53 protein-coding genes (1 of these 53 running past the window's edge) are annotated in these 57,671 nt (G+C 54.4%); 27 read left to right on the top strand and 26 right to left on the bottom strand.

Features of this window, described 5'->3' with window-relative positions:
* Positions 1-628 carry the start of a gallate dioxygenase gene (locus tag WG929_RS13520; protein ID WP_416206459.1) on the bottom strand. It extends 638 nt beyond the left edge of the window, so the window shows 628 of its 1,266 coding nt (coding positions 1-628); its start codon is at positions 626-628; its stop codon lies off the left edge, out of view.
* A gap of 135 nt (positions 629-763) precedes the next feature.
* Here WG929_RS13520 and WG929_RS13515 point away from each other — a divergent pair, with 135 nt between their 5' ends.
* Both WG929_RS13515 and WG929_RS13510 read left to right on the top strand, forming a co-directional pair.
* On the top strand, positions 764-1,690 hold the full coding sequence (locus WG929_RS13515) for a LysR family transcriptional regulator (protein WP_416206458.1): 927 nt from the start codon (positions 764-766) through the stop codon (positions 1,688-1,690).
* A gap of 150 nt (positions 1,691-1,840) precedes the next feature.
* Positions 1,841-3,685 carry an ABC transporter ATP-binding protein gene (locus WG929_RS13510; RefSeq protein WP_416206457.1) on the top strand — a complete coding sequence of 615 codons (1,845 nt, stop codon included), beginning with the start codon at positions 1,841-1,843 and terminating at the stop codon, positions 3,683-3,685.
* A gap of 16 nt (positions 3,686-3,701) precedes the next feature.
* On the opposite strand, the gene WG929_RS13505 is transcribed toward WG929_RS13510, so the two are convergent.
* The 9 genes from WG929_RS13505 to WG929_RS13465 all read right to left on the bottom strand — a co-directional run bounded on the left by WG929_RS13505 (position 3,702) and on the right by WG929_RS13465 (position 12,881).
* Complete coding sequence (locus WG929_RS13505) at positions 3,702-4,541, bottom strand: crotonase/enoyl-CoA hydratase family protein (RefSeq protein ID WP_416206456.1); 840 nt, start codon at positions 4,539-4,541, stop codon at positions 3,702-3,704.
* A gap of 206 nt (positions 4,542-4,747) precedes the next feature.
* Complete coding sequence (gene phaC / locus WG929_RS13500) at positions 4,748-6,565, bottom strand: class I poly(R)-hydroxyalkanoic acid synthase (RefSeq protein ID WP_416206455.1); 1,818 nt, start codon at positions 6,563-6,565, stop codon at positions 4,748-4,750.
* Between the two features lie 61 nt (positions 6,566-6,626).
* Positions 6,627-7,019 (bottom strand): phasin family protein, encoded by a 393-nt coding sequence (locus WG929_RS13495; protein ID WP_369857400.1) that lies wholly within the window; start codon positions 7,017-7,019, stop codon positions 6,627-6,629.
* A 258-nt stretch (positions 7,020-7,277) separates the two neighbouring features.
* Positions 7,278-7,529, bottom strand: a complete 252-nt coding sequence (locus tag WG929_RS13490; protein WP_369857399.1) for a DUF6489 family protein — start codon at positions 7,527-7,529, stop codon at positions 7,278-7,280.
* 44 nt (positions 7,530-7,573) lie between these two features.
* Positions 7,574-8,731 (bottom strand): MFS transporter, encoded by a 1,158-nt coding sequence (locus WG929_RS13485; RefSeq protein ID WP_416206454.1) that lies wholly within the window; start codon positions 8,729-8,731, stop codon positions 7,574-7,576.
* Between the two features lie 11 nt (positions 8,732-8,742).
* Positions 8,743-9,858, bottom strand: coding sequence for a chorismate synthase (gene aroC, locus WG929_RS13480; protein ID WP_369857397.1), 1,116 nt, complete (start codon positions 9,856-9,858; stop codon positions 8,743-8,745).
* Between the two features lie 90 nt (positions 9,859-9,948).
* Positions 9,949-10,881: a 50S ribosomal protein L3 N(5)-glutamine methyltransferase gene (prmB, locus tag WG929_RS13475; RefSeq protein WP_416206453.1), complete on the bottom strand. Its 933-nt coding sequence runs from the start codon at positions 10,879-10,881 to the stop codon at positions 9,949-9,951.
* 167 nt (positions 10,882-11,048) lie between these two features.
* Positions 11,049-11,975, bottom strand: a complete 927-nt coding sequence (locus tag WG929_RS13470) for a patatin-like phospholipase family protein (protein WP_416206452.1) — start codon at positions 11,973-11,975, stop codon at positions 11,049-11,051.
* A 3-nt stretch (positions 11,976-11,978) separates the two neighbouring features.
* Complete coding sequence (locus tag WG929_RS13465) at positions 11,979-12,881, bottom strand: DUF4892 domain-containing protein (protein WP_416206451.1); 903 nt, start codon at positions 12,879-12,881, stop codon at positions 11,979-11,981.
* A 221-nt stretch (positions 12,882-13,102) separates the two neighbouring features.
* On the opposite strand from WG929_RS13465, the gene WG929_RS13460 reads away from it, so the two are divergent.
* Positions 13,103-14,902 carry a DUF885 family protein gene (locus WG929_RS13460; RefSeq protein ID WP_416206450.1) on the top strand — a complete coding sequence of 600 codons (1,800 nt, stop codon included), beginning with the start codon at positions 13,103-13,105 and terminating at the stop codon, positions 14,900-14,902.
* Between the two features lie 105 nt (positions 14,903-15,007).
* On the opposite strand, the gene WG929_RS13455 is transcribed toward WG929_RS13460, so the two are convergent.
* The 7 genes from WG929_RS13455 to WG929_RS13425 all read right to left on the bottom strand — a co-directional run bounded on the left by WG929_RS13455 (position 15,008) and on the right by WG929_RS13425 (position 21,857).
* Positions 15,008-15,529, bottom strand: a complete 522-nt coding sequence (locus WG929_RS13455) for an RNA methyltransferase (RefSeq protein ID WP_416206449.1) — start codon at positions 15,527-15,529, stop codon at positions 15,008-15,010.
* 412 nt (positions 15,530-15,941) lie between these two features.
* Positions 15,942-16,808, bottom strand: a complete 867-nt coding sequence (locus WG929_RS13450) for a delta-class carbonic anhydrase (protein ID WP_416206448.1) — start codon at positions 16,806-16,808, stop codon at positions 15,942-15,944.
* Positions 16,809-17,006: 198 nt separating this feature from the next.
* Entirely contained in the window at positions 17,007-17,153 is a 147-nt protein-coding gene (locus tag WG929_RS13445) for a hypothetical protein (protein ID WP_369854690.1), read from the bottom strand.
* Between the two features lie 234 nt (positions 17,154-17,387).
* The gene (locus WG929_RS13440) at positions 17,388-17,897 is read right to left on the bottom strand and encodes a hypothetical protein (protein WP_416206447.1); all 510 of its coding nucleotides are present in this window, start codon (positions 17,895-17,897) and stop codon (positions 17,388-17,390) included.
* Between the two features lie 326 nt (positions 17,898-18,223).
* Positions 18,224-19,546, bottom strand: coding sequence for a DUF3422 family protein (locus tag WG929_RS13435; protein ID WP_416206446.1), 1,323 nt, complete (start codon positions 19,544-19,546; stop codon positions 18,224-18,226).
* Positions 19,547-19,719: 173 nt separating this feature from the next.
* Positions 19,720-20,490: a M90 family metallopeptidase gene (locus WG929_RS13430; RefSeq protein WP_416206445.1), complete on the bottom strand. Its 771-nt coding sequence runs from the start codon at positions 20,488-20,490 to the stop codon at positions 19,720-19,722.
* Positions 20,491-20,639: 149 nt separating this feature from the next.
* Positions 20,640-21,857: a YihY family inner membrane protein gene (locus tag WG929_RS13425; protein ID WP_416206444.1), complete on the bottom strand. Its 1,218-nt coding sequence runs from the start codon at positions 21,855-21,857 to the stop codon at positions 20,640-20,642.
* A gap of 59 nt (positions 21,858-21,916) precedes the next feature.
* On the opposite strand from WG929_RS13425, the gene arsC reads away from it, so the two are divergent.
* The 3 genes from arsC to WG929_RS13410 are packed head-to-tail and all read left to right on the top strand — an operon-like array spanning position 21,917 to position 23,293.
* Entirely contained in the window at positions 21,917-22,264 is a 348-nt protein-coding gene (arsC, locus tag WG929_RS13420; RefSeq protein ID WP_416206443.1) for an arsenate reductase (glutaredoxin), read from the top strand.
* The gene (gene wrbA / locus WG929_RS13415) at positions 22,264-22,881 is read left to right on the top strand and encodes an NAD(P)H:quinone oxidoreductase (protein ID WP_369857384.1); all 618 of its coding nucleotides are present in this window, start codon (positions 22,264-22,266) and stop codon (positions 22,879-22,881) included. The genes arsC and wrbA overlap by 1 nt, the downstream gene beginning before the upstream one ends.
* A 1-nt stretch (position 22,882) precedes the next feature.
* Positions 22,883-23,293, top strand: coding sequence for a DUF2069 domain-containing protein (locus WG929_RS13410; RefSeq protein WP_416206442.1), 411 nt, complete (start codon positions 22,883-22,885; stop codon positions 23,291-23,293).
* 184 nt (positions 23,294-23,477) lie between these two features.
* On the opposite strand, the gene WG929_RS13405 is transcribed toward WG929_RS13410, so the two are convergent.
* Positions 23,478-23,780, bottom strand: coding sequence for a hypothetical protein (locus WG929_RS13405; protein WP_416206441.1), 303 nt, complete (start codon positions 23,778-23,780; stop codon positions 23,478-23,480).
* Between the two features lie 235 nt (positions 23,781-24,015).
* Between WG929_RS13405 and WG929_RS13400 the strand changes: the two genes are divergently transcribed.
* Positions 24,016-24,732: a pirin family protein gene (locus WG929_RS13400; RefSeq protein WP_416206440.1), complete on the top strand. Its 717-nt coding sequence runs from the start codon at positions 24,016-24,018 to the stop codon at positions 24,730-24,732.
* A gap of 172 nt (positions 24,733-24,904) precedes the next feature.
* Positions 24,905-25,570: a glutathione S-transferase family protein gene (locus WG929_RS13395; protein ID WP_416206439.1), complete on the top strand. Its 666-nt coding sequence runs from the start codon at positions 24,905-24,907 to the stop codon at positions 25,568-25,570.
* Between the two features lie 26 nt (positions 25,571-25,596).
* Here WG929_RS13395 and WG929_RS13390 read toward each other — a convergent pair whose 3' ends face one another.
* Positions 25,597-26,670 (bottom strand): AraC family transcriptional regulator, encoded by a 1,074-nt coding sequence (locus WG929_RS13390; RefSeq protein ID WP_416206438.1) that lies wholly within the window; start codon positions 26,668-26,670, stop codon positions 25,597-25,599.
* A gap of 1 nt (position 26,671) precedes the next feature.
* On the bottom strand, positions 26,672-27,586 hold the full coding sequence (locus WG929_RS13385; RefSeq protein ID WP_416206437.1) for a GGDEF domain-containing protein: 915 nt from the start codon (positions 27,584-27,586) through the stop codon (positions 26,672-26,674).
* 471 nt (positions 27,587-28,057) lie between these two features.
* On the opposite strand from WG929_RS13385, the gene WG929_RS13380 reads away from it, so the two are divergent.
* Both WG929_RS13380 and WG929_RS13375 read left to right on the top strand, forming a co-directional pair.
* The gene (locus WG929_RS13380) at positions 28,058-30,838 is read left to right on the top strand and encodes a TonB-dependent receptor (protein ID WP_416206436.1); all 2,781 of its coding nucleotides are present in this window, start codon (positions 28,058-28,060) and stop codon (positions 30,836-30,838) included.
* 134 nt (positions 30,839-30,972) lie between these two features.
* Positions 30,973-32,967: a phytase gene (locus WG929_RS13375; RefSeq protein WP_416206435.1), complete on the top strand. Its 1,995-nt coding sequence runs from the start codon at positions 30,973-30,975 to the stop codon at positions 32,965-32,967.
* Positions 32,968-33,294: 327 nt separating this feature from the next.
* Here WG929_RS13375 and WG929_RS13370 read toward each other — a convergent pair whose 3' ends face one another.
* Positions 33,295-33,510, bottom strand: coding sequence for a hypothetical protein (locus WG929_RS13370; RefSeq protein ID WP_416206434.1), 216 nt, complete (start codon positions 33,508-33,510; stop codon positions 33,295-33,297).
* 205 nt (positions 33,511-33,715) lie between these two features.
* Positions 33,716-35,377, bottom strand: a complete 1,662-nt coding sequence (ettA, locus tag WG929_RS13365; protein ID WP_416206433.1) for an energy-dependent translational throttle protein EttA — start codon at positions 35,375-35,377, stop codon at positions 33,716-33,718.
* A 180-nt stretch (positions 35,378-35,557) separates the two neighbouring features.
* Here ettA and WG929_RS13360 point away from each other — a divergent pair, with 180 nt between their 5' ends.
* The 13 genes from WG929_RS13360 to ybaK all read left to right on the top strand — a co-directional run bounded on the left by WG929_RS13360 (position 35,558) and on the right by ybaK (position 48,768).
* Positions 35,558-39,703, top strand: a complete 4,146-nt coding sequence (locus tag WG929_RS13360) for a sensor domain-containing protein (protein WP_416206432.1) — start codon at positions 35,558-35,560, stop codon at positions 39,701-39,703.
* A 110-nt stretch (positions 39,704-39,813) separates the two neighbouring features.
* Positions 39,814-41,076 carry a serine hydroxymethyltransferase gene (glyA, locus tag WG929_RS13355; protein WP_416206431.1) on the top strand — a complete coding sequence of 421 codons (1,263 nt, stop codon included), beginning with the start codon at positions 39,814-39,816 and terminating at the stop codon, positions 41,074-41,076.
* 173 nt (positions 41,077-41,249) lie between these two features.
* Positions 41,250-41,609 (top strand): hypothetical protein, encoded by a 360-nt coding sequence (locus WG929_RS13350; RefSeq protein WP_416206430.1) that lies wholly within the window; start codon positions 41,250-41,252, stop codon positions 41,607-41,609.
* 114 nt (positions 41,610-41,723) lie between these two features.
* Complete coding sequence (gene nrdR / locus WG929_RS13345) at positions 41,724-42,209, top strand: transcriptional regulator NrdR (protein WP_369856997.1); 486 nt, start codon at positions 41,724-41,726, stop codon at positions 42,207-42,209.
* On the top strand, positions 42,206-43,345 hold the full coding sequence (gene ribD / locus WG929_RS13340) for a bifunctional diaminohydroxyphosphoribosylaminopyrimidine deaminase/5-amino-6-(5-phosphoribosylamino)uracil reductase RibD (protein ID WP_416206429.1): 1,140 nt from the start codon (positions 42,206-42,208) through the stop codon (positions 43,343-43,345). Before nrdR ends, ribD begins: the two co-directional genes overlap by 4 nt.
* A gap of 70 nt (positions 43,346-43,415) precedes the next feature.
* Positions 43,416-44,069, top strand: a complete 654-nt coding sequence (locus WG929_RS13335) for a riboflavin synthase (protein ID WP_416206428.1) — start codon at positions 43,416-43,418, stop codon at positions 44,067-44,069.
* Between the two features lie 66 nt (positions 44,070-44,135).
* Complete coding sequence (gene ribB, locus WG929_RS13330; RefSeq protein WP_416206427.1) at positions 44,136-45,251, top strand: 3,4-dihydroxy-2-butanone-4-phosphate synthase; 1,116 nt, start codon at positions 44,136-44,138, stop codon at positions 45,249-45,251.
* Between the two features lie 30 nt (positions 45,252-45,281).
* Complete coding sequence (gene ribH / locus WG929_RS13325; protein ID WP_369856993.1) at positions 45,282-45,758, top strand: 6,7-dimethyl-8-ribityllumazine synthase; 477 nt, start codon at positions 45,282-45,284, stop codon at positions 45,756-45,758.
* Between the two features lie 5 nt (positions 45,759-45,763).
* The gene (gene nusB, locus WG929_RS13320) at positions 45,764-46,252 is read left to right on the top strand and encodes a transcription antitermination factor NusB (RefSeq protein ID WP_416206426.1); all 489 of its coding nucleotides are present in this window, start codon (positions 45,764-45,766) and stop codon (positions 46,250-46,252) included.
* Positions 46,249-47,223: a thiamine-phosphate kinase gene (gene thiL / locus WG929_RS13315; RefSeq protein ID WP_416206425.1), complete on the top strand. Its 975-nt coding sequence runs from the start codon at positions 46,249-46,251 to the stop codon at positions 47,221-47,223. The genes nusB and thiL overlap by 4 nt, the downstream gene beginning before the upstream one ends.
* A gap of 50 nt (positions 47,224-47,273) precedes the next feature.
* A complete protein-coding gene (locus WG929_RS13310; protein ID WP_416206424.1) occupies positions 47,274-47,975 on the top strand; it encodes an SIMPL domain-containing protein in 702 nt (233 codons plus the stop codon).
* Positions 47,976-47,989: 14 nt separating this feature from the next.
* Complete coding sequence (locus WG929_RS13305) at positions 47,990-48,292, top strand: DUF1653 domain-containing protein (RefSeq protein ID WP_416206423.1); 303 nt, start codon at positions 47,990-47,992, stop codon at positions 48,290-48,292.
* On the top strand, positions 48,289-48,768 hold the full coding sequence (gene ybaK, locus WG929_RS13300; RefSeq protein WP_369856988.1) for a Cys-tRNA(Pro) deacylase: 480 nt from the start codon (positions 48,289-48,291) through the stop codon (positions 48,766-48,768). Before WG929_RS13305 ends, ybaK begins: the two co-directional genes overlap by 4 nt.
* On the opposite strand, the gene WG929_RS13295 is transcribed toward ybaK, so the two are convergent.
* The 3 genes from WG929_RS13295 to WG929_RS13285 are packed head-to-tail and all read right to left on the bottom strand — an operon-like array spanning position 48,769 to position 52,024.
* Positions 48,769-49,992: a hypothetical protein gene (locus WG929_RS13295; protein ID WP_416206422.1), complete on the bottom strand. Its 1,224-nt coding sequence runs from the start codon at positions 49,990-49,992 to the stop codon at positions 48,769-48,771.
* Complete coding sequence (locus WG929_RS13290; RefSeq protein WP_416206421.1) at positions 49,964-51,118, bottom strand: MbnH family di-heme enzyme; 1,155 nt, start codon at positions 51,116-51,118, stop codon at positions 49,964-49,966. The genes WG929_RS13295 and WG929_RS13290 overlap by 29 nt, the downstream gene beginning before the upstream one ends.
* Positions 51,119-52,024 (bottom strand): MbnP family copper-binding protein, encoded by a 906-nt coding sequence (locus tag WG929_RS13285; RefSeq protein WP_416206420.1) that lies wholly within the window; start codon positions 52,022-52,024, stop codon positions 51,119-51,121.
* Positions 52,025-52,338: 314 nt separating this feature from the next.
* On the opposite strand from WG929_RS13285, the gene WG929_RS13280 reads away from it, so the two are divergent.
* Positions 52,339-54,399, top strand: a complete 2,061-nt coding sequence (locus WG929_RS13280; RefSeq protein ID WP_416206419.1) for an endonuclease — start codon at positions 52,339-52,341, stop codon at positions 54,397-54,399.
* A gap of 200 nt (positions 54,400-54,599) precedes the next feature.
* Positions 54,600-55,028 carry a CBS domain-containing protein gene (locus WG929_RS13275; RefSeq protein WP_416206418.1) on the top strand — a complete coding sequence of 143 codons (429 nt, stop codon included), beginning with the start codon at positions 54,600-54,602 and terminating at the stop codon, positions 55,026-55,028.
* A 30-nt stretch (positions 55,029-55,058) separates the two neighbouring features.
* On the opposite strand, the gene WG929_RS13270 is transcribed toward WG929_RS13275, so the two are convergent.
* Positions 55,059-56,195: an HD domain-containing phosphohydrolase gene (locus WG929_RS13270; RefSeq protein WP_416206417.1), complete on the bottom strand. Its 1,137-nt coding sequence runs from the start codon at positions 56,193-56,195 to the stop codon at positions 55,059-55,061.
* Between the two features lie 170 nt (positions 56,196-56,365).
* On the opposite strand from WG929_RS13270, the gene WG929_RS13265 reads away from it, so the two are divergent.
* Both WG929_RS13265 and WG929_RS13260 read left to right on the top strand, forming a co-directional pair.
* Positions 56,366-56,707, top strand: coding sequence for a TraR/DksA family transcriptional regulator (locus tag WG929_RS13265; protein WP_416206416.1), 342 nt, complete (start codon positions 56,366-56,368; stop codon positions 56,705-56,707).
* Positions 56,708-57,487: 780 nt separating this feature from the next.
* The gene (locus WG929_RS13260) at positions 57,488-57,634 is read left to right on the top strand and encodes a hypothetical protein (RefSeq protein WP_416206415.1); all 147 of its coding nucleotides are present in this window, start codon (positions 57,488-57,490) and stop codon (positions 57,632-57,634) included.
* The last annotated feature ends 37 nt before the right edge of the window (positions 57,635-57,671 follow it).

Below are 57,671 nucleotides of genomic sequence, written 5' to 3'. Positions count from 1 at the left end.
CTTCGTCCCAGGCTTGATTGGTAAATCCACAGCGCTCGCCATGTACCTGATGCGACAAACCACCCGTTGCCACAACGGCGACACGCAACTCTTCCGGGTAACTCTGAATTGCCTGGCGCAGCGCCTTGCCCAGCTTGTAGCAACGCGCAGCACTGGGAACTGGCCATTGCAGCACCCCCACTTGCAGCGGCACGATAGAACCTTTCCAGCCATCCTCATCCAGTGCGATCATCGACAGCGGCGAAAAACAGCCATGATCAATGCCTTTATTCTGGAAAAACGACATATCAAATTCTTCCGCTACCAACACCTGGCCAATATGGCGGGCCAGCGCCGCATGGCCTGGAATCGGCGGAATTGGCGTAACACCACCACCTTCATCCGCAGGCTTGTATTCATCATCCACGCCCATGACAAAAGCGGAATAATGGTCGAAGAAAAAAGAGGTTATATGATCGTTATAAATCATGAATATCGCATCAATATCTTTTTGCTTCAGCCAATCACGCACCACCTCGAAGTTATCGAAGATCGGCTTCCAGGCCGGGTCGGCAGCCTTGTTATTGAGCTTGCCGGAAATAATGGTTGGAGAATGAGACAGGCCAAGGCCGCCCACGATTGTGGCCATATGCTGTTTCCTGCTGGTATGGTTGTTTTAGTTGCGACTATGCTAACCAGCCTGACCCGCTAGCAACACCCCGGAGCAGGAAACCCATCGTTTCCGCAAAAAAACACGTTACCCAAACAGGACCACAATCCAACCATGCTCTGGAACCTCGATGACTTGCCAATTTTTCTAGCCGTTGCCGAACACCAGGGCATATCGTCTGCTGCAGATTACCTGGGGATGGCAAAATCCTCGGTCAGCAAGGCCATTACCCGGCTGGAAAAAGGACTCGGCGTGCGCCTGTTTGAACGTAATAGTCGTCAGTTTCGTATTACCCACGAAGGAGAGACCTTCTATCAGCATTCGCTGGCGGTACTGGAGCGTGCCCACGAAACCGAAGCAGCAATGTCGGCCTTATCGGGTAAACCCTCCGGCAAACTGGTGGTTTCCATGCCGATGTCGTTTGGCCGGGAAATCTTTTCACCCCACCTGGCCCGTTTCCGGCAGTTATATCCGGATATCGAACTGGAGCTGAACATATCCAGCCAGAGCGTTGACGTTATTCGTGACAGCATTGATATCGCGGTGGTGGTAGGCGCACCCAAGGACTCTGAGCTGATACTAAAAAACCTCTACACCAGCCAGTTATTATGTGTGGCATCACCCGGTTATATCCAGTCCATTACAAACGACATACTCAGCCCGGAAGATATTACCGACCATATTCAGGTTATTGAAAAACGTTATGCCAATATGGCGTTACCCTATCGCACGTCCGTCAGCAACGGCAGGTTAAAACCACCCGCCAGCGCGATCAAAATCAACGACCCCTGCAGCGTTCGGGACGCTGTCGCCGCAGGCTGTGGCATCGGTCTGATTCCAGACCAGTATTGCCACCGTTTTATTCAGGATGGTCAACTGCTGCCAATCCTGCCGGGGCTGGAATTTCACCGGGGTATTTCATTGATCTCCGCTGTCTACGCCAGCCGCCGCACCACGGCGCACAAAACCGCGCTGTTTCTCGATTTTCTTGGCGACATCTGCAAACAACTGCCGCAAAAAAGTGGCCCGTCAGCAGGCTGATCGAACAAGGCTATCCATCGGATGGACTTATCAAGGTCATCTTGCTGGTTTAAGGTAGCGGCATTTGATGTCTCGGAGGCAACCGATGGTTGATGGCCACTATTGCTTCCCCCAGTACTTTTGCCCGACAGATGCCCGAGTCTTAACTTTATGCTGAGTTTTTTTGAACGACTGATCAATCCGTTTCCACCACAACAACCAGAACAACCGCCCAAAGGCTTGTATGCCTTTTGCCGCCATTACAGCAAAGGCGTTGAAATTCCGCTGGCATTCATGTCACTACTCACCGCACTGGGCGCCATTCTGGAAGTCTCCCTGTTTGGCTTTATGGGAAACCTGGTCGACTGGTTATCCGAAAAGAATCCCGCCACTTTTTTGCAAGACGAAAGCGCCAGCCTGATCTGGATGTCCGTCGTCATCCTGGTACTGATGCCATTAACCAGTTTCCTGCATTCCGCTCTGGTGCATCAGACCTTGCTGGGTAACTACCCGATGAAAATTCGCTGGCTGGCGCATCGCTACCTGTTACGTCAGAGCCTGGCCTTTTATCAGGATGACTTTGCCGGGCGAATCGCCACCAAAGTCATGCAATCCGCTCTGGCGGTGCGGGAAACCGTCATGAAGCTATTGGATGTACTGGTCTACATTCTGGTGTACTTCACTGCCATGGTCGCTATCGTTGCAGTGGCCGACTGGCGTCTGATGCTGCCCCTGCTGGGCTGGCTGGCTGCCTACATCCTGATCCAGATCTACTTTGTACCACGTCTGAAACGGGTCGCAGCGGAGCAAGCCGACGCCCGCTCCCAAATGACTGGCCGGATTGTCGACAGCTACACCAATATCCAGACCGTGAAACTCTTTTCCCATAGCCAACGCGAAACCGAATACGCCCGCGATTCCATGAAGGCATTCATGACCTCGGTGCACAAACAGATGCGACTCGCCACCGGCCTCAACGTTATGGTGCAATCTATCAACTACGTGCTGGTGTTCGCCGTGGCGGCGCTGTCAATCTGGCTCTGGATGGACAGTGCCATCAGTATCGGTGCCATCGCCATCGCCGTCAGCCTGGCCTTGCGGATTAACGGTATGTCGCAGTGGATCATGTGGGAAGTGGGTGCCCTGTTTGAAAACCTGGGCACGGTCGCCGATGGCATGAACACCTTGTCAACACCACTGAGTGTGCTGGACACACCGGCTGCCAAACCGCTAACGGTCAGCCACGGAAAAATCGACCTGGACACTGTCAACTTCCAGTATCAGGGCATCGACTCCGACACCCACCGCCAAGTGTTCAAGGAACTGGACATTCACATCAAGGCCGGAGAAAAGGTCGGCTTGGTGGGCCGCTCGGGTGCCGGTAAATCGACACTGGTGAACCTGTTGCTGCGTTTTTACGACATTGAGAGCGGCACGATTCGTATCGATGGCCAGAATATCGCCGAAGTCACCCAGGACAGCCTGCGCGCCAACATCGGCATGATTACCCAGGATACCTCGTTACTGCACCGTAGCGTCCGCGACAATATTCTGTATGGTCGCCCGGACGCCAGCGAAGACGATCTGATTGAAGCTGCACGTAAAGCCGAGGCCCTGGACTTTATTGCTGGTCTGCACGACCCCCATGGTAACAAAGGCTTTGACGCCCAAGTCGGCGAGCGCGGTGTAAAACTGTCCGGTGGCCAGCGCCAGCGTATTGCCATTGCCCGAGTGCTGTTAAAAGACGCACCGATTCTGATTATGGACGAAGCCACGTCGGCGCTGGATTCCGAAGTAGAAGCCGCCATTCAGGCCAGCCTGTACAAACTGATGGAGAACAAAACCGTCATCGCCATCGCCCACCGGTTATCAACCATTGCCGCCATGGATCGCCTGATCGTGATGGATCAGGGCCGCATCGTCGAGCAAGGGTCACACCAGCAGCTGCTGGATCAGGGGGGCATCTACGCCCAGCTCTGGGACCATCAAACCGGCGGCTTTATTGGCGCAGACTGAACCACGTTATTAACGCTTAACGGCAGCGCGGCCCAAAGGGCCGTGGCTCCTTGGCGGATTTATCCAGACCGTTTTTCATCGCAATTTGCTGGTTTCTACGCCCCAGCAACCGGTACTGCAACCAACGCTCAAGACGTAGTGCCGACCACTCGCCCCGTTTCCAGCCCTGATTAAACAACCGTTTGGTCGCAGCCACAGCATCTGGTGACTGTTGCGCCAAGCGTTCTGCCAATACCATTGCCTCTTGCAACGGTGCCGGACTTACCTGTGTCACCAGACCATAGTTATGGGCTTCACCGGCACTGAACACTCGCCCTGTCATGGTCAGCTCTTTGGCAATATCCTGCCGGGTCAGATTGGTCAGGCTGGTCAGAATACTCATGTCCGGTATCAGGCCCCATTTCATTTCCATAATGGAAAAGCGCGTTTGCACAGCGGCAAAACGAAAATCCGCCGCCAGCGCAAGCTGCAAACCACCGCCAAAACAGTTGCCATGCACAACCGCAATAACAGGCACCGGCAAGTCACGCCAGCACATGGCAATTTGCTGGGCCAGATTGGTTTTGCTCCAGGGCCACTTCAATAACAAACGCGGGATCATCCAGGGATCTTTGCTGACGGCAGAAAAATCCAGCCCGGCACAAAACGAATCCCCTCGGGCCGCCAATACCACCACCCGGATCGAACGATCCCGACGAATATCCTGGGCGCATTGGATCAGTTGCTGAAACATCGGCCGATCCAGACCATTCAACTTGTCGGGACGATTAAGATAAACCACAGCAATATGCTGATTCACTTCCCAGCTCACACGCTGTGTGGAGGGAGAATGGGTCGGTTGGGGAGTAGCAGTCATGGCACACGGATCCGGCAGAAATATGTCAGCCATACTTCCACAATCAAGCGCCATGGGCTATGACCGGAGAGAACAGAAACAAGTCTTTGCGGTACGAGACCGAAAACAAAAAAACGCCGTGTTGTTTTATAAACAGCACGGCGTTTTTATTATCGTTCAACATCTATTCAAGGCATTTATTCAAGGCATTTATTCAACGCCTTGTTTTACTTGGCTACTTTTGCAATGCGGCGTTGCACATAGGAGCCTGGTGCATCTTCAATAGCTGGCAAGGCATCGCTGCCGGGCTGACGGGCATCCACCTCTTCCATGCCGCCCTGCTTGAGTATCCATTCTTGCCAGTCAACCCACCAGGAGCCCTCGTTGTGACTAGCACCTTGATACCACTCGTCAGCGTCACCCGGCAAAGCGTCGTTGGTCCAGTAACCGTATTTTTTCTTTTGTGGCGGGTTAACGATACCGGCAATATGGCCGGATCCACCCAATACAAAACGGTTCTGACCGCCCAGTACCGTGGCACCCTTGTAGGTACCCTTCCACAAGGCAATATGATCCTGAGCACAGGAGATAAAGTAGCTGGGTGCACTGATCTTACTAAGGTCAATTGGCACCCCAGCCAGCGTAATACCATTCGGTTCGATCAGCTTGTTGTAGAGGTACATATTACGCAGGTAAAAACTGTGCATGGCCGCAGGCAGGTTGGTACTGTCGGTATTCCAGTAGAGTAAATCGAACGCTGCCGGGCGCTCCCCCATCAAGTAGTTATTCACGAAGAATGACCAGAACAGATCGTTTTCGCGCAAGGTGCTAAAACTGAACGCCATTTGGCGGCCGTCGTAATAGCCCACCAGATCCATTTGGCGTTCCAGCGCCGAGATGGCCGTTTCATTAATAAATACGCCAATTTCACCCGGCTCGGAGAAGTCCAGCAAGGTATTCAGAAAGGTGATTGACTTGATCGGTGCCTTCCGTTTCTTCTTGAGGTAAGCCATGGTCGCTGCCAGCAAGGTACCACCGACACAGTAACCAATAGCATTAACTTCTTTTTCTCCAGTGGCTTTCTGAATGGCATCAACGGCCGCAATCGGGCCTTCCAGCATAAAATCGTCAAAGCCCTTGTCGCGCAGTTCCGGGCCAGCATTGACCCAGGAGATGCAAAATACGGTATGGCCCTGGTCCACCAGCCATTTCAGGAAGGAATTATCTTCGCGCAGATCGAGGATATAATATTTATTGATAAAGGGTGGAATCACCAGCAGCGGACGTTTGAATACCTTGTCAGTTGACGGGGTGTACTGAATCAGCTGCATGACGTCATTCTGGAACACGACCTTGCCTGGTGTAACGGCAATATTACGACCAACCTGAAACGCGCTGGTATCGGTCATCGCGATGTTCAGCGATCCCTTGACGCTGCCTTCCATATCTTCCATCAGATGATCCATACCGGTTGCCAGGTTGGAGCCACCAGTTTCAAGGGTTTTGCGAATCACCGCAGGATTCAGGGTAGGGAAATTGGTGGGAGCAAGGGCATTGATATACTGGCGAACAAAATATTCTACCTTCTGGCGAGTTTGATCACTCAAGCCATCGGTATCCGTGATCATCTTCATCAGGAAATTGCCCTGAATCAGATACAGTTGCTTGATATAGTCAAAAACAGGATTCTCTTCCCATTCTTCGTTTTTGAAACGACGATCCGACGGATCCGGTTTGATAATCGGATCCGGAGTCTGCCCCAGAAAGCGCAATACCGTATTTTGATACAATTCTTGCTGCTGCTTCATCAGATCCATCTGATCAGCAATCAGTTTGTTGGGGTTGTCCAGCATCGCTGAACCGACTTCCTGCAGTGCGGCGGAGAAATCGGACAATACAGACGCGGCGGGGTCTTCCCCCGAAGTCGGCTGAACAACCGCCTTTTCCCAGAAGAGTCCGTACTGTTCTGCCAGACGACCTGACATCTCGTAAAAATCGCCGACTGCGACTTCAAAGTTTTCCTTGGTCATATTGGTCAAACCCATAATCCGAAAAGAAGAAAGAAAAAAGGCCACCCAAGGGTGGCCTCAGAAACTTCGACCAGGATTAAGCGGCTTTAGTAGCTGCTTTGGTCGCTGGCTTTGCAGTAGTAGCAGTAGTCGCCGCGGTAGTGCGAGCCTCTTCCATGATGCCTTCTACCTGGGATTTGAACTCCATGGCCATGTCAGAGAAAATTTTCGCATCTTCCATGATTTTCTTGTTCAGCGAGGTGGCAGCTTCAGCCTGTGCAGCAGTGTAAGCACGCATACCTTCTGCGTCTTTCACGTCAGATGCTTTCTTCATCTGATCCAGACCCATCTCGGCATAGCTTTTGATGGCGGTCAGTTGGAAGTCAGTCATTTTTTCCATGTTTTCAACAAACAGGCTGTTGAACTTGGACATAGGCGCATACATAGTTTTCGCTTGTTCTGCGAATGCATTCAGGACGGTATCTTGCATGGTTTTGCTCCTTCAAAAGGTCGTGGTTAGCAAGTATTGCCACAGCCATACTAGCCTATGGCGTTTTACACTTAAATGACAAAAAAACAGAATTGACAGACTTTGTTGCCCCAAATCACAGCTTATTTCACATTTTATTTAAATCGTCGGAAATTTGGCGCTAACCATGATTTTTAATGGCTCATTTTACCCCATAACAATCGTTAGATTCTAACACATGTTAGAAGAACGACTGTGAAGCCGCATAATACCTGACTATCACTCGTTAGAATTTTCTTCGCTTTTTCCGGCCATCATGCCAAACATCAGCTGTTGAAACTGGGTCATGGCATTCATGCTTTCACTGAACAGGGGTTTATATAGCGACATGGCATCATAACCCTCTTCTCCGGACTTCATTTTTTCCATCATTTGGCTAAAAACTTCCTGCTGGAATTGCTGAACGTCCGGTAACCCCATAACCCGGCGAAATTCTTCTGGCGTTAAATCAAAACTGACATTTATTTTCATATTTTTGTTCCTTTTATTTCTTATCAATCTGAATAATTTACTGCTTATTCAAGTTCTATTTTCATACCTTGCCAGGCAACGACCAGTGCCAAAATGGCAACAGCCGCTGCTCCGATAAACACTTGCTCCCCACCCAAATGCCAAAAATAGCCACTCAGCCAGGCCCCTAATGCTCCACCCAAGCCAAATCCGGCACTGGAATACAATGCCTGCCCCTGACCCTGGTTGCCAGCAAACAGCAGCGGGACATAACGAATACAGACAGCATGCAACATGGCGAAGGTGAATGCATGAGAAACCTGAGCCAACAGTAGTACCCATACCTGCTGTGGAAAGGCGGCGATCAAGAGCCAGCGCAGTGCCGTCATCGCCAGGCTGGCCAACAACCAGTGGCGTAAACTCAGCCAGCGTAACAACCACCGCATGCGCCAGAACAAAATCACTTCAGCTATCACGCCCAGTGCCCAAAGTAACCCCACGCTGGCAGATGAGTAGCCATTCTCTTCCAGGTAAATACTGAAGAAGGTATACAGCGGCCCATGGCTCACCTGCAGTAACAGATTAACCAGTAAAAAGGCCATCACTGGCCAGCGCCCAGCCAATTTCCAGATTGAGCTCCCGGCTCCGTCGCCAGTCGGAGCCTGACCCGTACTGATCCGTGTCAGCCTCCAGCTATTGATCACCACACCCAACATCAGCACCAGCATGATCACAGGCAGCCATTGCACACTGATGTATTCAAACAGCCAACCCAACAAGGCGACGGTAATCACGAAGCCGACCGACCCCCAGAGGCGGATACGACTGTAGTCTTCCAGGCTGCTGGCAATGGCTTGCATGGTCAGCACTTCGTATTGAGGCAACATCGCTGACCAGAAGAAGCCATACAGCAACATAACGCCCACCACCGGCCAGAAACCATCTACCCACCAGATCGCACTGAAGCAAACGGCAGTCAGCAACCCGGCAATACGAGCCATGTGCAAGGGCGTTTGAAAATGACGGCTCCAGTGAGCCCAGAGCATGGGCGCAACGATACGGATCAGGGAGAAAGCAGCAATGGCACTACCAATAGCGCCATAATCAAAGCCAAGGGATTGCAGATATGGCCCCCAGTAAGGGGCATTACAGCCAACCAGCGAGAAAAACAGCGCGTAAAAAATCGCCAGGGGTTGGCGAACCTGGCGATGGATATCAGACACCGATAGCTCCGTCAGTGACCTGTTTGACCAGCAAGTCCAGAAATAATTGGTGTACTGCAATACACGTCGCCATTCTGGCCACGGTGACGCAACAAATGGTCGCAGACCACAATGGCCATCATAGCTTCAGCAATGGGCGTGGCACGAATCCCGACGCAAGGGTCGTGACGCCCTTTGGTCACTACTTCGATCGAGTGGCCCTCAACATCAATCGATTGTCCTGGAATGACCAGGCTGGACGTTGGTTTCAGAGCGATATGGGCAACCAGATCCTGACCCGTAGAAATCCCGCCGAGAATACCGCCAGCATGATTACTGAGAAACCCTTCCGGTGTCATTTCGTCACGATGTTCTGTGCCTTTTTGTGCCACCACGTCAAAGCCATCACCAATTTCCACGCCTTTTACCGCATTGATGCTCATCAAGGCATGAGCCAGATCGGCGTCGAGGCGATCAAACACCGGCTCACCCAGGCCCGGCATCATGCCACTGGCAACCACGGATATTCTGGCACCGACCGAGTTGCCTTCCTTGCGTAATGCCGTCATGTACTCTTCCATCGCCGAGACCTTGCTGGCATCTGGACAAAAGAACGGGTTTTGCTCCACCTGTTGCCAGTCAAACTGGCTGTTATCTATGGCAATCGGGCCCAGCTGGGACAGGTAGCCACGAATCTCTATGCCTTTTGCAGCCAGTACTTTTTTGGCTATCGCGCCAGCAGCCACCCGCATGGCGGTTTCGCGAGCCGATGAACGACCACCACCACGATAGTCACGAAAGCCATACTTCTGGTTATAGCTGTAATCGGCATGGGCCGGACGGAATGTGGTAGCAATATTGGAATAATCCCTGGAGCGCTGATCGGTATTTTCGATCATCAGTCCAATCGGTGTGCCGGTGGTTTTGCCTTCGAATACACCTGACAGGATACGCACCGCATCGTCTTCACGACGTTGGGTGGTATAACGCGACGTACCCGGTTTGCGACGATCCAGATCACGTTGCAGATCGTCCTCATTCAGCTCGATGCCCGGAGGACAACCGTCGATAATGGCACCCAATGCCAAGCCGTGACTTTCACCAAAGGTGGTCACAGTGAAAAGTGTTCCAATGCTATTTCCAGACATAGTAATTCCGAGGTAGCGGCCCGGCTGACCGGGACAAGGGGCAGCAACAGGGGCGTTAAATTCAATCTGTATAAAAATCAGTAAAAATAATCAGTCATCAGAGTGCAGTTCAGACAATAGCTCCAACTCGCGGGCTTGCAGTACAAACACGCCGTGGCCTCCACGTTCGAAGTCTGGCCAGACAAACGGCAAGTCCGGGAAAGCAGCCTCCAGAGCAGGCCAGCTATTGCCCACCTCCACCACCAGCAAACCATCATCACTGAGATACTGCCGGGCCTGGCGGAGCATAATCCGCACCAGGTCGAGGCCATCCTCTCCCGCTGCCAGCGCCAGCGCTGGTTCATGCTGGAATTCTTCCGGCAGGCTAGCCATATCTTCCGCATCAACGTAGGGGGGATTGGAGACAATCAGATCGTATTGGCCATGGGCTGCAGCAAACAGGTCAGATTGTAATGCCTGAACCCTGTGCCCCAACCCATGGCGCTGGATGTTTTCCTCTGCCAGCGTAAGCGCATCAAAGGAGATATCCAGCAACTCGACTTCGGCATCCGGGAACTGTACAGCGCAAGCAATACCGATACAGCCCGAACCGGTACACAGGTCAAGAATACGCTGTGGTTTACCCTCACCCTGCCACCAAGGCAAAAACTCATTCTGAATCAATTCTGCAATCGGTGAACGAGGTATCAATACCCGCTCATCCACCACAAACGGCAAACCACAAAACCAGGCTTGCCCGGTCAGGTAAGGTGCCGGAAAGCGGCTGTCTATGCGTTCAACGACCAGTGCAATGACGGATTCACGCTCTTGCTGTGTCAGCCGGGCACTGTACCACTCAGGGGATAACTCCCATGGCAACATCAGCGCATGCATCACCAGCAGCCGGGCTTCATCCCAAGCATTGTCGGTGCCATGACCGAAGTAGATGTCGAATTCGTTCATACGACTGACCGACCATCTCAGCATATCCTGAATAGTACTCAGCTCTTCAATTGCCGCGGAGGCATTCTGATGCAAATACATTTACTTGCCCGCCTAGGAAATCAGCTTAGTTTACTGGCTGCCTGCAGAAATGTCGCGAGCGACAACAGGACAAGGCTCAAATCGATCCGAAAGCAAAAATCGTTCGAATCAGACAGGCTTGCTGAGTAGTCAGCTTGCCGTGACGTAACGGATCTCAGACCACATCCTCAAGCCATACGCTGACCGTAAGGACTGCAGCTACCCTGCTCAAAGGCATCCAGCGCTTTTTCGGCAATATGGCGTCCCAGTTCGATCATCTCTTTAGCACGGTAGAACTCATACATTTCACAGGATTCAATCGGCATATTAATCATCAGGTCGGGCGGATAAGCCGCAGTTTTGAAGCGGGTGAGCGACAGCTGCATGGTTTCAAACATCTGGTTCATCATTTCCAGCTTGCCGATATTTTCATCGACATGACTGGACGCATCGGCCCGACGTTTCGAATCCAGCCAGCTGGTCGCCTTGTCTACCACCGAGTTGAACCAGTCGCGTTTTTGCTGGCCGGTGTCTTCGCGGGCAAAGACAAAATCGTCTGGCATGGCCGCATCCGAGTTCAGGTCGACGGCAAACAGATAATCGGCATGAATGGAGATACAGGGAGAAATCGGTAATGGATTCAGCACACCACCATCCACCAGCGTTCTGCCATTCATCTTCACCGGGTGCAAAATACTGGGAATGGCCGCCGAAGCCCGAATCGCCAAATCCAGCGACCCACGTTGAAACCAGATTTCTTTTTTGGCCGTCATATCGGTTGCGACTGCCGTAAAGGGAATGTCCAGATCCTCTATCAGGCAGTCCTCCAACAATTCGCTGATCATGCTGAACACACGATCACCACGGATCACTCCACTCGACAACAAGGACACATCGACCAGCTTGAGCACATCCAGATACCCCAGCTTGCCAACCCACTCGCGAAAGAGCGGTAACTTGCCAGCGCAATAGAAACCACCGATCACAGCCCCCATGGAACAACCCGAGATACCCACGACGTTATAACCACGAGCCTCAAGCACATCCAGTACACCAATATGGGCATACCCCCGTGCGCCACCACTCCCTAACGCCAACGCGACTGTTTTCGTCATTTTTTATCTCCGTGGCCAAAATACAAAACGCAAGGCAGGCACCAGGCGGCCATCGGGAGGCAGCGCCAGTGCTGCCTGCCCACTGACATTCAACCCCGCTCCCATATCAAAACCGGCGACCCGCAACTGCTGCGCAAGGCGGTCAGAACAGGTCTGATTCACCGACATATCATTCGACTGATAACAGTGCACCACCAGAAACAGACGCTGTTGTACGCCCTGTGACAACGACGTCAATACATTCAGCAATGGCGCACTGGCAACGCTATCGAACTGGCCATCAGTGACCTGAAATCCCGGCAGCCAACCGCTGCTGATACTTAACATACTGCTGATATCCGCACGGTTAACCACTCCCGGCAGCACGTTGTCTGAAGTCTCAATCATATCCAGCCCCACCACCGTCTGACGTGGGCCACGCTGGGTAGCGTAGACCAGCAGCAGTGTTGCCGGAGCTCGCAGAGTGGACGGCGTCGCCGCAGCCGTTGGCGGCAAATAAACCACCATATAGCGCTGTTGATTGTCCCTGCCCACCAAGCGACCGTTTTCAAAGATTTCATTGGCCCAGAAATGACTGCTGCCACAATCCAGATCCTGACACTGGTACAACACTCGCGCCGACATCCCTTGTGCCAACTCATTTTGCAGCGGCTCCAGCAAACCGTCCAGATCCAGTTTTTCACTGGATTCCCACGCCAATCGCCGTAAAGAACCGGAGATCCTCAACTCACGATCCGCAAAGGTCGTCGCCGCAGCACGTTTCTGTGCCGACAACACCAGACGAAAATGATCAATCGAAGAGGTTCGATCCGTCAGCACCCGCGCCCCCACCGGGGCCACCAGCCGACTGAAACGATCCTCATCCGCCGCCTCAACCGGTAATACACTCAAGACCACAAACATCATCAGAATGATCCGACATAAGCGATTGCCGCACCGGTTATTTTGCTGCCGATTTCCAGTCACAGAACTACCTCAATACCAATATTCAATACTCATTATAGAGTACAGCGTAACACGAGCTATGCCCGCGACTGCGACAATCACATCGACCAGCAACAGCTTTACTACAACGCAGCGTTCCAGATTGCTACACTGCCGCCTTCGAATTCAGCGACCGAGTCCTCATGTCACGCCTTTCTCCTATATTGCTGCGATCCCTGCCTCTGACACTGCTGTTTCTGGGAGGTTGCCAGGCCAGCTTGCCAACTCGCCCAGATACCCCGAGCACGGCAGCGCTCACCTATTCCACGGAGCAACAAGCAGCCGTTCAGGAACAACTGGACAATGCCAGCAACGACTATTTTCAACAGCTGGCTGACCGCTTTCCTGAACGAGCCAGAGCACTGGGAATAGAGCCTGAAGCCACCTGGTCAGCGCTATCCAGCAGCAGTCAGAACGGCATCTATCAGCAACTGCAACAACAGAAACAACAATTGCAAAGTCTGCCGCTCGATGCCCTGCCAGCGCAGCAACAGCTGGTCGCCAGTACGCTGATCTACCGAATCAACCAACAACTGGACTGGCGCGACTGTGACAACAACAGCATGCCACTAGGCAGTGAGCACGACTGGCTTAATCTGCTTGAAACCAGCCTGTCGAAAGATACTCGGGTCGATAACATCCCCGGCTTCCACCGTTACCTCAAACGCCTTGAATCCGCCGCGCTGCTGTTGCAACAATGGCAGCAGCAAATCAGCGAACGCAATCAGCGCCACGTCGTCATGCTAGGCAGCAGCCGCAAGCGCACCTTGCGCCAGCTTGACCAGATGATGTCTGGCTACCCGTTTACCGACAGCCCGGAACCATCCACCTTATGGCGCGATGTTCAAACCCGATTGACACGGTTGGATCTCTACCCGTCCAGTCACGGGATCCTCGAAAGCAAGGCCGCCAGCATCCTCACCAACCATTTATTACCCGCCTTGCGGGCGCTGCGTCATCAACTGACTGAACTGCCCGTGCAAACCAGCCTGAGTTGGCAACAACAGCCCAACGGCGACGCCTGCTACCGGTTGCAATTGACCGAGATGGGCAGTGCAGAATCTCCCGAACTGTTACAGGAAATAGCCAAAACCCGCCTCTCTGCCATACAGCAACAACTGGTTCAAGAGCTGACCCTGGATCCAGCCCAAACACTGGCTCCCCAGTTGCGCGCCTGGTTGGCATCACACCGGATACAACCGTCACAGCCCCAGCAGGCCGCCCGTGAGCGCTTGCAACAGCTGAACCAGCAGCTCCCCCAGCTGTTTGCTTACCTGCCCACCACAGCACTGGTGATTCAACCCAGCCAGGACGCCAGTGTCATCAGCCCCTGGTATGAAGCCCCCAGACCAGCACTGGAACAGCCGGGTATCTACTGGACCGTCGCCAATCACCCGGCCAGCAGCTGGCGTTGGCCACTGGATCTGTACCGCAATACCCTGCCGGGCAAACACCTGCAAGTAGCACTGGCGCAGGAAAACACGCAATTGCCCGACTTTATGCGTGCTCCCATCAACGACGACTTTGAACCGGGCTGGTTGTCCATCGCCGCCGAATTGGCAGCCGATCTTGGCGGCTATCAGAATGCCGGAGAACACGCCTGGGTATTGCTGGATGAAATGGAACAGGAGCTGAATCTTATTCTGGATATCGGCATCCATCTTTATCAATGGCCGCAAGACAAGGCCATCCGTTATTGCCAGATCAACAGCTTTCTGTCGCAACAGGATTGCCAACAACGCCTGCAACAGATAATGGAAGCACCCGGACGCCTGGCTCGTCCGGCAATCTCGCGCGCCAACCTGCTGAGCCTGATTCAGTCGGCTGAATCCGAATTGGGGCAAGACTTCGTCGGCCAACAGTTTTATAGCGACTGGCTGGCAGCCGGACTGCTACCACCAGCACTGTATGGCCAATGGTTAAGGTTATGGGTGGCGCAGTAACAGCACAACCGACAGTACTGGCGCTTGCCCGTATTGTCGAGGTCGTGCGTCATGTGGGCTACCTGAGCGTTTTGAGTCGAGTTGTAACGCCGCGCGCTTGAACCCCTAGCGGTTCCCGTTACGGAATACCAAACGATTATTCACATCACGGCTGCTTTTGATACGCTCACTGTGATCAATAGCCTGTTGCTGTTTGGCCATACGATCATACAACAGCACGTTGACGGTGGCCCCCAGGTTCATGCAACCAATGGTTGGAACATAAACCACAGCATCAGCCACATCAATGATGGACTGATCGACAGATCCATCTTCCGGGCCAAAGATATACAAGGCATGATCAGGATGAATAAATTCCGGTAACGGAGTTGCCCCGACAGCAAACTCAACACACACCAGCGTCCGGTGCTGTCCGGCCAATTCAGTGAAAGACTCAACCGCGCTCAGTTCAATATGCTGGCTAGCGTTCTTGGTATCCTGATGATATTTTGCCGCTCGCGCAAATCGCTTGCCGGTATAATAAATGGCACTGGCACCATAACAACCGGCAGCACGCATTACCACACCTACATTAGAAGGGCTTTTGGGGTTGCATAACGCAATAGCGGACGACCTTGTTTGTTGCACGATGTATTCCCAAACCGGTTATATTCAAGCACATCATACTAAAAAACCCCCATTTTATAAACCGGCAGCTGAATATCAAAAACACAAAACCAGAAATCTCACAGAAATACCTGGCTCCTACACTCCTGTGTAGTAGCCAGCAGTGTCCATTACATTTCCATATAAAGCGTAGAAACAAGAACAGTCTATATTTTACCAACCGGTGCCTGAGTATTAAAAATATAAAATCAGAAAGCTTTACCGTACTGAAAACAGATAATAAAAAAATAAAAATTCAGATTTTAAAAAAATTTAGTTTTCCAGAGCAAGCACCACACTCAGGTCTGCTAACACTTCGTAGCACTCCAGTAGCCCGTCGTTATCTGAGCGGCTACTGGAGGCCGTTATTATCGGTGCTACGCTGTTAAATCTGTTACTTCACCGGTGACAGCAGGTCTGGATTAGTCACCAGATTTCTGACGCCGTGTGCGTGATCTTCATTAAATACGTTGCCCTTGCACCACAGACCAACCGTGGCAATGTTCACCTTGGCCACCTTGGGTCTGACACTCCATGACACCTGGAAAGGCGAACCGGCTTCATTGTAGCCAGGGCCTGTTGTAGAACCGGCATATTGCACCGGGTAACCAGTATCAGTCGGTATATTCAACGCTTGATGCACACCATGACGGACACCCTGTTGGGTCAGCTGGCCAAAGTCCAGAGCACTGCTGTCATTTACCAGAACAAACACCTGTGTTTCTACACGCAACTGGGGATTACCGATGGATTCATCCAGACAAGCGCCCAGAGTTGGCCCAGGGGCAACCTGTGCAGTTGAATGTACATAATGAACCTCAATCGTGTCTCCCGGAACCAGGCTGCCATGCGCACTCGGGCAAATATCTTCGGTAACGGCTGTGAGTTCACCAGCACTCAGTGACCCGGTATATTCATAACCACTTTGATAACCATAACCATCGCCATTACCAGCATAGCGGGTAAATTCCCCCCCCTTGTGCTCGGCATTTTTGTGGAAGTGAATATTACACAAATTCATATATTCAGAGGCAGGAGCCGCACTGAATACACGATTGTTCTTACCATCAGTTATATCAATATCACGAGGAGATTGAGGGCCAAATCCCTTACCAGCGGTGTTTTGCGCCAACAAGCTGCGTTGTGCTGCCACCACCTGATCGGAAACCGGCTTGTGCGCATCCGTATGATGATGTTCAACACTGGCACAGCTCGCCAGCAAGGTCGTCGACGTAAGTACTACAGCAATTTTTGTTCTCATATTTATCATACCCATTATTAGTGAACGATAAATATTAATGCAGATATTCTGAACTTGCGACCAAAACACCAATATAAAATAAAATTTTTACCAGGACGCCAAAAAAGCGTCCTATTCAATAGGCCAATACACTTTAGCGGACATTTGGGGACATCTATTTAATCCGGTGCTCACTCTGGGCCACCGGATGGTTTCGAATCACGAAGCCGACTTGCAGGCCTGACGGGTCAAGTCAAAAGTCGGCGACACCGAGTCGAGATCATCCGGCAGCCCCCGAAGGGCGCGGGTTGCCGCCGTCCAGTGCGGTGTTGACGAATTTGAAAAGGACTCGTCATTTCGCTGCATTCGTCGCCTTGCCCTGAACAACGGCAACACTCGCGCAGAGCCGTGCAGGATTAAATAGATGTCCCCATTTATTTAATCCGGTGCCCGCTCTGGGCTTTCGGATGGTGTCGAATCACGAAGCCGGTTTGCAGGCCAAACCACACTCCTCATGCCTTGTTCTGAAGCCAGCGGGCTCTCAGCAGGTCCGATTGATCAATTGAGAACGCCCCCTAAGATTCCGCCCATCCACAGTCATTAAAATATTTCGCCATTCACATTCAGCGCCTCTTCAAGGCTGGCATAGCTCATCAGCACCCCCTGGCCAGAGTACTGTTTTCTCAGCTGATTGATCGCCATCAACAGTAACATCACCAGCTGAAATGCTTGCAATAATGACTCAGGAGCTCCGGCATTGTGCAGATCATCGTAATGCTCCACAGCAAACTCATAAGCTTCCGTTTCCCGACGTCGCCAGTCTTCCCCCTCCGACTGTTCCAATGTGTCGAATACCTGATGCACCTGGCCTATCTGAATGGCAAGATCAGGACGTCCACGACGGAACAGACCGTTGGCATAACTGCGTAAAAACAGATCGGCCCAGGTAATCACCGAATAGCCACAGCCTGCCGTCGGCAAAGTAGGATGAAATGGATCGCGCTGTTCACAAATAAACCACCGCTCTGAACGACCAACGACCGATTCGTTGTCTGCTACAGGCTGGCGCCACAAGGTGGCGGGCAGCAGTGATGACTCTGATCGACTCATAAAGTGTCCCTCGTTGAAGTCTGTTTGGATAGACTTCAGCAAGGACTAGGCCAGTAAGAAGAAACGGCTTTATTTCAACGAGTTAGAGAAAAACACAAACGTATCAACACGAAAACGGCAAAAAATCGCCGCCAAAACTGGCTGGCAAGTGCCAGAACTCTGACAGCGTAAAAAACAACCTGGAAAAAGAGACTGGACAAGGCAATATGAGAAGCGATATGAGACGCACAATGGGAGAAAGCCTCAGAACGTCAAACAGCGGCCAATCTTCCTCGCCGCTGCCCCCACATGCAAAGAATACCAAAACCAGTCGCATCAGCCGGATCCTATTTTTCCTCCAGATCAAACGGCTTTTCGCTTAAATGATGGCGTAACCGATGAATCGCCACAAAAACCACCACCACAATCACCGGCAAGGCGATACCTTTGAGCATATAGGGATCAACTTGCCAGCCAAATGCTTTGAGACCATCCGCACCAATACCCACCAGCGCCAGAATGTAATAACAGATCACCACCACCGACAACCCTTCGACCGTTTGCTGCAACCGCAACTGCAACTCACTGCGTTTGTTCATCGACGTCAGCAAACGCTGATTCTGCTCCTGAATCGACAGATCCACACGGGTGCGCAGCAAACTGGTTGTGCGGTGAATACGACGCGACAAATCTTCCAGCTGATCCCGCACCGAATTACAGGTTTTGATGCCAGGCGTTAATCGCCGCTCAAGAAATTCCCGCAAGCTCTGCACCCCGTCAAGTGGCTCCTCTTTCAACTGGTCAAGACGGTCACGTACCAGATCGTGATAGGCCTTGGCCGCCGCAAAACGGAAATTGGTATCCGAGCGATAACGTTCCACATCCGCTGCCAACTGTGACAATGACTTCAACAAATCACGGTCTTCAAACTGGTTTTCCAACTCCGAAATATTCTGGATCAACTGCGCCAGACTGGTCTCAACCCGAGTCAGCTCATTGCCCATTTTACGCGCTACCGGCAACGCCAGCAGCGACATCAAGCGATAGGTTTCCAGCTCGAACAAGCGCTGTACCAAGCGCCCTGTCTGATACGGATTCAACCCCTTGTTCACCGCCACAATGCGACCAAAGCCATCACTGTGTAAACGAAATGCCGTCCACACCAACGCCTGGCCGCTGGCGACGGATGCACCCGATACCCGCTGCCCTTCAAACCAGTCGTACAACTGCTTTTCATCCGGTGTATCGTTCACCAGCGACAGATTCACCGCCACCACCAACTCACCCGGCATCGCCGCCAGCCAGTCTTTTGGAATAAACGCCAGCGCATCAGTCGCAAAAGGCTCCTCGGTCGCGACGATAAAGGTAAAGTTGGCGAACTCCAGATGGCGCTCCCAACGTAACTCAAAGCCCCCAAAATCCTGATACAAACAGGATGAATCCGGATCCGGTGCTGGCACACTGTAACGGCGGCACAACTCCACCACATGGGCATGCAACTCCTGCCGGTTGTCGTTCAGCTTGACCGTAAAATGAGCCACCTGGCAGCTCCCCTCAATCACCGGCGACGGGCGATTATGCAGCTCCTCGTACAACACCGATCGCATTGGATGAACGTTAAGAGACAGACTGGGACTGGCGATATCCGGCACATGTGGGCTACTGATCATGAGTCGATAACATCCTGAATTGTCGAAAAATAATGCCAGCCTACAGGGAACAACACCCTGTCGCCAAGGTGTCTATTAGACCCAATACCGGAGAGCTATTCCTGCTCTGGCAAGCAGCCTGAAAATCTGACCGACAGAACGTATAACCAGAACAAGACCAAACCGGCCTGGCACTATTCAGGTCGCTGCCGATAAAACAAACCTAATAACCGATAGACATCAGGTAAGGCTTGTTTCATCAGCAGAGGAGCCTCAAAAAACGTTTCACTACACACCGCAAAAAATTCCGCCGGGTTTGACAGCGCATACTCGTCCAAAGGCAACACTTTATGATGCAGATAAGCCTTGTTCAAACCGTCCCACGCTGCCGTAAACACATCGTGCCATTCGCCAGGGCGCATATCAGGATGCATCGGTGGTGCGCCATTGGCGCCATCACGCAACCTATCCAACGTATGCGCCAACTCATGAATCACCACGTTACTGGCCTTGCCATGACGAACGCGCTCCCCGCTATGTAATACCGCATCCCACGACAGAATAACCGGCCCCCGCTGCCAGGCTTCGCCACTCAATCCCGGAGCCTGTGCGTGAACCACCCCATCAGCGCTGCGATAAGGCCGGTTGGGAACAAAATCGCCCTCATAAACAATGACTGTTTGCCAGTGGTCGTACCACTCCAGGCCAAGATTCAACACCGGCACACAAGCCATGGTGGCAATTTTCAGACACATCGCCTGAGTCAGTTCAAAACCGCCACCGGCAGTAAAATCCTTATGCACCAGCAACCGAAACGCTAAATGGCGTAACTCATCGCGCTCACGCCCCTGATAACGTGCCATCACTGGCCAATCAGCAACAGCCGCCTCCCACTGCTCTATGGTAAACCCCTGCTGGTTAATACGCCGAACTTCCAGCCAATGTTTGATTGCTTTCAACAACATCGTATTTCCTTTAATACCCGCCACCAGCCTGAGCTGTTTTTAATCGCCAGGTTTTAGTCGCAGGTTTTGTTAAAAGGTAGGTATTTGCGCGGCAGAAAAATAGCAATGACGTTTGCCAAATCATAACGACTACTTTTTTACAATTGAATTTACAACCGAAAGCCGCCGTCTTCATCGAGCAATTGATCCAGCGAGACAGAGAGATGGCTGGCAACGTCCTGTTGCCAACCATTCAGCCAGTCACTCAATGACGAATCTTCCGGGACAGCGTGTTCAGCTGCTTGCAGTTGCTGCAATGTCAGGTCGGCAAAAAAGTGGTCGAGGGTGAGCAAACGCATATCGGGTAACCATATCCAGCTATCGTCCTGGCTTTTGGTCACCCAACCCGCCTGCTGAAAGTACTTCAGCAACACCGACAGCTCTGCTGCCGGAAGGCTGCGCAAACGCTGCCGCAGATCGCTTTCGCTCATACCCTTGCCTGCTTGCTGGCCCTGGTAAAGCGCAGCAGCCAGAGCCAGTCGTTGCCGTAACGGGTCACGTACCGAGCGCGATTCCGGGTGGCTGAGGGCATAGCTGAGTTCAGCACCAAAAAGCAACAGCATCCAGCTGAGGTAAGTCCACATCAGGAACAGCGGAACAGCGGCAAAAGCACCGTAGATCAGTTGGTACGACGGAAACATACCGACGATTTTGGCGAACAGGTATTTGCCGGTTTCAAACACAGTCGCCACCACCAGCGCGGCAACCACGGCATCTCTGGGGGGAACCTTGCAGTTGGGCACCATCATATAAACAAAGGTGATGGCGGCCACGGTCATCGACCAGGGCACCAGCCGGGCAAAGGAAGGAATCGTCATATCCATCCCTTCTGGCAGTACGCTGAGCGAGGCCAGCAGTGAGCTGACTGCCTGAGCGGCACCAAACAGCAACGGCCCGAGGCTGAGGACTGCCCAGTAACGAAAGAAGCGTTGCAATGTCGAACGTGAGACTTCGACCTGCCAGATTTTATTGAACTGCTGTTCGATGGTTTGCAACAACATCAACGCGGTAAAAAACAGGAATACCACACCAATCCAGGTCAGCTCGCGGGCCTGCGCACTGAAGCGCACCAGATAGTTGGAAATCATGTCACTGCCTTCAGGCATGACGTAGGCCAGCAGGTTAGTGTGTGCTTGCGCACCCCATTCTTGCAGGGACGGGATAGCGCTGAGAATCGCGTAGGTCACGGTAATTACCGGCACCAGGGCAAACAGGGTGGTATAGGTCAGGGCGGCGGCATCGCGCCTGCGCTCCATGGACTCGAACCGTTTGAGGGTTTGCCAGATCAGTCGCAGTACCCGGCGACCACGGCGGAAAGCGGTGAGCATCTAGGGCTTCCTTGTTACAATCGCTGCCAATTGGTTGACAATTTGAGAGTGTGCACAGCATGAGTGATATACAGATCTACCACAATCCCCGGTGTTCCAAGTCGCGGGAGACCCTGAAACTGCTGCAGGACAAAGGCATTACACCCGTGGTCGTGGAGTACCTGAAAGACGTACCGTCGGAAGACGAGATTCGCCAGCTGATCCAGCTGCTCGGCTTCAGCAGCGCCCGTGAGCTGATGCGCACCAAAGAAGAAGAATACAAACAACAGAACCTGGCCAGTGCCGATGAAGCCACTCTGATCCGCGCCATGGCCAACACTCCCAAACTGATAGAACGCCCGATCGTCATCAACGGCAACCAGGCCCGTATCGGCCGCCCACCAGAACAGGTGCTGGAGATTCTTTGATGGCATCTGCCCCGTATGTATTGGTGCTGTATTACAGCCGCCACGGCAAAACCGCAGAGCTGGCACGGCTGATCGCTCGTGGTGTTGAGCAAGCCGGAATGGATGCTCGTATTCGCAGCGTGCCGCCGGTATCGCCGGATACCGAATCTTCATTGCCGCCGGTGCCGGATACCGGTGCAGTGTATTGCAGCCAGGATGATCTGCGCCACTGCGCCGGATTGGTAATGGGTAGTCCGACCCGTTTTGGCAATATGGCCGCGCCGCTGAAATACTTTCTCGACAGCACCAGTAGCCTGTGGCTGAGCGGTGCGCTGGCCGACAAACCCGCCGGAGTATTTACCTCAACCTCATCCTTGCATGGCGGTCAGGAAAGCACCCTGCTAACCATGGCATTGCCGTTATTACACCACGGCATGGTGTTCGCCGGTATTCCCTATCGTCATGCCGAACTCAGTGATACCCGCTCGGGTGGAACGCCTTATGGCATGAGCCACTGGGCCGGTGCCAACAATGAGCAAGCTATCAGCGCACCAGAAAAAGCCCTCTGTCTGGCCCAGGGCAAACGGGTTGCAACGCTGGCCACCGCCCTGCTTAACAGTCACGGAACGGGAATCTGATATGACCCAATTACCTGCCGCTAGCTGTCCGTTTGTTGCCAAGGCAGCCCTGGCCTACCGTGTACTGGTGAGCAGCTACATTGCTATGTTGCTGGTATTACTGGGCGCGACGCTCAGTCATCCACCGCCAACCGCCGAACCCGGCCTGATGCTATGGCTAACCGGTATTGGTATCGCGCTATTCAAGGCCTTGCCGCTGATGCTGTTTATACCCGGCCTGGTGGCACGCTCTCACAAGTCAGCTTCCTGGCTGGCTTATATGATTTTGCTCTACTTTGTGGTGTCGGTACTGGGAGTCTTTACACCAGGCAGCGGCATCTGGGGTTGGCTGCTGGTGCTCGCCAGCCTGGCGATTTTTGTCAGTGCGATTCTGTTCACCCGCTGGCAGAAGCGGGTTGAGGCAGGCTTGTAAGGCGTCATATTGGGAGGGCGGGCCGCGCTGTGCCGTAATCATCAATCGTCACCCCACGCGTCTCATCCAAGGCGTCATCCTGGGAGGGCGGGCCGCTGTGCCCGCCAACCTCCTCCATCCGAATCCGGGGTATTTTACAGCGCGAGTGCGGTGATTTCCCTACGGATCGGTAGCGTCCAAACGGCTACTGGTCGTCTTCCCACTCGCCATCGGTGTCGTCATCGGCGATTTCAGTCAGAATGGCGGAGCCACACTTGGCACATTTGCCTTCCACTACCACAACGCCATCCATTTCATATTCTTGCGGCTCGACCATGCCGAGGTCGGCTTCCATACACTCGTTACACCAGGTCTGGCTCAGGAAAGCATCCTGGTCGTCTTTTTCTCGGGCAAAAAAATCGCGTTCGATGCGTTCCATTTGTTTCTCTCTCAGGTCAATCGGGCCAATACCCGCCAATACGGTTTTGTACCGGCATTCGACGGGCATTGTAGGGGATTTCCGCTGGAAGGGAATATCTGCCGGTTGTTCTGTTTTGCTAAAATTTTCTATTTTTTCGAAAAATTTGACGATATTTATCCGCTTTTTAAGAAATAAATATCCCAATAACATCGACACCAGTATCAACGTCCGTATCACGCCCGTTGCGGTGTTTACTCCCGCTGTCCGACTCACCCCACACTCGCACCACACCACACCCACACCCACCCCGCAGGAGAACCATATGATCTACTTTCGCCCCTCGCAACAACGCGGCCATGTCAATATCGGCTGGCTGAACAGTTTCCACAGCTTTTCGTTTGGTCACTACCATGCGCCGGAGCATATGGGTTGGGGATTATTGCGGGTGATCAACGACGATACCGTGGCTGCCAGCGCCGGGTTTGAAGCCCACTGTCATCGGGATATGGAAATTATTTCCTATGTACTGGAAGGTGCTCTGCGCCATCAGGACAGCACCGGTAAAACGTCCGTATTGAAGGCCGGAGAAATACAACGCATGACCGCAGGCAGTGGGATTGTGCATTCCGAATTCAATCAGTCCCCGGAAGCTCAGGTACACTTTCTGCAAATATGGATTCATCCAAACGAACGCGGGCTGGAGCCTGGGTATCAACAGCGGCAAGTACCACAGCAAGGGCCTCTGACTGCAATTGTGTCGCCCGATGCGCGGGGGAACTCACTGAAGATCCATCAGGATGTGGTGATCTCCCGGCTGCAATTACAACCCGGCGAGTCCATCACCTTGCCGGTTGGCAGCCGCGCCGGGTATTTGCATATGATTGAGGGCAGTGCCGCAGTCAATGTTGTCGATCAACCGCTTGGGCCAGGGGATGCCGTGGGCATTATGGCGGCAACCGGGCTGACACTAAGCGCGACAGCTGACACTCACCTGACCGCGCTGTGGTTCGATCTGCCCGCTTTCCATCATCCGGCCTGAGCGTCAGAACCGGTCGATTTTTAACGCCGTCATTTCGAGCGCAGTAATTTATAGATGCCCCCTATAGACGACGGCTCCCAAAGGAATAGATGATAGCAGCCGCTGAATAAAACCTGCCCGACAGCCAACCGGGTTTATCTAACGCTTTCTGAAATACTTTCCAGGTATCGTCATGCTCACCCTCCACCACCTTAATAACTCTCGTTCCCAGCGTGTGCTCTGGTTATTGGAAGAGCTGGAAATTGATTACCAGATTACCTTGTACGAACGCGATCCCCACACCCTGCTGGCACCAGCCAGCCTGAAGGCCATTCATCCGCTGGGGAAATCTCCAGTGATTACCGATGGCGACTTGTCGCTGGCAGAGTCGGCGGTGATTCTTGAGTATCTCAACGATGTCTATGGCCAACGGCGCTTCTGGCCCGAGGACAGCCCGTCGTTATGGCAATGCCAATACTGGCTGCATTATGCCGAAGGCAGCCTGATGCCCTTTCTGTTAATGACGCTGGTGTTTCAGCGTATAAAGACCGCACCCATGCCCTTTTTTGTCCGGCCTGTCGCCCGTGGTATTGCCAACAAGGCACTCGACAGTTTTGTCTCGCCCAATCTGAGCAGCCATCTGGATTACGTTGAACGGCATCTGAGCAAAAATGAATGGTTTGCCGGTGACCAGATGTCGCTGGCGGATTTTCAGATGAGTTTCCCACTGGAAGCCGCCTTGCAGCGAGGTGCAAGCGCCGAGTCGCATCCACACCTGGCGGCCTGGGTAGCACGGATTCACCAGCGCGATGCCTACCAGCGCGCATTAACCAAAAGCGGGCCGTACGCCTACGCCTAACGGGTGTCAGTGGCTGATCTGCCGTATCACAACCCTGCCAGTTCGGTCAGCACCGCGTTGCTACTGGCATCAAACAGTGAGAAACGGGTACGGCTGTCACTGGGGGTAATCCCGACCCAGCGCTTGAAGGCGCGGCGGAAGTTGGTGCTGTCGTTAAAGCTCAGGTGCGCGGCGACCTGTTCGTTGTTCCAGCCACACACATGCAACAGATAAAGGCTCATATGTAGCCGTGACTGATCCTGCAATTGCTGAAAATGGCAGCCATGCTTGCCCAGTTTACGCTTCAGGGTTGCCGGACTCATCTCCAACCGTACGGCCATGTCGGGGAGCGTCATCGGTTCACGCACCCGCTCCAGCAGCAGCCGGTACACCCGTTCCGGCAACGACGCCGCAGGCAAGCCTGCCAGTATCCATTCACATTGACGCTGAGCCACCTGATAGGCCGTCGCCGACCCTCGTGGCCACTCCTGGTCGAGCCACTTGCGCTCGATCACCATCACATCCATGCCGAGGTCGAACCAGAGCTGGTCGCCCAGATTCACCTGATACTGTTCCTCATAATCCGGGCGGCCATAACTGAAACCGTAACGCCAGGGCAGTCGTGTGGCACTCATCCAGCGACTGAACGACGTCAGGGACGACATCGCCGCCTCGACCAGAAAGCGGCGGTCGCCCTGATGCTTGCCCAGGGTCAGCCAGTGGACGTAGCAATAACGCTCATCGGTGACCACAAAGGGCGTTACCCAAGGAGACAGCACCCGCCGGTAACTGACCAGCGCGTCCAGTGCCTGACGTAATGACCCGGCATTACCCAGCAAGCTGCTGGCGCTATCGTAGTGCCCTGGCCAGAGCGAGGCACCCCAGCGAAACGACAATTCCGGCTCCTTGCTGAGCTTGCTGGCATTACCCACCAACAGCCCCGCCTGAGTTGCTGACATCATCACCTGTCCTTGCAGAATATCTTCATAAAACAGGCCGGTGCCACGCAGAATCTTGTGGCTGCAAATATCACGGGAACGTAACAGATCGATCAACAACGCTGGCTGATAATGCGCAGCAAAAATACGCTCATCGCACTCATACCAGGTGGGTGTCGTCATTTCAGGCAACCTCGCCAAAACCGGAACCCGACTTGGCATTGGCCAGCGCCTGATTGGCGCGTTTGATCAGCAGATCGGACGGTTCGCCCTGCCAGTCTGCCAGGCCGATACTAATGGTCTGATAAAGGGTTTCGCCGCTGGTTTTATGCTTGTAGGCAAAATGCTGCACGGCCCGGCTCAGTTCAGCGGCAATGCTTTTGCCCTTGTCAACGCCGGTGTCTGGCAGCAGTACGGCAAAACGGTCGGCGGCATAACGGCAAATCAGGTCGTCCTGACGCAGGTTCAGCAGCATCAGTTCCGACAGTTCATACAGCAGGGCGTCGCCTTCCCGATGACCATGCAAACGGTTCACTTCAGCAAAACGATCAACATCCACCATCAACAACACCATCTTCTGGGCGGGCAGCTGGGTCATCACGCCTTGCAGTTGTTCTTTCAGGTAGTCAACCCGGCCCAGCTGGGTCAGGTTGTCGATAAACCGATGCTCCCGAAACAGCTGTTCGCGCTTGCGCAGTTGCTGATTGATCGACAATTGTTCCTGATGCCAGTGCACCAGCCCATAGGTCAATAGCATCACTCCCACGGGCATGGCACCGGATTCGAGCCACTGATCCCAGAACTGCTCGGCAGGCAAACGGATAAATTCATCCAGGTTGTCCTGCCACATAGCCAGAAACATAAACCCCAGCCCCAGGGTCAGCAAATCGGTCACCCGCCCCGCCGGACGACTGCCAAGAATCAGCATCATCCAGACCGCCAGCGCAATCGCGGTGCCGCCTTCACCCAGTACATCCAGCCAGTCAATTTCTGCCCACTGTTTGGCATCGCCCATGATCAGGCTGCCAACCAGCCCGCCAATGGCGAGGCCAAACACCAACAGCAATTTGCGCCGGTGTATCCCCAGAGTCGAAAACATCCCCAATCACCTATCCAGACCGTTGAGTTACCGGAAACACACTCGGTAAAACCAGCCGATGTGTCTCTGTACGTGGTCGGCATTAAAGCATGATCATCCGGTTGCGGGGCTTCAGGGGTCATATCGGCTCAGTAAAAGTTACCGTAAATTCGATGAATTTTTTATGACAGCCAGCCTGGGGGCTGGCAGGGCGATTTGAGCCAGTTAATTCCGTGAGCCATATCAATAAAGCTCATTTTCAAAGACCCGCTTCGACCACCAAACCATGGGTTAATTTGGATCATTACGACATCAAACCACGGCTTTTTAACACTCCTTTCCGACCACCTACATGGTTGCCAAAGAGGCAGTAACAATAGTGTCACCACCAATTCCTACTGTCGCAACGTCCTGACAAGAGACTCACTCTCGCCCCAAGGCCAGCTAACGAGACTGCCCGGGCCAGAGCCATTATTTCAACGGAGAGCAGAAGTGAAACTGTTAATCAAACCTCTGGTAGCCAGCATTGCTCTGGCATCTGCCGCTCTGGCGCAAGCCGATGGCATCGTCGAAGGCCGTATTATCGACGCGGCTTCACAAACCATTTACAAAGGTGCGGTTGTGCGCCTCGAAGAAGCCAAACGTCAAACCCTGTCGGGTCAGGCGGGTCGCTTCCGTTTGCCACCAGTCCCCGCCGGTGACTACACCCTGACCATTACCCTGGGCGACAAGACCCTGGATTCCCGGCGGGTGACCGTCATCGACAACGACGTCACCAGCGCCAACGTGGTGGTTAACGAAGGCGACGATATCATCGACGAGGTGCTGGTCTTTGGTCAGGCGGCGCGGATGCAACGCGCCCTCGATCGTCAGCGTTATTCCGATCGTATTATCAGCGCCGTCAATGCCGACGCCATCGGTGAACTGCCCGATTCAAACGCGGCAGAAGCCTTGCAGCGTATTCCCGGCCTGTCGATTGAACGCGACCAGGGCGAAGGCCGCTTTGTTCGTGTGCGTGGTATGGGATCAGACTACAACTCGGTATCCATCAACGGCACCCAGATTCCAGCACCGGAAGCCGGAACCCGTTCAGTGGCGCTGGATGTAATTCCATCCAACCTGATCAGCTCGCTGGTGGTCACCAAGTCTCTAACGCCTGATATGGACGCCAACTCCATCGGTGGTGCAATCGAGATTGAAAGTATCTCGGCACTGGATCGTGAAGGGCCGTTTTATAATGCCGACCTCGAATACAGCTACGACGAACTGACCGACAACACCAACCCCAAACTGTCTCTGGGAGGCGGTACGACCCTGGCACTGGGGGGCGAACGTCGTTTGGGTATCGCTGCAGCCGCCAGCTACGAAAGCCGTGACTTCGGTTCTGAAAATACCGAAACCGGCGGCAAGTGGGATGGCGATGAGCTGGAAGAAATGGAAATGCGCGATTACACCATCAATCGTGAACGGATTGGCGCGGCACTGAACCTCGATTATGAGCACGACATCAACAACGCCTTCTACCTGCGCACGCTGTATTCAGAATTCAGCGATGACGAACAACGCCAGGCACTGGTGGCGGAGTTTCAGGAACTGGTCATTGAAGATGGAGAGGAAGAGCGTGACGGTACTTCCCGTGCTTCCGGTGACAGCGGCCTCGGCGAAGTCGCCCGTGAACTGAAGGATCGTAAAGAAACCCAGACCATCAAGTCAGTGACCCTGGGTGGCGAACACTTTATCAACGACTGGACTGTCGAATACGACCTGGGTATGTCCAGCGCCAAGGAAGAAGAACCGGATTCCATGGACAGCGCGGTATTCACCGCCGACGTAGATAACATTGGTTTTAACGGCAGCAAAAAACCCATCCTGTTCGGCAGTGAGCTGTACGATGCCAGCAACTTTGAACTCGACGAAATCGAACGGGTACACAGTCATTCCACCGATGATATGAACGTCGCCAAAGTCGATATCACCCGCGACCTGATCGTGGCGGACTACCCGGCCATGGTGAAGTTTGGGGGCAAGCTGAAAAGCCGTAAAAAACACATGGATGTCGACATTCGCAAATATGAGGCCGATGACATTTCCATGTCCGATTACGTCTCCGGTAGCGTCGACTACGGTCTCGGCAACTTTGGCCCGGCCTTGAACGACAGCCAGTTGCGCGCGCTGATGAATACCCTGGCAGCAGACTCCGAAGCAGAAGCCGCTGCCGTGGCAGAAGGCTTTGTTGACTCACTCATTGAAGACTACACCATCGAAGAAGACGTCAACGCTGCTTATGTTATGGGCCGTATTGATATGGATGAACTGCAGCTGATTGGCGGTCTGCGCCATGAACAAACCAAACAGAAGAGCAAGGGTTACCAGATTAATGGTGACGATAATGAAGCCGCTGTCAGCCGCACACACTTCACCAACGACTACTCTCATACCCTGCCTTCCCTGCTGGCCAAACTGGATGTAGCGGCCGATACCCAGGTGCGAGCGGCCTGGACCAATTCGGTTGTGCGCCCAACCTTCGAAATGATTCGTCCAAACGTGGCCATTGACGGTGATGAACTGGAAGCGGGCAACCCCTACTTGAAACCACTGGAATCCAGTAACCTGGATCTGGGGATCGAACACTTTATGGGTAACGCAGGGGTGATTTCTGCCTTTGCCTTCTACAAGAATATCGACAATTTTGCCTACGAAACCGACGTCGCCAACGATGCCTATTACAACAGCCTGGCAGGGGAGGAAGACACCACCACCACCACATTTGAAAATGGCACATCCGCGACGGTAAAAGGTCTGGAACTGGCTTACTCACAAAAATTTGCCACCCTGCCAGCACCGTTCAATGGCTTGTTATTGTCTGCCAACGTGACCTTTGTCGATTCCAAAGCAACGATCACATCCGACGATGGAGACGAGCAACTGAGCCGCACCATCAGCTTACCGAAGCAGTCGGATACCACCGGCAACCTGGTGGTCGGGTACGAGAACGACACCATCAGCCTGCGTCTGGCCGCCAACTACAAGTCCGACTATCTGGACGAAGTAGGCAACCTCGAAGACAGCAGCGGAGACATCAAACAGTCATCGCAAACTCAGGTGGACTTCAACGCCTCCTACAAACTCTCCGAGCAGCTGAAAGTACGCTTCAAGGCCGCCAACCTGACCGATGAACCGTATTACACCTACCAGGGCAGCGAACAATACAATGCCCAATATGAAGACTACGGCCCAACCTACAGCCTGGGTGTGAGCTACTCCAGCTTCTGACGCCAGCTCTGCACCGGCACTGCCGGTGCCGCCCACAACCCTGGTGACGTTTCGCCGGGATTGTGGGGATTGTTGCGTCTGGATACCCGCGCTGGCACCCATTGGGTTATGCCCCACTGCTACAGAGAATTGTTATGACAGTACAACGACACACCATCACATTACTGAGCATGGCCATGATTGGCCTGACGCTCACGACCCTGTCCGCCTGTTCGGGTCTGAGCGCCAGCTCGACGGCCTCAACGACCCAGGCTCAGGCTACGCAGGCCATGACGATGACCAAGACACTGACCACAGGGGAACACCTGCTGGTGTTGCCGGGTCAGCGCTCTTTCAGCATCGGGCCAGACAGCCCGGCGCAACTGACCGACACCCAGACCGGCCAACCCGACTGGCAGGCCAGCTGGCGTGGCGAACTGCTCGATGCCCGCGAAATGACAGCAAACGGCCAAACAGTCATCAAGATTGTCAGCCTCGACCAACAGAACCAGTTACATCTGCTGACGCTGGTAGCCAGCACAGACACGAAGAGCGGTTATACCCTGCAGCAAGACGCCGTCAGCGCTCCCTTGCAACAGCCACTGGAAGGGCTGTGCTTGTACGCCCCGCTTAGCAATAGCCAGTCTGCTAACCTGCAACTGTTTTTGCTCGGCGAAGACGCCATGGCTCGACAGCTGGTGCTAACCCCAACTGCAAACGGTTCAGCTTCACAGCCGCACACGACTCCACTGAACACCACCCTGCTGCGTCAGTTCGCCATCGCACCCGGTGCCCAATACTGTGTTGCCGATGACCAGCGCGATACACTCTATATCAGCGAAGAAAGTGTCGGTGTATGGCGCATGAACGCACGGGCAGAAAGTGATGCCGCCCGCGAGATGATCGATCTGACTCACCCGTTTGGCCATATTCAGGGGCAAGCCGGAGCCATCACCCTGAGCCAGGGCAGCCTGTGGCTGGCCGAAAGTGAAGGACATCGCCTGTACCAGTATCAACAGGATAACGGTCGTTATCTTGGCCACACCCTGCTGGCCGAGACCATCGCCATCGATACTCTGCTGACCTTGCCGCAAGATACCCGGGCAGGAGCGCTGGATAAACACAGCGGCAGCCTGATCATGCTGGATTTGCCCTCGCTGCCTGCCGTTGAAGTAACCGATGTGATTACGACCGTGGTTGCCAATGGCGAGACTCAGCCGGTCAAAAAAGCCGGTGACGCCGCCGATGATCCAGCGATCTGGGTAAACCCGAACCAGCCAGATGCCAGCCGTGTTCTGGGCACCAACAAAAAGCAGGGGTTATACGTCTACGACCTTGATGGCACAGAGTTGCAGGAATTACTGGTGGATCGGGTCAACAACGTCGATCTGCGTCAGGGGTTCCACTATCGTAACCAGCCAATGGACATCGCCGCCGCCAGCCAGCGCGATCGCCACTCCATTGCCCTGTTCCGCATCCAGCCGCAAACCGGTGTGGTCAGCAGCGCAGGAGAAATCGTCACCACTTTGGACGACGTCTACGGTCTTTGTATGTATCAAAACCGTGCCCGCCAAGTATTTGTCTTTATCAACGATCAGGATGGACGTTATCAGCAGTACCAGATTCTGGATAGCGCGACTGGCTGGCAAGGCCAGTTGGTGCGGGAATTTGCCGTCGCCAGTCAGCCAGAAGGCTGCGCCGCTGATGATCGCGCCCAGCGACTGTTTGTAGGTGAAGAAAACCGCGCCGTCTGGACGCTGCCAGCGGAGCCAGATGCCACGACCGGAATGTTGGAAATCGCCAGCGTTGGTGAATGGCTGCACGCCGATATCGAAGGCATGGATATTTATCAGACCGCCACGGCCAACTATTTGCTGGTATCCAGTCAGGGCAACGACAGCTACGTACTGTTCAACGCCACTCCGCCGTACCAGTATATCGGTCGTTTCCGTGTTGGCCTCAACGCTGCCAAAGGGATTGACGGCGCGTCTGAAACCGATGGGCTGGCCATCAGTTCCGCCTTTCTGGGCGATCGATACCCGTTGGGAATGCTGGTTGTGCAGGATGGCCGCAATCTGATGCCGGAACAAAATCAGAATTTCAAATACATCGACTGGCGTGAGATCAAGACCCTGTTTGACTTACAGTAAGCGGCACCCTTGCCGCGAGACTGATGAGTCAGCCTGCCAGGCCCAAGGATCAGCAGGCTGGCTCAATACTGGTCAAATAATGAGCAAATCAGGCCAATAGGCGGCTATCAGGGCAGAAGAGATGTCTTGCCAGTTTGAGGGTTGCGGAACGTGTCAACCTCACTGTTACCTTTTACCTGGCGCACAACTCTGAAACCCGTCACTTGCGCTACCAGTGGTTGGAAAAACGAGCAAACACGTCGGGCTAAACGTGCATGCAAAGAGTCGTGTCATACCGGGCGGCGCTCCGCCATGCCACCCTACGAGGCTACAAGCCCCATCCCCACCTCAATCATCGTCTTGCATCGGGATCAAATAAACACCGGTGTCCAGTCCTGCCAGCCGCTCAGCAATCTTCGCCTGATCAGCGTCGGTTAGCTCGACAATATCAGCGTCCAATTGAAAGACGTGGTTGCGGGTGGCACCGTTATACTTTATGCGCCCTATGATACGGCCATCGTTACTGATGCAGTCGAGTTCTTGCTGGATTGGGAAAAACAGCACGGCTGCCTCCTCTATGTTCATTCAAATTAGCCCCACCGTTTGGTGTCTCGAAAAGCGGTGAACTGTCTCTCTGCGTTACTGGATTCGGATCTGCTGCGCGTTCGCAATGACGAGGGGTCGAGTAATAACAAATTTTCATAAAAAAGCCGCCCAAATGAGCGGCTTGATTTTACCGGCAGACAAGATGCCCGTACTCCCGCGATGACTACGCCAGGCGCTTGTACTTCATACGTTTTGGTGCCGCGTCGGCACCCAGGTGTTTCTTGCGATCGGCTTCGTATTCGGTGTAGTTGCCTTCAAAGAAGTTCACTTTGGAATCGCCTTCGTACGCCATGATGTGCGTGGCAATACGGTCGAGGAACCAGCGATCGTGGGAGACCACCATGACCGCGCCCGGAAAGGCCAGTACCGCTTCTTCCAGTGCCCGCAAGGTTTCCACGTCAAGGTCGTTGGATGGTTCGTCCAGCAACAGTACGTTAGCCCCTTGCTTTAAGGTATAAGCCAGCTGCAAGCGGCCGCGCTCACCACCGGACAAGTCGCCAACACGCTTCTGCTGGTCACCACCCTTGAAGTTGAAGCGACCAATATAAGAGCGGCTTGGATATTCCTTGCCATTGATACTCAACATATCCTGGCCGTCAGAAATCGCCTCCCATACCGTTTTCTTGTCGTCCAGCTCATCACGCAGCTGCTCCACAAAGGCCAGCTTGACGGTTTCACCCATCACGACTGCGCCGGAATCCGGTTGTTCCTGCCCCGCAATCATGCGGAACAAGGTTGATTTACCCGCGCCGTTACCACCGACAATACCAACAATGGCGCCAGCCGGTACGGTAAAGCTGAGGTCATCAATCAGAACGCGATCACCGTAAGACTTGGTGACGTTATGGAATTCAATCACCTTGTCACCCAGACGTGGGCCGGGCGGGATGTAAATTTCGTTGGTTTCGTTGCGGGTCTGGAACTCGCGCGAGTTCATCTCTTCGAACCGGGCCAAACGCGCCTTCGACTTCGACTGACGGCCCTTGGCTCCCTGACGCACCCATTCGAGTTCGTGCCGAATGGCCTTGGCGTGAGCATCTTCTTCTTTCTTTTCCTGATCCAGACGCTTCTCTTTCGCTTCCAGCCAGGTGGTGTAGTTGCCCTCGTAGGGAATACCGTGGCCACGATCCAGTTCCAGAATCCACTCGGCACAGTTATCGAGGAAGTAACGGTCGTGGGTAATCGCCACCACGGTGCCGGGATACTCTTCGAGAAATTTCTCCAGCCAGCCGACCGATTCGGCATCCAGGTGGTTGGTCGGTTCGTCCAGCAGCAGCATGTCCGGCTTCGACATCAACAATCGGCATAAGGCAACACGACGACGCTCACCACCCGACAGCTTGGTAACATCGGCATCCCAGGGTGGCAGCCGCAAGGCGTCGGCGGCGATTTCCATCTGGCGGTCAATATCATGGCCACCGACAGTTTCGATCAGGGCTTCGAGTTGGCCCTGTTTTTTGGCCAGTGCATCAAAATCGGCATCCGGCTCGGCATACGCTGCATAGACTGCATCCAGTTCAGCCTTGGCATTCATCAGTTCGCTGAGGCCGTCTTCGACGTTACCCCTGACGTCTTTGGCTGGATCGAGTTCTGGCTCCTGAGGTAAATAGCCAATGTTCAGTTCGGGCTGAGGACGAGCTTCGCCGATGAAATCCTGATCAACGCCTGCCATAATCTTCAGCAGGGTTGATTTACCGGAGCCATTCAGACCAAGTACACCAATTTTGGCACCGGGGAAAAAAGATAGAGAGATATCGCGTAGAATCTGACGCTTAGGCGGTACAATCTTGCCCAGACGGTTCATCGTAAATACATACTGTGCCATGGTGAAACCCTTAACTAAAAATGCTGCGCCAAACTACTCAAATCCGCCGAAAATGGCAATCAACGACATCACTATCCCATTGCTAGCGGTCGGTTCCGGCATGATTTGGTTTTCACGGACGAAATCAGCCAGTGTTCAGATTCAGCACACAGAGTAAGGCAATGAGCAGGAATCAGATCGATGCAGCATGACAAACAAGCAGGCAACCCCGTGCAATCAGGAGCTGGCCCACAGCGTTTTTTTATCCCCGCTTTTGTCATCATGGTTACGATTGTCGTATTCAATGTGTATCAACATGTCTGTTCCGATCGTGAAAAATTGCTCACCAGCGCCAGTATTATCGCCAGCCAACGGGCCACTGCCCTTGGCTCCCTGCTGTTGGCCTATACACCATTGCAGTGCCATCTTGGCGAGCACATTCCCGCAAACGGTCAGCGCTCAGCCACAGCCAACCTCGATCAGCTGGCCGGATTAACACCGTCACTGGAAGCCATCGCCATCGTGACATCGGCTCAAAACATCATCTATCAACACACGTTGTCAGGTCTGCCAGTCAGCCAGGAGCTGCTGTTTGCCCTGGCAGAAAATCCGCAACGTCAGCCGGCAACACAACCGCAACTAGTCAATGGACAACTCTATCTGGTGTCCTGGTGCAATCGCAGCAATCAGCAGTATCTGGTCGCCAGCCGCCACTCGATCAGCCGCTTCAGCACCAATACCCTGTCCAGCAGCAACCCGGATATTAACCTCAGCCTGGTCGACAGCCGTTCTGGCAGCACCTTAGTCCGTACATTAAACAATCGTCCAGACAACCTCCCCCATGCTGCACCATTGGCACAAAAAACAATCGCTGGCACTGAGTGGTCTGTTGTTGCGCGACAGGTGCCAGGTTATCTGGAGCGCCAGCTCGCCGGACGTCTGGTTGCACCATTGCTGCTGATCCTGGTGCTGATAACATTTGTGCTGGCGTTTTGGCGTTTTATTCGCAAGGCCGAGCAGGCCGCCAGGCATGCGGATAGCCAGCGCCAACAGGCTGAAGAACGGGCCGACCTGGTGCTGCAATCCATCGAAGACGCCCTGATTTCGACCGATGCCAACGGCATCATTAATTATATCAACAACCGCGCCAGGCTACTGCTTGAGCAGAATGGTCACGCGATTGTCATCGGCCGCACACTCGCCGAAGCCTGGCCACACCCGCGAGCATTGTGGTCCCACGGCCTCAACGCCCGCGAGCTGGAAGTCCTGCGTGATAATGGCCGTACCCTGTCGGTCACCCTCAACGGCGAGTCCCGCATTCTGGAACAAAGCTACCACCCGTTGTATCGCGAACGGCAACTGGATGGCATCGTCTGGATACTGCGAGACATCAGCATATCGGTGCGTACTCGTCGCGAACTGGAACTGAGCCGCCAGCGTTATATGTCTCTGTTCGAAGAAGCGGGTGTAGCCCACTGGTTACTGGATGTCTCCGAGTTCCGCAACACGCTCTCCAGCCTGGTGATTGTTAATGCCAACCAGGCGGCCGTGGTGCTGGCAGGAGCCACCAGTCGGCCACAACTGCAACTGCAGTTTCGGGAGCTGTTTATTGATGACGGCAAAGCCTTTCTCGAGATGATCCGTCACAGCCTCAACGAACAGACCCGCTATACCCACACCAATGTCTCCGTCAAACGCTTTGATGGCCAACAGCGAGAACTGTCGGCCCACTTCAGTCCCGGCTTCGACCACAAACTGATGATCTCCCTGATTGATATCACCGAAGAAAAGCGTGCCTCAGAGCGGACGCAAGAACAGGAAACCTTCTGGGCTGCCGTGATGGCTGCCATGCCGGATACCGTCTTTGTTGCCAACCTTGACGATCGGCTGGAACCCGATCTTGTTTACTGCAACCGTACTGGCTCCCAAACACTCGGTTATCCGGCAACCGATAACCGTAATGGTCACGACTGGCTGCTGTATGCCTCCGACGAGGTACAAAAACACTGCCTCCAGGTAATGACGGTCGTCAGAACGCTGCCACCCGGACAACCACTGGTCACCAGCGCCCAATTCCGTCATTACGATGGCAGCATCCGGGTTATTCGCTTCGAGTTTACGCCATTCCAGCACAGTGATAACGGCAAGGTGGATCGTTATATAGGCACGGCTCGGGATGTAACCGCCGAGATTACCAAGCAACAACAAGTCGCCGAAAGCGAAGCCCGTTACCGCATGGTGGCCGAGAACATGACCGACGTCATCTGGGCAACAGACGCTCAGATGCAGCTCAACTTTGTCAGCTCGTCGGTACAGCGGCTGCTGGGCTATCCGCCAGACGAGTTGCTTGGCCTCGGTATCGGCGCGATTTTCAGCCGCCGGGATATCCGCAGCTTGTTCCGTGAATTACAGCAAAGCCTGCGGCAGGCGTTGCAGAATAACGGCAACGACCCCGGACTCTACCGCAATGTCCTGGTACAAAAAGATATTCAGGCTAAAACTCGCAGTGGCGCACGCTGCCTGCTGGAGCTGCAGGCCAGTATGATCTGGGGCCAGGACGGTGCGATGCAAGGCATCATCGGCATCTGCCGCGACGTCACCGAAAAACGTCAGAACGAGCGCGAACTGCTACTGGCGGCCGATGTGTTTGAAAACACCAACGAAGCCATTATTGTTGCCGATGCCCACTTTCGGGTAGTCAAGGTCAACCGGGCCTTTACCCACATCACGGGGTTTTCCAGTCATGAAGTGATTGGTAAAACCCCGGATCACCTGGTGGCATCGGAGCATCGTAACAACCAGTACATGCACGAGATTCTCGAAACACTGGTGATTGAAAACTATTGGCAGGGGGAGTTGAAATACCGCTGTTTGAATGGCGAAACCCGAACCTCCTGGACCGGTATCAGCATCATTCGCGACCAGCAGCACGAAATTCAGAGCCTGACCATCATCATGTCGGACGTCACTGAACGCAAAGCCAACGAAGAACGCATTCATCGCCTGGCGTATTACGACCCGCTGACCGGCCTTGCCAACCGCGCCCAGATGCACGAACGGCTGGAGTTGTTGATGCACAAGACCGACAGTTCCGACGGTTTCCTGTCATTGCTGTTTATCGATCTCGACCGCTTCAAGCCGATCAACGATTCACTTGGTCACCCGGCGGGCGACAAGGTATTGATCGAAGTTGCCGAGCGCCTGCGTCACTGTGTTAAAAGTGGTGACATGGTGTGCCGAATGGGCGGCGACGAGTTCACCATCAGCCTCGCTTTCAAGGATTCCGCAGACGATGTAGTGGCAATTTCCCAACGGGTATCAGAACGCATTCTCAAGGAAATAAACCAACCCTATTACATTGACAAGCACCAGCTGTTTCTCAGTGCCAGCATTGGTATCGCCACCTACCCGAGCGATGGCGACAGTGTCATCGAACTACTAAAAAATGCCGACATGGCGATGTACCACGCCAAGGATGCCGGTCGCAATAACCTGCAATTTTACGACGCTGCCATGAATCGACGGGCGGTTGAACGCATGGAACTGGAAAATGACCTGCATCAGGTGATTCAGAAACAGGAGCTGCATCTGCTGTTCCAGCCACAATACGACTCCAGGACGCTCAAGGCCGTCGGCGTGGAAACCCTGCTACGCTGGCAACACCCGGTACGGGGCGAAGTATTACCTCAGGTGTTTGTACCCATTCTGGAAGATACCGGGCTGATTGTGCCGGTGGGGCGCTGGGTGCTGGAACAATCCTGTCTGCAGATGGCACACTGGCTCGAACTCAACAGTTCGGTGCGTTTGATCGCGGTCAATGTCTCAGCGCGCCAGTTCAAATATCCGGGTTTTGTCGATGAGGTTAAACGAGCGATCCTGAAATCCGGTATATCACCCAGTCATCTGGAGCTGGAACTGACCGAATCGGTATTGATTGACGACATCGACTTCACCCTGTCGGTATTACATGAATTACGGGCGCTCGGGGTACGCATCTCGATTGATGATTTTGGTACTGGCTATTCGTCGCTCAACTACCTGAAACAATTCCCGGTCGACATGCTCAAGATTGATCGCAGTTTTATCCAGAACCTGCCCACCAACCGTGATGACGCTCAGATTACCCGCACAATTATCGCCATGGCTCACAACCTCGGCCTCGGTGTGATTGCAGAAGGCGTCGAAAACTGCGACCAGCTCGAATTCCTGGTCAAGGCCCGCTGTGAAAAAATCCAGGGCTACCTGTTGTCGTACCCGGCCAGCGCCGAAGAGCTCGAAAACCGCATTAAAACCCAACAGGCCTGTTGCGCAGCACAGTTGAAAGACGTTCAGTCTGACAGTGAATAACACTCACGTGCCAGCAAGCCACAATTTAGGGTAGAATGCTCGCCCTTTTAAATTGCCCGGCGTAGCCACAACCCGATGCGCAACGCCCCCCACACTCCGAGGACGCCCTGATGTTTAGCCGCGACATGAACATTGCCGACTTTGACCCGGATCTCTGGTCAGCCATGCAGGCTGAAGACCAGCGTCAGGAACATCACATTGAACTGATTGCTTCCGAAAACTACACCAGCCCTCGTGTCATGGAAGCCCAGGGTTCCCAGCTGACCAACAAGTACGCTGAAGGTTATCCGGGCAAGCGTTACTACGGTGGTTGTGAACACGTTGATGTGATCGAACAACTGGCCATCGACCGCGCCAAGGAACTGTTTGGCGCACCGTACGCCAACGTGCAGCCGCACTCTGGCTCACAAGCCAATGCCGCAGTATTTATGGCATTGGTCAAGCCTGGCGATACCGTACTGGGCATGAGCCTGGCCCACGGTGGTCACCTGACACACGGCGCGTCGGTGTCTTTCTCTGGTCGCATCTACAATGCGGTACAGTACGGTCTGAACCCGAAAACCGGCGAAATCGACTACGAAGAAGTTGAACGCCTGGCAACAGAACACCAGCCGAAGATGATCATCGCCGGTTTCTCGGCCTACTCCCGTATCGTCGATTGGCAGCGTTTCCGCGACATCGCCGATACCGTCGGTGCCTACCTGTTTGTCGACATGGCTCACGTTGCCGGCCTGGTTGCTGCCGGTGTCTACCCGACGCCTGTCGGTATCGCCGATGTCGTTACCACCACCACTCACAAAACCCTGCGTGGCCCGCGTGGTGGCCTGATTCTGGCGAAAGAAGACGAAGAACTGAACAAAAAGCTCAACTTCGCCGTCTTCCCGGAATCCCAGGGTGGCCCGCTGATGCATGTGATTGCCGCCAAGGCCGTGTGTTTCAAGGAAGCCATGTCGGAGGAATACAAAACGTATCAGGCTCAGGTGGTAAAAAACGCCCAGGCCATGGCGAAAACCTTTATTGAACGTGGCATCAACATCGTTTCTGGCGGTACCGACGACCACCTGTTCCTGGTGGATCTGATCGGCAAGGAATACACCGGCAAAGACGCCGACGCCGCACTCGGTCGCGCCAACATCACCGTCAACAAGAACTCCGTCCCCAACGACCCACGTTCTCCGTTCGTCACCTCGGGTCTGCGTATCGGTAGTCCGGCCATCACTTCCCGTGGTTTTGGTGAAGCGCAAGCCACGGAACTGGCGGGCTGGATCTGTGATGTCCTGGATAGCCTGGAAAACGGCACCTCCGAGCAAATAGAAGCCGAAGTGAAAGCCAAGGTAATTGCCTTGTGTGACCAATTCCCGGTTTACCGCTAACATCGATCGACCTGTCACACCGCGCCACACTTGCTGTGGCGCGACGCCTGCTCAACACAGATTTTCACCCGACACTGCAGTTTTTTATTGCAACTTGACCCCGACGTTTTAGAATCGCAGCGCTCGTGCAAGAAGTTCCGATCGTACTCTTTCTGATACTCAGGATGCCTCTGATGACGACGTCAACCGAACAATGCGCCTGTGGTGGCTGGACTCCTATTTCTGAATCCCGCCTACTGGATCTGATCAAACGCGCAGAAACCAGCATGGAAGCACCTGCCAAAGCCCTCTGGGAACTGGTGCGCCTGCCGAATGCCGAGATCTGGCAACAGCACCCCTGGGCCGATGAAGGCTGCGGCTTTTGGGTACTGGCGACCTTCAGCCGCCGCTGTCTCTATTTTAACGATGTCACCCAGGGCTTTGCCGTGAGTCCATTCCGCAACTGGGGCAATATCGATCACTTTGAACCCGACCCGACGCCACTCGATGAACTGATCGAACGCCTGACCGCCAGTGCTTGCGAGAGCGCCTGATTCAATTCTGTCTGTCCCTCTGCAGCGAATGCCATTGCCTGACCATTCCGTCAGGAGTACACTGGCGCGCTTTGGCCACGATGGCCGTATCACGCTCTTTAGTCAGTTCCGCCTATGCATTGTCCATTCTGTTCACATCCGGAAACCAAGGTGGTCGACTCACGCTTGATGGCTGACGGCGCCCAGGTTCGCCGTCGTCGCGAATGCTTGGGCTGTGCCGAGCGTTTCACCACGTTTGAATGCGTCGAACTGACCTTTCCCCATGTGATCAAACAAAATGGTGAACGGGAAACCTTCCGCGAGAGCAAACTCCGCAGCGGCATTGAACGAGCACTGGAAAAACGCCCGATTCCGGTCGACACCATGGATGCTGCCATCCATCGCATCCTGCAAACCATTCGTAACAAAAACGACCGAGAAATTTCCAGTCGCCAGATCGGCGAATGTGTCATGGCCGAATTACGCCAGCTGGATCAAGTCGCTTACGTCCGCTTTGCCTCGGTATATCGCAGTTTCAAGGATCTGGACGAATTCCGCGCCGAAATTGAACGCCTGACAGACAGTGTCACCGCTGCCGTCATCACGGCAGTCGACGCATGAATACCCCTATTGAACACAGCGATGAATACTGGATGGCCAAAGCGCTGCGACTGGCTGAACGCGGCCTTTATTCCACCAGCCCCAACCCCCGAGTTGGCTGTGTCATCGTCAAGGACAACCGCTTGATCGGCGAAGGCTGGCACCAGCAAGCCGGTGGACCACACGCCGAAGTGCACGCCCTGCGCATGGCCGGTGATCAGGCCCAACATGCCACCGCTTACGTCACCCTCGAACCCTGCAGCCATTTTGGCCGCACCCCCCCCTGTGCCAACGCCCTGGCAGCAGCCGGTGTAGCCCGAGTGGTTGGCGCTTGCCGCGACCCCAACCCCCAAGTAGGCGGACGCGGCTTTCAACACCTGCGCGATGCCGGAATCGAGGTCACAGAAAGCTGCTTGCAAGCCCAGGCCGAAGCCCTGAATACCGGTTTTATCCAGCGTATGCGCAGTGGGCTGCCCTGGGTCAGCATCAAACTGGCCCAAAGCCTGGATGGACGTACTGCCATGGCCAGCGGCGCCAGCCAATGGATCACCGGCCCGGACGCCCGACGTGATGTTCAACGCTTACGGGCGCGCAGCTGTGCCGTCATTACCGGTGCCAGCTCGGTGCTGATCGACAACCCATCGATGACCGTCCGGCCAGCCGAAACCGGTATTGAACAGCCTGAACACCTGTGGCGTCAGCCCTTGCGGGTGGTGATTGACGGCCAGCAACGGCTGAGCGGCAACGAAAAACTGTTTAACCAGTCTGGGGATATTTTGCTGGCGGTTACCGACCCGACTCGCGTCACCGTCCAGCGGGCGGCAGAATTGGGCCAGTTGACACTCTGGCAAAGCCCGCCGACCCGTTCTGGCAAGGTCGACCTGCCAGCTCTGCTGCAGTTTCTGGCCGCACAAGGCCACAACGAAGTGCTGGTCGAAAGTGGCGCTCACCTGGCGGCGGCCTTTGTCGAATCCGGTCTGGTAAACGAACTGGTGTTGTACTGCGCACCCACCTTGCTGGGCAGCAGTGCCCGCCCGTTACTGGTGCTGCCACTAGAGAGCATGCAACAACAGATGCGCTGGCAATGGCAGGATATACGCATGATTGGCAACGATCTGCGCCTGACCTTACGACCTGAACAAGATCAGCCCGGTTAGCCGAATACTGAGCAACGGCATCCGGCTTGTCGCCAATGCCAATAAAAATAGAGACCGATAGAGAGCAGCCATGTTTACAGGAATTATCGAAGCGATCGGCACCGTCGCCAGCGTTATTAGCGTCTCTGGCGACCTGCGTCTGACGATCCGCAGCGGTGCGCTGGATCTGACTGATGTCACACTCGGCGACAGCATTGCCACCAACGGCGTTTGCCTGACGGTCGTGGCACTGCCCGGCGACGGCTTTGTGGCCGATGTCTCACGCGAATCACTGTCCCACACGTGTATTGGTGCCTGGCAAGCAGGCACACGGGTGAATCTGGAAAAGGCGCTACTGCCGACGACCCGCCTGGGCGGCCATATGGTCAGTGGCCACGTTGATGGCGTTGGCCGTATCAGCAGTCGTCAGGCCGATGCACGTTCCATTCGCCTCGGCATCAATGCTCCAACAGAACTGGCGCGTTATATCGCCGCCAAGGGCTCGATCACTGTCGACGGCGTCAGCCTGACTGTCAATGCCCTCAACGACGACGGCTTTACACTGAATATTGTGCCCCATACTGCGGCTGAGACAACATTGATTTCCATTCAGCCGGGTCAGCAGGTTCACCTGGAAGTTGATATGATTGCCCGCTATCTGGAACAGTTGGTCAAGGCACCAGCAACCACAGAAAAAACACCCATGGATGCGGCTTTTCTGGCGCAACACGGGTTTTGGAAATAGGCGGAACTGACCGGCAACAAGATCGGCACCGACACACACTCACAGGTTATTTTGAACAGGCTCATTATGGCACTGAACACCATCGAAGAAATTATTGCCGACATCCATGACGGTAAAATGGTCATCCTGATGGATGACGAAGACCGTGAAAACGAAGGCGATATTATTGTTGCTGCAGAGAAAGTGACGCCAGAAATCATCAATTTTATGGCCACCGAAGCGCGTGGCCTGATCTGTCTTCCCTTGTCAGCAGAACGTTGTGATTACCTCGGTTTACCCGCCATGGTAACCGCCAACGGCGCCAAGTTTTACACCCCGTTCACGGTTTCCATTGAAGCCGCCGAAGGCGTCACTACCGGTATTTCTGCCGCCGACCGCGCCGCCACGATTCTCGCCGCTGTGAACCCGATGGGTAAACCGGAAGACATCGTCCAGCCGGGGCATATATTCCCGTTACGCGCCCGTCCGGGTGGTGTACTGAGTCGCGCTGGCCATACTGAAGCCGGTTGTGACCTGGCACGCCTGGCGGGTCTTAACCCCGCCGCTGCCATCGTTGAGGTATTAAACCCTGATGGCACCATGGCCCGTCGCCCGGAACTGGAAGTGTTTGCGGAAAAGCACGGCATCAAGATTGGTACAATCGCCGACCTGATCCACTACCGCATTGCCAATGAAAAAACCGTTGAGCTGGTCAGCAAGGACGATATCTCCACCGAATATGGCGATTTTGTGTTACACACCTTCCGCGACACCATCCAGAACGAAACACATCTGGCGCTGACCCTCGGTGACATTCAACCGGACAGCCCCTGCGTGGTGCGGGTACAAACCAATAACTATCTGCGCGACGTGCTGGGCATGCGCCCAACCAGCGGCTCCAGCTGGTCGTCTTCCCATGCGCTGCAACGTATCGCCGATGAAGGCGAAGGCGTACTGGTGTTGTTGTCGGCGGGTCAGCGCGAATCGATTGAAGACAGTCTTGATGACTTCTTTGGCCGCGCCCGCCCGGTGCGTAGTCCCAACAAGGACAGCTCCGGTGCCTTCCTGACCATTGGCACCGGCTCCCAAATCCTGCGCGAGCTGGGCGTTCAGAAAATGCGCCTGCTCAGCTCGGAAATGAAATACAGCGGCATCTCGGGTTTCGATCTCGAAATTACCGAATACTTGCCATTTGATGCCTGACATTCCCCTGCTTACAAACTGGAAATACTCATGAAACAGATCAGAACCATTGAAGGCAACCTCACCCCGAACGACGGTAAATACGCCATTGTCGTTGGTCGCTGGAACGCCTTTGTTGTGGAAAGCCTGCTTGAAGGCGCGGTCGACAGCCTGCTGCGTCACGGTGTTGACGAAGAAAACATCACGATTATTCGCGCACCGGGTGCGTTTGAGATTCCTCTGGTAGTGCAGCGTATCGCCGCCTCTGAACAATACGATGCCATCATTGCCCTCGGCGCAGTGATTCGTGGTGGTACACCACACTTCGAATACGTCGCTGGTGAATGCACCAAAGGCCTGGCCAACGTCTCGCTGGAATACAGCGTACCGGTTTCCTTCGGTGTACTGACCGTCGACAGCATTGAACAGGCGATTGAACGCTCTGGCACCAAGGCCGGCAACAAAGGGGAAGAAGCGGCAATGTCTGCCTTTGAAATGGTTTCCCTGCTGTCCGCCCTGGAGGCCTGATCCGCATGTCACGTGCTTCTGGCAACCATAAACCCAGTCCTGCTGCGCGCCGCAAAGCGCGTGGTTTTGCCTTGCAGGCGCTGTACCAGTGGCATATCGCCGGTGCCAACCTGACTCAGATTGAATCGGAATTTCGTGCCGATAACGACATGAGCAAGGTCGACCTGGAGTATTTCCACGACATTCTCCACGGCGTACCGCGTGAGCGTTCTGCTCTGGATGAAAAAATAGCCCCGCTGATGGATCGTCGCCTTGATGAAATGACACCGGTTGAGCTGTCCATTCTGCGTCTTGGTGCCTTCGAAATGTGCCGTCGGCCAGATGTACCCTACAAGGTCGTAATTAACGAATCGGTGGAATTGGCCAAAATCTTTGGTGCCACCGACGGCCACAAGTACATCAATGGCGTCCTCGACAAACTGGCCCAGCGTGAACGGGCGGTCGAGATTCGTGGTGCCCGTGCACCACAGCGGCAGGACAACAAAGAACAGTGAGCGAGCAGCCGGGTGGTTCTGAATTTGCGCTGATACAGCGCTGCTTCAGCAGCGGCTACCCGCAAAACGCTGCGACCCTGCTGGGCGTTGGTGACGATGCCAGCGTTATTTGCCCGCCTGCGGGTCAGCACCTGGTACAAAGCCTCGACACCCAGGTTGCCGACGTTCATTTCCCTGCCAACGCCCCTGCCCAACTGATCGCCCAGCGCACTCTGCGCTGTGCCGTCAGTGATCTGGCGGCCATGGGTGCGACGCCACAGGGTTTTTTACTCGGCCTCACTCTGCCAGACAACCAAACGGACTGGCTTGATGATTTTGCTCATGGCTTGCGCGACGCCGCTACCGAATTCGGTATTAGCCTGTTGGGGGGCGACACCACTCGTGGGCCAGCCCTGGTAATCAGCATCCTGGTACAGGGCTGGGTAGCCACTGCCCCGACACCAACCGGTTTGACGCGCAGCGGTGCCAGGGTCGGAGATGATGTTTGGGTCAGTGGATATATTGGTGCCGCAGCCCTGTCCTTGCCCACCGTGCTGGCCAACCCTGAGACCACCGATGGGCTCGCTGCCGCTTATTATTACCCCACACCCCGGCTGTCACTTGGCCAGTCACTGCTGGGGATCGCCACAGCCGCGTTGGATATTTCCGACGGCCTGTTGCAAGACGCCCACCATATTGCCACCGCCTCGGCGGTTAGCCTGGCCCTGACCGGAGAGCAGATTCCGACAGCCGTCGGCTGCGGTCATCCCGACTGGCCCAACTGCCTGACGGGTGGCGACGATTATGAATTATTATTTACCGCCTCCCCTGCACAGCAGGCCAGCATTCAGGCACTGGCGCAACGACTGGCTCTTCCCCTGAGTCGTATTGGCCAGTGTCAGCCATCAGCCCCCGGTCAGCCACCCGCAGTGACCGTTTCGCTTGATGGCCTGCCGTTGCAACTGAAAACATCCGGCTACCAGCACTTCTGAACCGGAATGCGGTCAGAATTTCCACTCAATGCCCTGACAAAGGAATGCCCATGACACGCCTCACCCATACTGCCCTGCTGTTGTGTTTGCCGCTGATCACCTTGCTGGCACTGCCGAGCCAGGCTGCCGAAGAAGCCTACGTCCAGGTCTCTGCCAGTGCCGATGTTCAGGCAACCCCGGATTACCTGTTGCTCAACCTGAATATCAGCGATACCCGCCCGACCCTGGCAGATGCCAAACGTCAGGTCGACGACAGCTTTCATCAGCTGATGGAAGTCACCCGCAAGTTGAACATTGCCGAAGATTTGGTGCGAGCTGAGCAGATTTCCAATTACCCCCAATACCAATGGCATGAAAAAGGCCGCACCTATGTCGGCGAACAGGTCACCCGCCAGATCGCGATTACCCTGCGCCAGTTGGATAACTACGGCGAACTGGTGCATCAACTGATGCAAAACCCATTGGTGCAAATCAGCCAGAGTCAATTTCGTTTCGACGATCGCGATGGGCTGGAAAACCAGGCACTAAAGGCCGCCTTGCTGAAAGCCAGAGACAAGGCCAAACTGATGGCCAGCACCCTCGGTAGCCGGCTGGGGAACGTCCTGGCGATTAGCGAAAGCGGTTCCGGCTCACCCCAGCCGATGTACGCCATGCGGGAAATGGCCGTCGATAGCCGCAGCAAGAGCGCCCCCATGCTGGTACAGCAACAAACCATCAGCGCCAGTGTCGATGTGCGTTTTGAACTGGAATAAGGACGAGTCATACCATGAGTCTGCAGTACCCCACAGCCAACACCGTGAATCCCTGCCCGGCGGGCCTGCGTCCTGGGCGTTACCGCCATTACAAGGGCCAGGACTACGAAGTCTTCGGTCTGGTACGCCATAGCGAAACCGAAGAATGGCTGGTGCACTACCGCACCCTGTATGGCGACTTCAGCCACTGGGTACGGCCATACCAGATGTTTATTGAAACCGTCAACGTGGCAGGTGAAGCGGTTGCCCGGTTTGATTATCTGGGGCCTATCGAGCTGCCGTCCAAGCCGGATACCCTGCCTGTGGAGGCGTTATGACCCCTGCCATTAACCTGGCCAAAAAAGCCGGGATCACGTTCACCCTGCATGAATACCCACACGACCCCAAGGCCGACTCTTGGGGTGGTGAGGCTGCGGAAGCACTTGGCCTGCCTCCCTCACAGGTGTTCAAAACCTTATTGGTCAGCCTCAGTGGCCATCAAAGCACCCTGGCGGTGGCGATTATCCCGGTGGACAAAAAACTCAGCCTGAAAGCCATCGCCAAAGCATTGGGTGCCAAAAAAGCCGATATGGCCGATCCTGCTGTTGCGGAAAAAACCACCGGTTATGTGGTGGGAGGCATCAGTCCACTGGGGCAAAAAAAGTTATTACCCACCGTACTGGACAGCAGCGCCGAACAGCAGACCACCATCAATGTCAGCGGTGGCCGTCGCGGGCTGGAGATCGAACTGGCAGCCGCCGACTTGCTGGCGCTAACGCGCGGAAAACTGGCGGCTATTGCCAGCGAGAGCTGATTAAAACGCCACGCTGTACAGCCACTGCAGCTGTATTCTGGGCAGCGCCAGGGCATCGGTCAGGGGCACATTATATTGCAGCCGCAGCTTGCTGCCCTGCCATGGCAAACGCCAGGCGATCAGCATATTCAGATAGCTGGGGCTGCGGCTCTGGTGGTTAAGAATCGAATCGGCCAGATCATCTCCAGATACCCGGCTCAAGCCCACATCACTGCCCAGCGTCTGCCAGCGTACACCGGCTGCCAGCCTTGATTGCTGCCACGACAGGTCGAGATAACTGCCCCAGCTGCGCAGATCCAGTACTGCGCTGGCATCGGTGGTTTGCCCGGCAGCACTGCTGAGATCCCCTTTTTCCTGACGTTGTTGATACTCGCCCTGTAGCCGCCAGCGGCCCCATGTGTTGTCCCACTCACTGGACAAGCCCATGGCGATATGACCAATACCACCGTCAAAATACTCGGTCGCCGTCGAGCCATGACTATGAGTGGCCGTACTGGTGGAGAACAACTGCATGCCCCGTTGCCCCACCTCGGCTCCATACACATCCAGTTTGATGGCATGCTGCCACTGCCCGTAGCGAGCACTGACGGCAGTAGTGACCATGGCAGCCACGCCGTCCCTGGCGGTGTTCATTTGGCTGGTGCCCAGCAAACTCAGCGCTGAATGCCACTGCCACAGACCCGAATTTGAATCCAAATCCAGCCTCTGATAGCCCAGCCGTACTTCGGCTTCTGACCACTCACCACCCCACATCGCCTGATACATCAGCGGCAGATCAACAAACAAGCGGTCGTGGCTATGCAATCGATTCAGCCAACCAAGATCAACCAACTGCTGCCCAGCCTGTAGCTGCCAAGCACCGCTACGGTGTCCGATCCAGGCTTCGTGGATGTCGGTACTGCTGCTGTGACGCGACACCACCACCTGCCCATACACGCCCTGATCTGGCAACCGAAACGACCGTCCGATATCCAGGTGTTGCAAGCCAAATCCGGCGCTGCGGTAATGACCGTCGTAAGGCAGAAAACCGGCAATCCGTGGTGTCGCGGTCTTCTGATAGCCCATCACTACATCCAGTTGCCACAGCGTCCGGTCTTGCCCAGTCTCTCCCGCAGCGGCGGTTTCATGCTGATGACCACTGTCAGCCAGTACCGGTAAAACCATCAGACTGGAGGCAGCCACAAGGCAACGGAGATTATTCAAACGGATTGGCAAAGCGGTCATCGCTAATAAATTCCTGGTCGGTCAGGCTGTGAAGAAAATTGATCAGATCCGTCTTGTCTGCGGCCGTCAGGTCAAAACCATTCACAAAACTGCTCTTGTACGGATTATTACGACCATCACCGCGATAAGCACCAGCGGTCAGGTTTCGCCCTCCAGCTGCGTAAAAGTCCACCACCGCTGCCAGCGTGGCAATGGAACCGTCGTGCATATAGGGTGCGGTCAATTCGATATTACGCAGGGTCGGCGGACGAAAAGCCCCCATATCATTCCAATCACCCGTAACCTGATACTTGCCGGTATTGTCGCTCGGATAACTGCCCTGATTATCGATGTTGTACAAACCGGTATTAAAAAAGGGCCGTTCCGGAAAGCGGGTGTTCGTGGTGATAGTGGAGCTGGAAAAATTAAAACCGTTGTGACAGTGGAAGCATTCCAGCGCCTCGGAGAAAAATAACGCCTCGCCCCGACGGGCAGAGTCCGACAGTTCATTACGGTCATAGGGTGAGCGATCGGAAATCATCGTGCGGGTAAAGGATGCCAGCGCACGGGTGATATTGGTCAGGGTAAAAGGATCCGTCGCTGTCGGAAAGGCGTTAGCAAACAAGGTCTGGTAAACCGTATCACTGCGAAAGCGTTGAAGAATCGCGGCCAGATTGGCGTCATTAATTCCCAGCTCTGCTGGGGTATCCCCGGTCAGAGGCATCGCCAACTGTAATTCAATGCGGGTGAAAATCGGATTCCACCAAGTATAAGTCGCGTTATAGGCCACGTTGGTCAGCGTTTGCGAATTACGCACCAGAGCCTCACCGGTCGAGCCGGTCGGCACCGCTTTACCATCGGTAAAAGCCAACGCCTGAAAATGGCAGCTCTCGCAACTCTGGGTCTGATTGGCCGACAGCCGGGGGTCGTAAAACAGAAAACGGCCCAGGGTAATTTTGGCATCTGTCAGCGGATTCTCGTCCGGGATAGCAGGCAGCACAAAACCGCCCTCACTGCTGAGTTGCAACAAGGTAACGCCTTCTGCCTGCTGCTGCAGCTGCAGATCGAAGTCGGACGACTGACACCCCGCCAGCAACAGCAGGCACCCAACTGCCAGCCACCGGACAGATAAACTGATCAGCTGCATTTATTCGACCGTCACCCAGGACTGGGAGTCACAGTCATCAGCCAGGCATTGACCAGTGGTCACATCCAGCCCCATACGGCTAAACAGGGCCTCACATTCGGGATCATCGGCGGACGACATGCAGCCGATCGCCGTGCCCTCGGTATTACTGCTCAGATCTGACCCGGCAACCAGTGCCGCATAGTCAAAATTGATGGTGCTGCTGCCCGGCGTCAGGCTGGCAAAGGTGTAGGTCGGTCGGTTCGGACGTGCGTTAGAGCAATCCAGATTGGTGTTATTTTCATCCAGCGTACAACCGGTCGTGCCTAGGTGGATATTCCAGCCAACAATATCCATCCGGGCGTGCTTGTAACCCCCTGCCCAGCTCCAGGTCAGGCCATCAATATTCAGCGGTGATAGTGCCGTGGCACGATCCAGATGATTGAGTTCTTCCGGCACACCCAGAGTAAAACGCACCCGGCTGTAGTCTGCGGCTGGGGCCGTTCCGCTAATCACCCTGTTGGTTGCCGTGGTGGATGCCGTGCAAGTGCTGGTGCCATCTTCAAAATCCAGCAGTGCCACATTGTTGTACTGCCAGTCGGTCTGATCCAGCGTCAGACTGACGAAGTCTCCGTTGGCGGTTGCCAACTGTACGTCGGAGATATACAAACGGAAATCGCTGATCTGCGGCAGGCTGCCATTCCCTTCATTGGCGTTACCCGCCAAAGTGGTTCGCTCACCACAGGCCAGGGGTTCGGCACCAACAGATGCAGAAAACGGCAGGCTGTAGCTGGCAGATGAATCTGCCGTGGCTGCATCTTTGTCGCTGCCACTGTCACTGCCACAACCGACCAGCAAAACACTGGCGGTCATCACACTGAAAGCGGTTAAAAAAGTCGCGCTGGGGAGAGTAAAAAGAACGGTCATGGATGTGTCCTTACTGGATGACATTAAGAATTCGCCGCTGGCTGTGAGTACCAGCCAGCGGCGATAATGCGGGGGACATCCGTTCAAATCCAGACCGTGCGACACTGTGTCACAGTATTAACAGCGGTGTTACGGGAACCAATAGAACAGCTGTTACATAACCCGCCAGATCAACAAACGCTATCGGTTCACAAAAACCGCAGCGGGAAGTCACTGTCATCTTTTTTCAGTCTGGTTGTCATCTCTCTCAACTAGCCTGCGCCGTTCTGCTTGACCAGACCCAAACAACGTCAGAACCACCCAGGATGATGATTATGTTGAAACAGATTTCCGCCGCGCTGTTACTGTCATCGGCACTTGCCGTTGCCAGTACCGGCCATGCGACCGTCGCCAATGGCGATTTTGAACAATGGACCAACTCAACTCCCGACGACTGGACCACCATAGACAGCGGCATCAGTCTTGCTGCGTCCAGCAGTGTGGTGTATAGCGGCAACCAGTCGGCCGCTATTACGGTCAATACCGGCACCCAAAGTTCTACCGACTTGCGCCAGACCGTCAGTGTCACCAGCGGTACCCACTACGACTTCAGCGCCTGGATTTATCACACCGAAGGCCACGTCCAGGCGCGTCTGTATGTCGCCGATTATCAGGGCTATTCCGATAACAGCCTGACCGATCAATGGCAGCAACTCAGTTACAGCTATACCGCCACCAGCACAGGTTCCATCGAAGTGGGCCTGCGTTTTTACGACCAAAGCGGCTTTGATGGCTCGGAACTGGTGTATGTCGACGACTTTGAGCCAACCACCGACAGCGCGACAAACACTGGTACAGACAGCGGCAATACAGACAACAGTGGCAGCTGCGTCACGACCGACGTCAATATCACGACCGATAATTACGGCTCCGAAACCAGCTGGAATATCCTCAATGCCAGCGGCACCGAAGTCGCCAGCGGCGGCAATTACGACAGCAACAGCAGCAACACCGCAACATTCTGCCTGGATACCGGTAACTACACCTTTACCATTCTCGACAGCTACGGCGATGGTATTTGCTGCTCGTACGGCAACGGCTCTTTTGCTGTGGTGGTGGCTGGTACCGAAGTGGTCAGTGGCGACCAGTTCACCAGCAGCCAGAGCAACAGCTTTATTGTCGCCGATAGCAGCGACGGATCATCCGGCGGCACAGATACTGGCGGAGGTTCATCCGGTGGTACAGGAGCAACGGATAGTGGTGCCAGTTGCACAACAGCCACTCTGAGCCTGACTACCGACAACTACGGCGCCGAAACCAGCTGGGCCATCAGCAACAGCAGCGGCACCGACATCGCCAATGGTAACGGCTACAGCAGCAACACCAGCTACAGCGAAGATATTTGCCTGGAAGACGACGACTACACCTTCACCATTAGCGACAGCTATGGCGACGGTATGTGCTGCTCATTTGGTAACGGTTCCTACGACCTCGTTCTCGACGGCACCAGCGTCGCCAGCGGCAGCGAATTTGCCAGCAGCGAAAGCACCAGTTTCACCCTGGGTTCCGCTACAGACACCGGAGCTGGGACAGATACCGGTACAGGAACCGGCAGCACCGACCTCATTGGCTACTACGCCAGTGCCAATGGCCTGAGTGGCTATGTCCTCAAAACTGAACTGCACAACATCATCAGCGCTGGCCACAGCGCCCAGGGCTACAGTGCCTTATGGACCTTCTACAGTAACTACGAACGCGATAATTATTACGAAGCCGACGGCAGCCTGCTGGATATTTACTCCGAAAATCCGAACGGTTCAGACCCATACACCTACACCAGCAGCAGTGACCAGTGCGGCAGCTACAGCGGCGAAGGCTCCTGCTATAACCGAGAACATACTTTCCCACGCAGTTGGTTTGGTGGTGCAATAGAACCGATGAACTCCGACGTACACCATATTTACGCCTCCGATGGCTATGTCAACGGCAAGCGCAGCAGCTACCCTTACGGCGAAGTGGCTACCGCCAGCTACACCTCCAGCAATGGCTCCAAACTGGGCAGTGCCGAATCCGGATTGGGCTACTCCGGCACCGTATTCGAACCCATCGACGAGTTCAAAGGCGATTTGGCCCGCACCTATTTCTACATCGCCACCCGCTACGAAGACGTGATTTCCGGCTGGGAGACCCAGTCCAGCTATGGCGATGCCGTACTCAATGGCAGCAGCGATCAGGTCTTTGAAATCTGGTACCTGAATCTGATGAAAAGCTGGCATAACACCGACCCCGTCAGCCAGAAAGAACTTGATCGTAACGACGCCGCCTACAGCCACCAAGGCAACCGTAATCCCTTTATCGACCACCCGGAACTGGTGGCTGAAATCTGGGGTAACTGAAGCGCGGTTGTTGACAGGTTGTTGGCAGTATCACCAGACTGCTCTGCATACCCCTGGCCTCCACGCTCCGGCGTGGTGGCCATCTTTATCACTCATCGACCAACAGGGATTCAAGAGGCAGAGATGGGGGTTCGTATTTCTCCGCCGGATCGGTATTTTCCTGCTTTACTGTAATCAGAACAGCCAAGGCAGGAACCACCATGCAACTCGTCAAACAACTGATGACCACTCACCTTCATACCCATTTGCCAACGGATACCCTGCGCGATGCAGAAAAGACGATGGCAGAACACCATATTCGCCATATTCCTGTGGTGGATGAAGAGGGCAAACTCTGTGGCCTGATGAGCCAACGGGAATTTCTGACGGAAGCATTCCGCATCACCGATAAATTTGGTGCCCACCACTTGCAGGAATACCTGAGCAAAACCGGCATCAGCCAGTGCATGCAGCACGAGGTTGTCGCTGTGACACCCGATACCTCATTGCAGCAAGCGGGTGAAAGCCTGCGCGCCAATCGCCGCCAAGGGTGTGTTCTGGTCACCGATGAACACAAGGTACTGGTCGGCATGCTGACATCACAAGACTTTGTAAAACTGGCCATTACGTTACTGCAACAGAACAACTAACGATCGCTTCAAACCCAATCCGGTGCCAACCTAACGGGCAGGCCAGCGTTGCTGAATATCCTGAATCGCGGCTTTGTTATCCAGCACCGCCGCTACGCAGTCGGGATCCAGCTGGCGGCCGGAAAGCCGCTTCAGCTCCTGCCACACTGCATCTTCTTCCCATGCCTGCTTGTAACAACGAGCATTCAGCAACGCATCCAGAATATCCGCCACGGCGACAATACGAGCTTCCAGCGGAATTTCATGGGTACCATTCAGCCCCAGATAACCGGAACCATCCAGCTTCTCGTGGTGATACTGGATAATATTCATTAGCATATCAATATGCTCGATCCGGCCCAGATCAAAACGCCGAATCGCCTTTTCAAGCAGTGTCTTGCCCCCAGAAACATGACGCTTCATTTCATCAAATTCCTCTGCTGTCAGACTGCCCGGCTTGTGCAGAATCCGATCCGGCACCGATATTTTGCCAATATCATGTAACGGCGCAAACAGCGTCAGATATTCTATCCAGCTATCTGACAACGGCTGTGACGATTGTAATTGTCGGGCAATCAGCCGGGTGTACGCGGCCATACGCTGCATATGGTCGTCCGACTCAATACAGCGCACGCCACTGACATCCAGTGCCCAACGTGCCAGCGCATGCAGACGGCGTAACGTCTCCTGTTCCTGCGCCAGCGTCTGCCCCACCAAATGGCCCCACAGGGTGCAATACGCCGCCATGGGCGCCGAGAAATAGTCGATGGTACGAGCATTCAGAAACAGCATCCCCAGAAAATGGCCTTCCACCGTCAGTGGCATCGTCAGGCTTGAGCGATAACCTTGCCCCAACAGCGCCGCCGTATGCGTTGACAGCTCATCAGAGCGAAACTCGCGCATATCACCGACCACCCGCACCAGCGGGTTATCGGCCAGAACTTTTAACGATGGCACCGCGTCTAATAACACGCTGTACCCCGTTAGTGGCGATGCGTCATCTCCGGCACAGGTAAAGGTCGATAGCTGATCACTGTCTGGCTGATACAACGCCAGAGACAGACGATCAATACCGGAATACTGTTCACGCAACACCCGATAGAGATGCTGCAACCGATCACCGAATGACAGCGGCTGTGCCAACTGCTGGTAGGGGTCGATAAAACGCTGTTCTGAGGCATTGGCCATAACGACCTCCAGGAGCAGAAACGAACAAAAACAAGGCAAAAGCCACTCTCTTCAGTCTAGCCAAAGCTGTCTTGCACGCCGCTGACCCATATCAAGGCGGTCGGCCAACAGCCAACGTAATTTGACAGCCAGACACGCCAATATATTCGACGTTTATTAAGGAGAATCCGATGAACATTGATGCACTACGGAGCCGCTTGAGACAACAGCTGGATGAGCTTCAAACCCGCTCTGTCGATGCCGAACGACTCGCCAGTCACCGTGACAACCCACTGTCGGCAGATTTTGCTGAACAGGCAACCGAGCGTGAAAACGACGAGGTACTAGGCGCTATCAGCGGCGAAGCCTGTATTGAAGCGATAGCGATCCAGCAGACGCTGGAGCAAATTGAACAGGGTACTTACGGCAGCTGTATTGAATGTGGAGAAACCATCGAAAGCGCACGACTGGAAGCAGTGCCTTATGCCATTCGCTGCCTGCAATGTGCCAGTCGGCACGAACAGCAGGCCTGAGCAAACAACACGCATGGAAAAGTGGCTCTCACAACATATCCAGCTTCTTTTCGATACGCTCAAGGGCGTTGCTCCAACACCTTGAGCTGGCGAGATTGCTCCCGAATCAGTCGGGATTGACCCGCTTCATCCTTCTGAATCATCCGTGAAGACATGCCCGCTGTCAGCGTAGGGACGCCCTCCGTGGCTGTCCGAAACGGCCGCGCATATTGCACAACGGCCACGATGGAACCGGCAACGGCCGCGCATATTGCACAACGGCCACGATGGAACCGGCAACGGCCGCGCATATTGCACAACGGCCACGATGGAACCGGCCACGGACGGAGCCGGCAACGGTCAGCACGGCGTTATTCGTCACGTGCTTAGCGCGCTAAACACAGCACCTAGAATTGTAACGCCATACTCGTGCGCCTGCTCGGCTTCCCAGCAAACCAAACTCCAGAAATCCAACGTAACTTATTGATAATTAATAGTTAAATCCCATTTTATCGTCACTCCCTGCCAGAAAGATAAGCATGTACATTCACCCTGGGTCTTGCTGCACACCAATGTGTAATCCGTTAGAGCAATCGTTTTTGTGTCAGGGGTTTGCCCCCGACATCACCCGGACAGCGTGCGGTAATTCAGACTTTTGTTGATTTATACTGCATATATAATCAGTTATTTTCAGGCTGATTTTCAGCGTTATCTATTGCGGTGTCAGCAGGTATGGGGGACATCTATTTAATCCTGCACGGCTCTGCGCGAGTGTTGCCGTTGTTCAGGGCAAGGCGGCGAATGCAGCGAAATGACGCGTCCTTTTCACATGCGTCAACACCGCTCTGGACGGCGGCAACCCGCGCCCTGCGGGGGCTGCCGGATGATCTCGACTCTGTGTCGCCGACGTTTGACGTGACCCGTCAGGCCTGCAAGTCGGCTTCGTGATTCGACACCCTCCGGTAGCCCAGAGTGAGCACCGGAT

This window comes from Oceanobacter antarcticus, assembly GCF_044962685.1.
Classification (GTDB): domain Bacteria; phylum Pseudomonadota; class Gammaproteobacteria; order Pseudomonadales; family Oceanobacteraceae; genus Oceanobacter; species Oceanobacter antarcticus.
Note: the sequence above shows the minus strand (reverse complement) of the source record. Positions and strands in the feature narration are given on the sequence as shown.

Coding starts and splice junctions, on each gene's coding strand:
- WG929_RS13515 (WP_416206458.1), top strand. CDS start 764: ATGCTCTGGAACCTCGATGACTTGCCAATTTTTCTAGCCGTTGCCGAA.
- WG929_RS13510 (WP_416206457.1), top strand. CDS start 1,841: ATGCTGAGTTTTTTTGAACGACTGATCAATCCGTTTCCACCACAACAA.
- WG929_RS13505 (WP_416206456.1), bottom strand. CDS start 4,541: ATGACTGCTACTCCCCAACCGACCCATTCTCCCTCCACACAGCGTGTG.
- phaC (WP_416206455.1), bottom strand. CDS start 6,565: ATGGGTTTGACCAATATGACCAAGGAAAACTTTGAAGTCGCAGTCGGC.
- WG929_RS13495 (WP_369857400.1), bottom strand. CDS start 7,019: ATGCAAGATACCGTCCTGAATGCATTCGCAGAACAAGCGAAAACTATG.
- WG929_RS13490 (WP_369857399.1), bottom strand. CDS start 7,529: ATGAAAATAAATGTCAGTTTTGATTTAACGCCAGAAGAATTTCGCCGG.
- aroC (WP_369857397.1), bottom strand. CDS start 9,858: ATGTCTGGAAATAGCATTGGAACACTTTTCACTGTGACCACCTTTGGT.
- prmB (WP_416206453.1), bottom strand. CDS start 10,881: ATGTATTTGCATCAGAATGCCTCCGCGGCAATTGAAGAGCTGAGTACT.
- WG929_RS13470 (WP_416206452.1), bottom strand. CDS start 11,975: ATGACGAAAACAGTCGCGTTGGCGTTAGGGAGTGGTGGCGCACGGGGG.
- WG929_RS13465 (WP_416206451.1), bottom strand. CDS start 12,881: ATGATGTTTGTGGTCTTGAGTGTATTACCGGTTGAGGCGGCGGATGAG.
- WG929_RS13460 (WP_416206450.1), top strand. CDS start 13,103: ATGTCACGCCTTTCTCCTATATTGCTGCGATCCCTGCCTCTGACACTG.
- WG929_RS13450 (WP_416206448.1), bottom strand. CDS start 16,808: ATGAGAACAAAAATTGCTGTAGTACTTACGTCGACGACCTTGCTGGCG.
- WG929_RS13445 (WP_369854690.1), bottom strand. CDS start 17,153: ATGCAGCGAAATGACGAGTCCTTTTCAAATTCGTCAACACCGCACTGG.
- WG929_RS13440 (WP_416206447.1), bottom strand. CDS start 17,897: ATGAGTCGATCAGAGTCATCACTGCTGCCCGCCACCTTGTGGCGCCAG.
- WG929_RS13435 (WP_416206446.1), bottom strand. CDS start 19,546: ATGATCAGTAGCCCACATGTGCCGGATATCGCCAGTCCCAGTCTGTCT.
- WG929_RS13430 (WP_416206445.1), bottom strand. CDS start 20,490: ATGTTGTTGAAAGCAATCAAACATTGGCTGGAAGTTCGGCGTATTAAC.
- WG929_RS13425 (WP_416206444.1), bottom strand. CDS start 21,857: ATGCTCACCGCTTTCCGCCGTGGTCGCCGGGTACTGCGACTGATCTGG.
- arsC (WP_416206443.1), top strand. CDS start 21,917: ATGAGTGATATACAGATCTACCACAATCCCCGGTGTTCCAAGTCGCGG.
- wrbA (WP_369857384.1), top strand. CDS start 22,264: ATGGCATCTGCCCCGTATGTATTGGTGCTGTATTACAGCCGCCACGGC.
- WG929_RS13410 (WP_416206442.1), top strand. CDS start 22,883: ATGACCCAATTACCTGCCGCTAGCTGTCCGTTTGTTGCCAAGGCAGCC.
- WG929_RS13405 (WP_416206441.1), bottom strand. CDS start 23,780: ATGCCCGTCGAATGCCGGTACAAAACCGTATTGGCGGGTATTGGCCCG.
- WG929_RS13400 (WP_416206440.1), top strand. CDS start 24,016: ATGATCTACTTTCGCCCCTCGCAACAACGCGGCCATGTCAATATCGGC.
- WG929_RS13395 (WP_416206439.1), top strand. CDS start 24,905: ATGCTCACCCTCCACCACCTTAATAACTCTCGTTCCCAGCGTGTGCTC.
- WG929_RS13390 (WP_416206438.1), bottom strand. CDS start 26,670: ATGACGACACCCACCTGGTATGAGTGCGATGAGCGTATTTTTGCTGCG.
- WG929_RS13385 (WP_416206437.1), bottom strand. CDS start 27,586: ATGTTTTCGACTCTGGGGATACACCGGCGCAAATTGCTGTTGGTGTTT.
- WG929_RS13375 (WP_416206435.1), top strand. CDS start 30,973: ATGACAGTACAACGACACACCATCACATTACTGAGCATGGCCATGATT.
- ettA (WP_416206433.1), bottom strand. CDS start 35,377: ATGGCACAGTATGTATTTACGATGAACCGTCTGGGCAAGATTGTACCG.
- WG929_RS13360 (WP_416206432.1), top strand. CDS start 35,558: ATGCAGCATGACAAACAAGCAGGCAACCCCGTGCAATCAGGAGCTGGC.
- glyA (WP_416206431.1), top strand. CDS start 39,814: ATGTTTAGCCGCGACATGAACATTGCCGACTTTGACCCGGATCTCTGG.
- WG929_RS13350 (WP_416206430.1), top strand. CDS start 41,250: ATGACGACGTCAACCGAACAATGCGCCTGTGGTGGCTGGACTCCTATT.
- nrdR (WP_369856997.1), top strand. CDS start 41,724: ATGCATTGTCCATTCTGTTCACATCCGGAAACCAAGGTGGTCGACTCA.
- ribD (WP_416206429.1), top strand. CDS start 42,206: ATGAATACCCCTATTGAACACAGCGATGAATACTGGATGGCCAAAGCG.
- WG929_RS13335 (WP_416206428.1), top strand. CDS start 43,416: ATGTTTACAGGAATTATCGAAGCGATCGGCACCGTCGCCAGCGTTATT.
- ribB (WP_416206427.1), top strand. CDS start 44,136: ATGGCACTGAACACCATCGAAGAAATTATTGCCGACATCCATGACGGT.
- ribH (WP_369856993.1), top strand. CDS start 45,282: ATGAAACAGATCAGAACCATTGAAGGCAACCTCACCCCGAACGACGGT.
- nusB (WP_416206426.1), top strand. CDS start 45,764: ATGTCACGTGCTTCTGGCAACCATAAACCCAGTCCTGCTGCGCGCCGC.
- WG929_RS13310 (WP_416206424.1), top strand. CDS start 47,274: ATGACACGCCTCACCCATACTGCCCTGCTGTTGTGTTTGCCGCTGATC.
- WG929_RS13305 (WP_416206423.1), top strand. CDS start 47,990: ATGAGTCTGCAGTACCCCACAGCCAACACCGTGAATCCCTGCCCGGCG.
- ybaK (WP_369856988.1), top strand. CDS start 48,289: ATGACCCCTGCCATTAACCTGGCCAAAAAAGCCGGGATCACGTTCACC.
- WG929_RS13295 (WP_416206422.1), bottom strand. CDS start 49,992: ATGACCGCTTTGCCAATCCGTTTGAATAATCTCCGTTGCCTTGTGGCT.
- WG929_RS13290 (WP_416206421.1), bottom strand. CDS start 51,118: ATGCAGCTGATCAGTTTATCTGTCCGGTGGCTGGCAGTTGGGTGCCTG.
- WG929_RS13285 (WP_416206420.1), bottom strand. CDS start 52,024: ATGACCGTTCTTTTTACTCTCCCCAGCGCGACTTTTTTAACCGCTTTC.
- WG929_RS13280 (WP_416206419.1), top strand. CDS start 52,339: ATGTTGAAACAGATTTCCGCCGCGCTGTTACTGTCATCGGCACTTGCC.
- WG929_RS13275 (WP_416206418.1), top strand. CDS start 54,600: ATGCAACTCGTCAAACAACTGATGACCACTCACCTTCATACCCATTTG.
- WG929_RS13270 (WP_416206417.1), bottom strand. CDS start 56,195: ATGGCCAATGCCTCAGAACAGCGTTTTATCGACCCCTACCAGCAGTTG.
- WG929_RS13265 (WP_416206416.1), top strand. CDS start 56,366: ATGAACATTGATGCACTACGGAGCCGCTTGAGACAACAGCTGGATGAG.
- WG929_RS13260 (WP_416206415.1), top strand. CDS start 57,488: ATGCAGCGAAATGACGCGTCCTTTTCACATGCGTCAACACCGCTCTGG.